Below are 56,079 nucleotides of genomic sequence, written 5' to 3' on the forward strand. Positions count from 1 at the left end.
GCGCGGGGCGGCGCGCCCCGGAGAGCTCAACGACACAACCCGGGTGGAGGTACCTCCGTACGGGAAAACCGGTCGGGGCGACGCGGCCCCGGATCCGGTTCTTGACGCCGGGGGCAGCATGGCCCGGGTCGGCTCTCGACGTCGGCCGGCGCCTCACGGCCCTGGGTCAGCTCTCGACGTCGGCGAGGACTCTCAGGGCCCCCGGTCAGCTCACGACGTCGGCCAGGACTCTCAGGGCCCCCGGTCAGCTCACGACGTCGGCGAGGACCTCGCGGCCCCCGGTCAGCTCACGACGTCGGCCAGGACTCTCAGGGCCCCCGGTCAGTTCTCGACGTCGGCCAGGGCTCTCAGGGCCCCCGGTCAGTTCTCGACGTCGGCGAGGGCGGGCCGCCCCCGCAGCGTCGGCCGGCGGGGGCGGCCGCCCGTCGAGTGCCCTGCCTCGTCGGGCTACGCCGCGCGTACCCGCAGCGCCCTCGCCAGATCGTCCAGTTGGTCGATGAGCTTGCGGCGCAGCGCGGGGCTGGGGTCGGCGTCGCGCAGGCATGCCTCGCCGAGGCGGAGGGTGTCGGCGTCGACGGCGTGGGCGGGGAAGGCGTCGCGGCCGGCGGCCACGGCGATGGCGGGTCCGCGGCGGTCGGCGACGGCGACCGCGTCGGCGTAGTAGCGCCCGACGTACTCGCCCACCAGGCCGGCCTGTTCGGGCTGCCAGAAGCCCCGGGCGGTGGCGGTGAAGAGGTAGTTGGACAGGGTGTCGGAGCCGAACATGGCCTCCCAGGCGCGGGCCTTGGCCTCCGGGTCGGGCAGGGCGGCCCGGCAGCGGGCGGCGCCTTCCTGGCCGGTGGCGCTCGGGTCGCGTGCCAGTTCGGCGGCGATGGCGGCCTCGTCGGTGGCGCCGAGGACGGCGAGCCGGGCGAGGACGCGCCAGCGCAGTTCGGGGTCGAGTTCGGGGCCGCCGGGGACGGTGCCGTCGGCGAGCCAGGCGGCGATGGTGTCGGGGTGGGCGGCCACGGCGATGCGGTGGCGTACGGCGATCAGGCGCAGGCCGGGGTTGTCGCCGTCCTCGGTGCGGCGGATGAGGTCGCGGCACAGGTCGGAGAGGGTTGCGAGGGCCGCGGGCCGCTCCTCGGGGGTGAGGTAGCGGTCGGTGACGCAGGTGGATGCGAAGGCGAGCACGCCCTGGACGATGGCGAGGTCCGTCTCCAGCGGGAGGTGGGCGCGGGCGGTCTCCAGGTAGGCGCCGGGGGCGAGTTCGCCGTCGCGGACGGCGTCACGCAGGGCGTTCCAGACGACCGCGCGGGTGAGCGGTTCGGGCAGGCCGGACAGCTCCTTGCGGACGGTCTCGAAGGATTCGGGGTCGAAGCGGACCTTGGCGTAGCTGAGGTCGCCGTCGTTGAGGAGGAGCAGGGCGGGCCGCTTGCCGATGGGGTGGGCGTCGGTGTGCGGGAGGTCCAGGTGCAGGCGTTCGCGCAGGACGAGCTGGCCGCCGTCGTCGCCGAGGTCCCTGTCGTAGAGGCCGGCGGCGACGCGGTGCGGGCGGCTGCCGGCGCGGTCGACGGTGAGGGCGCAGGTGCCGTGCTCGCCGGGGGCGATGCGCGGGGTGAGGGTGTCGACGCCGGTGGTGCGCAGCCAGGCGTCGGCCCAGGCGTGGACGTCGCGGTCGGTGGCCGCGGCGAGGTTGTCGATGAAGTCGGCGAGGGTGGCGCCCGCGAACTTGTGCCGGGCGAAGTGGATGTTGATGCCGGCGAGGAAGTCCTTCTCGCCGAGCCAGGCGACCAGTTGCCGCAGCGCGCTGGCGCCCTTGGCGTAGGAGATGCCGTCGAAGTTGAGCAGCGCTGAGGCGGTGTCGTCAACGGCCTCGGGGGCGACGGGGTGGGTGGAGGGGCGCTGGTCGGCGTCGTAGCCCCAGGACTTGCGGGTGACGCCGAAGTCGGTCCAGGTGTCGGTGAAGCGGGTGGCCTCGGTGAGGGTCTGGTAGCCCATGTACTCGGCGAAGGACTCGTTCAGCCAGATGTCGTCCCACCACTTGAGGGTGACGAGGTCGCCGAACCACATGTGGGCCATCTCGTGGGCGATGACCATGGCGCGGGTCTGGCGTTCGGTGTCGGTGACGGCGGAGCGGTAGACGAACTCGTCGCGGAAGGTGACCAGGCCCGGGTTCTCCATGGCGCCGGCGTTGAACTCGGGGACGAAGGCCTGGTCGTAGGAGTCGAACGGGTAGGGCTCGTCGAACTTCTCGTGGTAGCGGTCGAAGCAGGCGCGCGTGATGTCGAGGAGTTCGTCGGCGTCGGCGTCGAGGTAGGGGGCGAGGGAGCGGCGGCAGTGCAGGCCGAAGGGCAGGCCGCGGTGCTCGGTGCGCACGGAGTGCCAGGGGCCGGCGGCGACGGCGACGAGGTAGGTGGAGATGAGCGGTGTGGGGGACGCCTTCCATACGCCGTCGGCCTGTTCGGTGATGCCGTTGGTGAGGACGGTCCAGTCGTGCGGGGCCTTCACCGACAGTTCGAAGACGGCCTTCAGGTCGGGCTGGTCGAAGGCGGCGAAGACCCGCTGGACGTCGTCCAGGAAGAGCTGGGTGTAGACGTAGGTCTCGCCGTCGGTGGGGTCGGTGAAGCGGTGCATGCCCTCGCCGGTGCGGGAGTAGCGCATGCGGGCGTCGACGCGCAGTTCGTGTTCGCCGGCGGTGAGGTCCTTCAGCGGGAGCCGGTTGCCGTCGAGGGCCTCCGGGTCCAGGGGATGTCCGTCGAGGGTGACGGAGCGCAGCTCGGCGGGCTTGAGCTCGACGAAGGTGTCCCCGTCCACACGGGCAGCGAACCTGATCAGGGTGCGGGAGTCGAAGGTGTCGTCTCCGCGGGTCAGGTCGAGTTCGATCGTGTAGCGGTGGACGTCGAGGAGCTCTGCTCGGGTCTGCGCTTCGTCGCGCGTCAGTACGGACATGCGAGACATGCTGCCTGATGGCGTCGGCAACGCACAGAGGCGGATCGGTACGTGCCCAATGTCCGGTCTACGTGCGGTCCTTCTCCAGCTCCCCGGCGTGCGCCCCCATGGGCCGCTGTGTCGGTACGCGCGCGTCGGGGTGCGGCCGTCCGGGGCGGGGGTGTGCGGCGGTCTCGGTGTGCTCCCCGGTGAGGGCGCGCAGGCGGCGCACTTCCCGTTCGAGGGCGAGGTGGCGCCGGTGGGCGTCGTAGAGGTAGCGGACCTTGGTGCGCAGGGCCCAGGGGTCCACGGGCTTCAGGACGAGGTCGGCGACGCCGAGTCCGAAGGCTGTGGTGGTCAGCTCGTGGTCGGCGCCGAAGCCGGTGAGCAGGATCACGGGGATGTGCTGGGTCTGCTCCACGCGCCGCATGTAGCGCACGACCTCCAGTCCGCTGACGCCGGGCATGCGCACGTCGAGCAGGAGCAGGCCGACCTGGCCGCGCAGCACCTGTTTGAGTGCCTCGTCGCCGCTGGTGGCCCGGCCGAGCGGGTAGCCCAGCGGGGCCAGGGCGCTCTCCAGCGCGTAGAGCGTGTCCTCGTGGTCGTCGACGATGAGGATCCTGGTATCCGACGGCATGGCCCTACGCCCCTCCCTCGTGGAGGTCCAGAGTAGTCCGGGACGCTGACACGCAGTGCTCGTCACCTGACATGCTGTGCACGGCGCAGCATGCCCCGGGCGGGCCGCCGTGTCACTCCCCCCGGGGGGTGCGCGCGAGGTCAGTTGCCGCTTGTGGTGGAGCCGTTGAGCGCCTCGTCGGCGATGCGCTCGTGGTGGCGGATGACCTCGGCGACGATGAAGTTCAGGAACTTCTCCGCGAAGGCCGGGTCCAGCTTGGCGTTCTCGGCGAGTGCGCGCAGCCGGGCGATCTGGCGGGCCTCGCGGGCCGGGTCGGCGGGCGGCAACTGGTGCTGGGCCTTGAGGTGGCCGACCTGCTGGGTGGCCTTGAAACGCTCGGCGAGCATGTGGACGACGGCCGCGTCGATGTTGTCGATGCTGTCGCGCAGCCGGGCGAGCTCTTCGCGCACGGCGGGGTCGACGTCAAAGGAGCCGGTGTTGCTGGTGGTCATGGGGCGTCAGCCTACGGGGATCACGCCGGGTGGCCGCCGGCCGTCTCATTCTTCGGCGGTGAGAGCCGCTTGTGGAAGTAGATGTCCTCGTGGCCGCCGGGGACGCCCCGGATGCGGGCCCGTTCCGTGAAGCCGAGCCTCGGGTAGAAGGCGGGTGCCTGGAAGCTGTACGTGGAGACGATCATGTCGGTGCAGCCGCGCCGGGCGGCCTCCGCCTCCGCCGCGCGCATCAGCCGGCCGCCCCAGCCGGAGTGCCGCCGGTCCTCGCGCACCCAGAGCATGTCGACCGAGCACAGGGTGCCCCAGGTCCAGGCGGTGAGCCCGCCCACCAGGTCGCCGGCCTCGTCGGTGACGCGGACGGAGAGCGGCTCGGTGACGGCCCCGTCGGCGGCGGCGGTGTTGAAGGCGGTCAGCTCCTCGTCGAGGCGCTTTTCGAGGCCGTCGTCCTGGCCGCCCACCCGGAGCGAAGCGGCGACGGTGTGCTGTTCGCTGGTCACGGCCCGGATTCTGCCCCGGGCGCCGCGCGGTGGCGACCGGTTTTCTGCCGTGCCTGCGCCCGTCCACGGCGGGGCGGGTCCTCGTACAGTGGAGGGTTCAGGGGCGTCTTGGGGGTGAGGCGTGGCGAACGACGGACCCGTCGAGCACGGCTACCCGCATCTGGAGACGGTGCGGGCCGCCATCACGGCGCTGTACAAGCGGCTGTCGTACGACACCGTGCGGACGTTCGCGACCAGCGTGCTCCCGGTCGACGTGGCGTTCTGCGACACCGACGACCTGTACATGGGGGCGCAGCGGGTGGCGCACGGGCTGGTGCGGCACTACCGGCTGCCGGACGCCCGGCTGGTCGTGAGTTTCCGGACGATGCGGCACGCGGCGAGCGTGGAGCTCGCGGCCGGGCCCGAGTACTTCGTGGAGCTGAACGACCGGTTCCGTGACCATCGGCGAGACATCGGGGCGGCCCTCGCGCACGAGGTGATGCACGTGTACCTGCACCGGCTCGATCTGTCCTTCCCGGGGGTGCGGGACAACGAGATCCTCACGGACACGGCGACGACGTATCTGGGTGCGGGGTGGCTGCTGCTGGACGCGTACCGGGAGGACGGGGCGTCCTCGCAGAAGCTGGGGTATCTCACGCCGGAGGAGTTCGGGTACGTGCTGGCCAAGCGGGCGCTGCTGTTCGGGGAGGACCCGTCGGTGTGGTTCACCAGTGCGCAGGCGTACACGGCGTACGTGAAGGGGAGGGAGCTGGCCCGCCGGGACGGGCAGCAGCCACCGCTGACCGCGGCGGGGTGGGCGGGGCGGCGGCGGTACGCCCGGGACCGGCGGCAGGCTCCGGCGGGTCCGCCGCAGCCGGGGGTGCGGTACGCGTTCTCCCCCGACGGGGGCGGGCGGCTGCGGGTGTCGTTCCCCTGCCCCACGTGCCACCAGCGGATCAGGGTGCCGGTGCGGGGGCGGGTCCGGGCGCGGTGCGCGTTGTGCCGGAGCGTGCTGGAGTGCGATACGTGAACGTCTGCGACACGTGAACGTCCGGGGCAACGTCTGCGACGCGTGAACGTCCGGGACACGTGAACGTCCGGGACACGTGAACGTCCGGGACACGTGAACGTCCGGGACACGTGAACGTCCGGGACACGTGAACGTCCGGGACACGTGAGCGTCTGGGGCACGTGAACGTCCGGGCGTGAATGTCCGGGACACAATGAACGTCCGGGACACGTGAACGTCCGGGCGTGAATGTCCGGGACACATGAACGTCCGCGACACGTGAACGTCTAGGTTCCGTACACCGGTCCGGGCTCGGCCGCCTCGGACAGGAGTGTGCGGGCCTGCTCGCCCGCCTCGGCCGGGGTCCACCGGCCGTCCCTGTCCGTGCTCGGGCCCGGACGCCAGCCCTCCATCACCGTGATCCGGCCGCCCTCCGCCTCGAAGACCCGGCCGGTCACCCCCGCGCTCGCCGGGGAGCCCAGCCAGACCACCAGGGGGGAGACGTTCTCCGGGGCCATGGCGTCGAATCCGGAGTCGGGGGCCGCCATGGTGTCGGCGAAGGTGCGTTCCGTCATCCGGGTCCGGGCGGCGGGGGCGATCGCGTTGACCTGGACGCCGTAGCGCCGCAGTTCGGCCGCGGCGACCAGGGTCAGGGCGACGATCGCGGCCTTGGCGGCGCTGTAGTTGCCCTGGCCGACCGAGCCGAGCAGGCCCGCGCCGCTGCTGGTGTTGATGATCCGGGCCTCGGGCCGGCGGCCGGCCTTCGCCTCGGACCGCCAGTGCGCGGCCGCGTGCCGCAGGGGCAGGAAGTGGCCCTTGAGGTGGACGCGTACGACGGCGTCGAAGTCGTCCTCGTCGAGGTTGACCAGCATGCGGTCGCGCAGGAAGCCAGCGTTGTTGACGAGGGTGTCGAGCCGGCCGTATGTCTCCAGGGCGGTGCGGACGAGGGAGGCGGCGCCCTCGGCCGTGGCGATGTCACCGCCGTGCGCCACGGCCTCGCCGCCCGCCGCGCGGATCTCCTCGGCGACCCGGGCGGCGGGGCCGTCGGGTTCGGGCGTGCCGTCGAGGCCCACGCCGAGGTCGTTGACGACGAGCCGGGCCCCCTCGGCCGCGAACGCCAGCGCGTGGGCCCGGCCGAGCCCCCGGCCCGCGCCCGTCACGACCACGACCCGGCCGGCGCAGAGTCCGCTCATGTCGGCTCCCCGCTCATGTCGGCCTTCCCCTCATGCCGTCTCTCCGCCCGTCTCAGCTCTGCGCTTCATGTCAGCTCTCCTTGTCCGCGGCAGCTGTGCGGCCGGCGGTGGCCGCGTCCAGGAACGCCGGACGTTCCCCGCCCCCGTGCACCAGCAGGCTCGCCCCGCTGATGTAGGCGGCGGCGCCGGATGCCAGGAACACCGCGGCGGCACCCACCTCGGACGGCTCGGCGAGACGCCCCAGCGGGACCGTGCGGCCGACGGCCGCGACACCGTCCTGGTCGCCGTAGTGGAGGTGGGCCCGTTCCGTGTGGACCATGCCGACGACGAGGGTGTTGACCCGGACGTCGGGCGCCCATTCCACGGCCATCGACCGGGCGAGGCTCTCCAGGCCCGCCTTGGCGGCTCCGTAGGCGGCGGTGCCGGGCGAGGGGCGGCCGCCGCTGACGCTGCCGATCATGACGATCGAGCCCCGGGCGCTGCGGAGCCGGTCGTAGGCGGCGAGGGAGACGGTCAGCGGCGCGAGCAGGTTGAGTTCCACCACGCGCGCGTGCCGGTCCGCCCCGGCCTCGGTGAGCAGCCGGTGGGGTGCGCCGCCCGCGTTGTTGACGAGGACGTCGACCCGGGGCAGACCCGCGAACAGGCGTCCGGCGGCGTCGGCGTCCCGGACGTCCAGCGGCATGAACTCGGTGCCGGGCAGCGGGACTTCCGGTGGCCGGCGGGCGCAGACCACGACCTCGGCGCCCGCCCGCACGCAGGCCCGCGCGATGCCGGCGCCGACGCCACGGGTCCCGCCCGTGACGACGGCGACCTTCCCGTCCAGCTCCATGCGCTGCTACCTTTCCACCTAACAAACGTTTGGTGGAAAGGTAGCTGATGCGGCCATGGGTGTCTCCACCTCGTGCGAGGAAAAGGGCATAGCCGTCGTCACGGTCGACTTTCCGCCGGTGAACGCCCTGCCGGTGGCGGGCTGGTTCGCCCTGGCCGACGCGGTGCGCGCGGCCGGGCGCGACCCGGAGGTGCGGTGCGTGGTGCTGGCCGCCGAGGGGCGCGGGTTCAACGCGGGTGTGGACCTCAAGGAGTTGCAGGCGGACGACCGGGAGCACAGCGCGCTGCGCGGGGCGAACAGCGGCTGCGCGGAGGCCTTCGCGGCGGTCTACGAGTGCGAGGTGCCGGTCGTGGCGGCGGTGCGGGGCTTCTGCCTGGGCGGCGGTGTCGGCCTGGTGGGCAACGCGGACGCGATCGTCGCGAGCGAGGACGCGGTGTTCGGGCTGCCCGAGCTGGACCGCGGCGCCCTGGGCGCGGCCACCCACCTGGCCCGGCTGGTCCCCCAGCACCTGATGCGGGCGCTCTACTACACGGCCCGTACGGCGAGCGCGGCCGAGCTGCACGCGCACGGGTCGGTGTGGCGGGTGGTGCCGCGCGCCGAACTGCCCGGCGCCGCCCTGGAGCTGGCCCGGGAGATCGCCGCCAAGGACGGCCGGCTGCTCCGCCTGGCCAAGGCGGCGCTCAACGGCATCGACCCCGTGGACGTGCGCCGCAGCTACCGCTTCGAGCAGGGCTTCACCTTCGAGGCGGGCCTCAGCGGGGTGGGCGCACGGGTGCGCGGCGCCTTCGGGGGCTCGGGTACACCCGGTGGGTCCGGCGGCTCAGGCGCACCCCGTGAGTTTGGCAGCTCCGGCCCACCCGGCGGCTCCGGCGACGCCGGGCAGGAGGGAGCGCGATGAGAGACAAGACGATGCCGGCGGACGAGGCCGTGGCCCGGCTGTCCAGCGGCATGACCCTCGGCATCGGCGGCTGGGGCTCGCGCCGCAAGCCGATGGCCCTGGTGAGAGCGCTGCTCAGGTCGGGGATCACCGACCTCACGGTCGTCTCCTACGGCGGCCCGGACGTGGGCATGCTGGCGGCTGCCGGGCGGATCCGGAAGCTGGTCACGGCCTTCGTCACCCTCGACTCGATCCCGCTGGAGCCGCACTACCGGGCCGCCCGCGAGCGGGGCGCCCTCGAGCTGACGGAGATCGACGAGGCGATGTTCCTGTGGGGGCTGCGGGCGGCGGCGAACCGGCTGCCGTTCCTGCCGGTGCGGGCGGGGTTCGGCTCGGACGTGATGCGGGTCAACCCCGGCCTGCGGACGGTCACCTCTCCGTACGAGGACGGGGAGACGTTCGTCGCCGTGCCCGCCCTGCGGATGGACGCGGCCCTGGTGCACGTCAACCGCGCCGACCGCGCCGGCAACGGGCAGTACCTGGGCCCGGACCCGTACTTCGACGACCTGTTCTGCGCGGCGGCCGACACGGCGTACGTGAGCTGCGAGCGGATCGTCGATACGGCCGAGCTGACGAAGCAGGGCCCGCCCCAGACGCTGCTGATCAGGCGGCACACGGTCACCGGCGTCGTGGAGGCGCCGAACGGGGCGCATTTCACGTCCTGCGCGCCCGACTACGGCCGGGACGAGGCTTTCCAGAAGAGGTACGCGACCACGCCCTGGCCCGAGTTCGAGGCCGGGTTCCTCGCCGGGGACGAGCAGACGTACCAGCGGGCCGTGCGGGAGGGGACATGACCGGGCCCACCCGCGCCGAGTACTGCGTGATCGCCTGCGCCGAGGCCTGGCGGGACGACGACGAGGTGCTGGCGAGCCCCATGGGCCTGATCCCGTCGATCGGCGCCCGGCTGGCCCGGCTCACCTTCGCGCCGGAGCTGCTGCTGACCGACGGCGAGGCCCTGCTCGTCCGCCCGGACGGGACACCCGAGGGCTGGCTGCCCTACCGCGAGCATCTGGCCTGGGTCACGGGCGGGCGACGGCACGTGATGATGGGCGCGAGCCAGATCGACCGGTTCGGCAACCAGAACATCTCGTGCATCGGCGACTGGGAGCGGCCGAGGCGGCAGTTGCTCGGGGTGCGCGGCGCCCCGGTCAACACCCTGAACAACCCGACCAGTTACTGGATCCCGAGGCACTCCCGGCGGGTCTTCGTCGACCGGGTCGACATGGTCTGCGGGGTCGGCTACGACCGTGCGGCCGGGGCGCGCTACCACCGCATCCCGCGGGTCGTCTCCGACCTGGGCGTCTTCGACTTCGCCACGCCCGACCGCTCGATGCGGCTGGCCTCGCTGCACCCCGGCGTCACGGTCGAGCAGGTCAGGGAGGCCACGGGCTTCGAGCTGACCGTGCCGGACGCGGTGCCGGCGACCAGGGACCCGACCGACGAGGAGCTCCGGCTGATCCGCGAGGTCGTCGACCCGGCCGGCACCCGGGCCCGGGAGGTCGCCGCGTGAGGGGGACGGCACTGACCCGGCTGACCGGCGTCCGCCATCCGGTCGTGCAGACCGGGATGGGCTGGGTGGCCGGTCCCCGTCTGGTCTCCGCCTCGGCGAACGCGGGCGCTCTCGGCATCCTGGCCTCGGCGACGATGACGCCGGGCCGGCTGCGCGAGGCCGTACGGGAGGTGAAGGCGCGGACCGACGCGCCGTTCGGGGTGAACCTGCGCGCGGACGCCGCCGACGCGGGCGACCGGGTGCGGATCCTGATCGAGGAGGGCGTCCGCGTCGCCTCCTTCGCCCTCGCCCCCTCCCGGGAGCTGATCGCCGAGCTCAAGGAGGCCGGCGTGGTCGTCATGCCGACCGTGGGGGCGCGGCGGCACGCCGAGAAGGTCGAGGCGTGGGGCGCGGACGCGGTGCTCGTGCAGGGCGCGGAGGGCGGCGGGCACACCGGCGAGGTGGCCACGACGGTGCTGCTGCCGCAGGTGGTGGACGCGGTGCGGATTCCCGTCGTCGCGGCGGGTGGCTTCTTCGACGGGCGCGGGCTGGCCGCGGCCCTCGCCTACGGGGCCGCGGGCGTGGCGATGGGCACGCGGTTCCTGCTGACCTCCGACTCGGCCGTGCCGGACCCGGTGAAGGCGCGGTACCTCGCGGCGACCGTGCGGGACGTGACGGTGACCCGGGCGGTGGACGGGCTCCCGCACCGCATGCTGCGGACGGAGCTGGTGGCCGCCCTGGAGGACACCGGCCGGGCCCGGGCACTGGTGCGGGCCGTGCGCGCGGCGGCCGGATTCCGGCGGCTGTCCGGGCTGACCTGGCCGCAGCTGATCCGCGACGGGCTCGCCCTCCGGCACGGCAAGGACCTGTCCTGGAGCCAGGTGCTGCTCGCCGCGAACACGCCGATGCTGCTGAAGTCGGCGATGGTGGACGGCCGTACGGACCTGGGGGTGATGGCGTCCGGGCAGGTCGCCGGGGTGATCGACGACCTGCCGTCGTGCGCGGAGCTGGTGGAGCGGATCATGAAGGAGGCCGACGAGACGCTGGCGCGGCTCACAGCCGTTCGATGACCGTCACATTGGCCTGGCCGCCGCCCTCGCACATGGTCTGCAGGCCGAACCGGCCGCCGGTGCGCTCCAGTTCGTGCAGCAGGGTCGTCATGAGCTTGACGCCGGTCGCGCCGAGGGGATGGCCGAGGGCGATCGCGCCGCCGTTGACGTTGACCCGGTCCGGGTCGGCGCCGGTCTCCTTCAGCCAGGCCAGGACGACCGGCGCGAAGGCCTCGTTGATCTCGACGAGGTCGATGTCGTCGATGGTCAGGCCGGTCTTCTTCAGGGCGTGGGCGGTGGCCGGGATCGGGGCGGTGAGCATCCGGATCGGGTCCTCGCCGCGCACCGAGAGGTGGTGCACACGGGCGCGGGGGGTGAGCCCCTGGTCGCGCACGGCCCGCTCGGAGGCCAGCAGCATCGCCGCCGCCCCGTCGGAGACCTGCGAGGAGCAGGCGGCGGTGACGGTGCCGCCGTCGAGGACCGGCTTGAGCCCGGCCATCTTCTCCAGGGAGGTGTCCCGGCGCGGCCCCTCGTCGGCGGTGACCTCCCCGTACGGCACGGTCTCGCGGCCGAAGCGCCCCTCGTCGATGGCCCGCACCGCCCGCTGATGGGAGCGCAGGGCGAACTCCTCCTGGTCCTGCCGGCTGATCCCCCACTTCGCGGCGATCATCTCGGCGCCCACGAACTGGTTCACGGGCTTGTCCCCGTACCGGGCCCGCCAGCCGGCACTGCCCGCGAAGGGACCCTGCGTCAGCCCGAGCGGTTCGGCGGCCTGCCGGGTGGCGAAGGCGATGGGGATCATCGACATGTTCTGCACGCCGCCCGCGACCACCAGGTCCTGGGTGCCGGACAGCACGGCCTGCGCGGCGAAGTGCACGGCCTGCTGCGAGGAGCCGCACTGCCGGTCGACGGTCACGCCCGGCACCTCCTCGGGCAGCCCGGCCGCCAGCCAGCAGGTCCGGGCGATGTCCCCGGCCTGCGGCCCGACCGCGTCCAGGCAGCCGAGGACGACGTCCTCCACGGCGGCCGGGTCGACGCCCGAGCGGTCCATCAGCTCCGCCAGGACGTGCGCGCCGAGGTCGGCCGGGTGGACCGCGCTCAGCCCTCCTCCGCGCCGCCCGACGGGCGTGCGGACCGCTTCGACGATGTAGGCCTCGGCCATGACGACTCCCTCGCACCTGGGGGTTATTCGCGTACGGCGATCCCGTCCAGCACCATCGACAGGTACTGCCGGGCGATCTCCTCCGGGCTGTGCTGTCCGCCCGGCCGGTACCAGGACGCGGCGACCCAGACCGTGTCGCGCACGAACCGGTAGGTGAGCCGGACGTCGAGGTCGGCCCGGAAGGCCCGCTCGGCGACGCCGCGCTCCAGCGTGGACAGCCAGGCCTTCTCGAACCGGCGCTGCGATGCGGCGAGGAACGCGAAGCGCTCCTGCGCCACGAGCTGTCTGCTCTCCTTCTGGTAGATCGCGACGGCCGCGCGATGCCGGTCGATCTCCCGGAACGACTCGGTGACCAGGGCCTGGAGCGTCTCGCGCGGCCCGAGCCCGGCGCCGAGGACCGTGTCGTAGCCGTCCCACAGCTCGTCGAGGAAGGTGCGCAGGATCTCCTCCAGCATCGATTCCTTGGAGTCGAAGTGGTAGTAGAGGCTGCCGGCGAGCATCCCCGCGTGGTCCGCGATCTTGCGGACGGTGGTGGCGTTGTAGCCCTGTTCGGCGAAGACCTCGGCGGCGGTGTCGAGGAGTTCACGGCGGCGCGCGGGCGCTGCGGCGCTCACCTGGGGCTTCTTCTTGGTCGGCACATCGTCCATTGTCCTAGGCGTGTTGACTGCTGACGGCGACGACCTCGCCCGTCATGTACGAGGAGTAGCCGGACGCCAGGAACACGATGACGTTGGCCACCTCCCAGGGCTCGGCGTACCGCCCGAAGGCCTCGCGCGCGGTCAGCTCCTCCAGCAGTTCCGCCGAGGTCACCTTCACCAGGTGCGGGTGCATGGCGAGGCTCGGCGAGACGGCGTTGACCCGGACGCCGTACGCGGCCGCCTCCAGCGCCGCGCACCGGGTCAGGGCCATCACCCCGGCTTTCGCGGCGGCGTAGTGCGCCTGTCCCGCTTGCGCGCGCCAGCCGACGACGGAGGCGTTGTTGACGATCACGCCTCCCCCCGACTCCCGCATCAGGCGCAGGGCGGCGCGAGTGCACCGGAAGGTGCCGTTCAGCGTCACGTCCAGGACGCGGGACCACTGTTCGTCGGTCATGTCGGCGAGCTCCGCGGTGCCGCCCAGACCGGCGTTGTTGACCACGACGTCGAGGCGCCCGTGCTCCGAGGCGGCCGTCTCGAAGAGGGCGCGCACCTGATCCTCGTCGGTGACGTCGCAGGGCACCGCGGTGACCGACTGCCTGCCGAACTCGCCGGCCAGCCGGGCCTCGTACTCCTTGAGCCGTCGCGCGTGCGCGTCGCTGATCAGCACGCGGGCCCCCTCCTCCAGGAAGCGCCGCGCCGCGGCTCCGCCGATCCCCGCACCGGCCGCCGCGGTGACGACGGCGGTCCGCCCGTTCAGCAGGCCGTGCCCGGGCACGTATGCCGGACTCTCGACGTCTGTCATGGGCTCACGCTAACCTACCAAACACTTGTTAGGGAAGGAGAGGCGGTCATGGACCTGGCGTTCTCCCCGGCGGACGAGGCGTTCCGCGCCGAGGTACGGGAGTGGCTGCACGCGCACGTGCCGCGCGCTCCCCTGCCCTCCCTGGAGACCGAGGAGGGCTTCGCCGCGCACCGCTCCTGGGAGGCGGAGCTCGCCGCGGACCGCTGGTCGGTCGTCAACTGGCCCTCGCGCTACGGCGGGAGGGACGCGGGGCTCCTGCGGTGGCTGCTCTTCGAGGAGGAGTACTGGGCGGCCCACGCGCCGGGCCGCGTCGGCCAGAACGGCATCCAGCTGCTCGCCCCGACCCTCCTCGAGCACGGCACCGAGGAGCAGCGGGCCCGGATCCTGCCCCCGATGGCCTCCGGCGAGGTGATCTGGGCGCAGGCCTGGTCGGAGCCGGAGGCCGGTTCGGACCTGGCGTCCCTGCGGGCGAGGGCCGTGCGCACGGACGGCGGCTGGCTGCTGACCGGCCAGAAGACCTGGTCGTCGCGGGCCGCGTTCGCCGATCGCGCCTTCGGGCTGTTCCGCAGCGACACGGACGCGGCGAAGCCCCACCAGGGTCTGACGTACCTGATGTTCGGTCTGCGTGCCCCGGGTGTCACGGTCCGCCCTGTCGCCCGCCTCGACGGCAAGCCTGCCTTCGCGGAGCTGTTCCTGGACGAGGTCTTCGTGCCCGACGAGGACGTGATCGGCGAGCCGGGCCAGGGCTGGCGGATCGCGATGTCGACGGCGGGCAACGAACGCGGTCTGATGCTCCGCTCCCCCGGCCGTTTCCTCGCCTCGGCCCGCCGGCTGGAGGAGCTGTGGCGGCGGCAGGACCGGCCGGCGTCCGCGCGGGACCGGGTGGCCGACGCCCTGATCGGCGCCCGCGCCTACCAGCTCTTCACCTTTGCGGCCGCCTCCCGCCTCCTGGACGGCGAGAGCGTGGGCCCCGAGTCGAGCCTCAACAAGGTGTTCTGGTCCGAGCTGGACCTCGCGCTGCACGAGACGGCCCTCGACCTGCTCGGCCCGGAGGGCGAGATGGCGGACACCGACTGGGCGGAGCGGTACGTCTTCGCCCTCGCCGGGCCCCTCTACGCGGGCACGAACGAGATCCAGCGCGACATCATCGCCGAACGCCTGCTCGGCCTGCCGAAGGGCCGCCGCTGATGCCGGGAATCTCTGCCGAAGAGCCGCCACCGACGCCCGGAACCCCAACCCAAGAACCGCCACCGACGCCCAGAACCCCAACCCAAGAACCGCCACCGACGCCCAGAACCCCAACCCAAGAACCGCCACCGACGCCCGGACCCCCCACCCAAGAGCCGCCAGACGCCCGGGGCGCCGGTGCCGCGGCAGGCAACACCGAAAGGGCACCTGTGATGCGCTTCCTCCTCGATGCCGAGCAGCGGGCCTTCGCCGCGTCGCTGGACGCCCTGCTGACGGCGGCGGACACCCCGGCGGTGATCCGGGAATGGAGCCGGGGCGACCACGCGAGCGGGCGGGCGCTGTGGTCCCGCGTGGCGGACGCGGGCGTGTTCGCGCTGGCGGTGCCGGAGACGTACGAGGGCCTGGGCCCGCGGCCGGTCGAACTGGCCGCGGCCTTCGTGGAGCTGGGCCGCCACGCGATGCCGGGGCCCCTCGTCGAAACGGTCACAGCGGCGGTGCTCCTCGAGGGGGCGGACCCGGGGACGGCGAAACGGCTGCTGCCGGCGCTGGCGTCCGGGGAGACGATGGCGACGGTGGCCGCCGAGGGGGCGTACGCCCTGGACGGCGACGCGGCCGCCCTCCGGATCTCCTGGGAACCCGGCCGCATCCGCCTCTCCCCCGGCCACGGCCCCGTGCGCCCCTCCCTCGACCCGGCCCGCCGCCTCACCCCGCTCCTCCCCGGCGGTGACCTCCTTGCGGTCCCCGCGGACGAGGCCCTCACCTGGGCCCGCCTCGCCACCGCCGCACAGGCCCTCGGCGTGGGCCTGGCACTGCTCGACAGAACGGTCGGATACGTCAGGCAGCGCACCCAGTTCGGTGTCCCCGTCGGGTCGTTCCAGGCGGTCAAGCACCGGCTGGCCGACGCGAGGATCGCCCTGGAGTTCGCGCGCCCGCTGGTGTTCGGCGCCGCGCTGACCATGGAGCCCCGCGACGCCGCCGCCGCCAAGGCCGCCGCGTGCGAGGCGGCGTACGCCACCGCCCGGACCGCGCTGCACCTGCACGGCGCGATCGGCTACACCGCCGAGTACGGCCTGTCGCTGTGGCTGACCAAGGCCCGGGCCCTGCGCACCGCCTGGGGCGCGCCCGAGGAGTGCCGGGCCCTGGTGCTCAGTGCCGGTGATCGCCGCCGGTGATCTCCCGGTATTCGGCCACCGTCGGCTTCTCGATCCGCGCGTCGGGCCCGTACATGGCGTGCGCGAGGCGGGCGCGCAGCCGCTCGGACCGCTTGACCTTGCGGCGGACACCCCCCGCGTCGACCTCGCGCCCGATGTCGTACGGCGGGTGCTGCTCGTGCTGGGTGAGGGTGTGCAGTTCGGCCTGCGCGAGGGGCTCGTGGACCTCGATGTACTCACCGGTCGGCAGCCGCTTGACGGTGCCGGTCTCCCTGCCGTGCAGCACCTTGGCGCGGTCGCGGCGCTGCAGGCCCATGCAGATCTTCTTCGTGACGATGAAGGCGGCGACCGGCAGCACGAAGACGCCGATCCGCACGAACCAGGTGATCACGTTGATGGACAGATGCAGATGGGTGGCGACGATGTCGTTGCCGCCGCCGATCAGCAGCACCGCGTACAGGGTCAGCCAGGCCACGCCGAGGCCGGTGCGCACGGGCGCGTTGCGCGGCCGGTCCAGGATGTGGTGCTCGCGCTTGTCGCCGGTGATCCACGCCTCGAGGAAGGGGTAGAGGCCGAGGGCGAGCAGGATCAGCGGGAAGAGCGAGAAGGGGATGAACACGCCGAGGACGAGCGTGTGCCCCCAGAAGTTGATCTCCCATCCCGGCATCACCCGGATCAGGCCCTCGGAGAACCCGAGGTACCAGTCGGGCTGGGCGCCGGTGGTGACCAGGTCGGGGCGGTAGGGGCCGAAGGCCCAGACGGGGTTGATCTGGGCGATGGCGCCCATCACCGTCAGGACGCCGAAGACGAGGAAGAAGAAGCCGCCGGCCTTGGCCATGTAGACGGGCAGGAAGGGCATCCCGACGACCGACCGCTCCTTGCGTCCGGGGCCCGGGAACTGGGTGTGCTTGTGGTAGAAGACCAGGATCAGATGGGCGGTGACCAGGCCCAGCATGATCCCGGGCAGCAGCAGGATGTGGACGGGGTACAGCCGCGAGATGATGTCCTCGCCCGGGAACTCCCCGCCGAACAGGAAGAACGACAGGTACGTCCCGACGATCGGGATGGACAGGATCGCGCCCTGCGCGAAGCGGATGCCGGTGCCGGACAGCAGGTCGTCGGGGAGGGAGTAGCCGGTCAGGCCGGTGATGATGCCGAGCATCAGCAGGGTCCAGCCGAAGAGCCAGTTCAGCTCGCGCGGCTTGCGGAAGGCGCCCGTGAAGAACACCCGCATCATGTGCACCAGCATGCCGGTGATGAAGACCAGGGCCGCCCAGTGGTGGATCTGGCGGATCAGCAGCCCGCCGCGCACATCGAAGCTGATGTCCAGCGTGGACTCGAACGCCTTGCTCATGAGCACGCCGTTGAGCTCCGTGTAGGAGCCGTTGTAGACGACCTCCTGCATGCTGGGCTCGAAGAACAGGGTGAGGTAGACGCCGGTGAGGATCAGCACGACGAAGCTGTAGAGGGTGACCTCGCCCAGCATGAAGGACCAGTGGTCCGGGAAGACCTTGCGCATGTTGGCCTTGGCCAGGCCGTAGAGACCTAGCCGCCCGTCGGCCCAGTCGGCGAGCTTCTCGCCCTTGCCGACGGGAGGTCTCCGGTCGGCGTCCGTCCCGTACACCCGTCGTGCGCCGTCGTCGCCCATACGTCGTCGCCTCCCCGTCGGATCCTTCCAGCGTGGCACGGCGTCGCGGCCGTGCAAACGGGGCGTGGGCCAAGGGGCGGGGCGGCTGGGCCAGGGGAGCGAGCCCCGGTCAGCGGCTGCCGGGGTCCCTGACGATGCCCTGGGTCCGCGCGGCCACCAGCCACTTCGGGAACTCGTTCACCAGACGGTCGTACAGCTCGGTGTCCGAGACCTTCCCGGGATCCTCCCCCGCGTGGAAGAACCCCGCGTTGTCGACGACCCGCTTGCCCTGCACGGCCAGCTCGCCGGCGCAGTTCCAGCAGCTCGCTCTCGCCGAGCGCGGACAGGTCGGTGCCGTCCACCACGACACGGCCGTACTCGGGAGCGGGAGCGGGAACGGGAACGGGAGCGGGAACGGGAACGGGAACGGGAACGGGAACGGCTGAGGATGTGCGACGGCGCCCGCCCATTCGTCCGGTCGGGGACAAGGGGCAGGCGCCGTCAGTGTTCCGCACGCCTTTGTGCGGGACGTCCTGTGAGGTGCGGTCGGGCCACGGGTGAGGTGGCCGGACCGCGGTTGAGGTGCGGTCGGACCACGGATGAGGTGGCCGGACCGCGAGTGAGGTGCGGTCAGACCATCAGCGCGCGGTCCGTCGGGCGGATCGGCGCCGGCAGCTCGCTCGCACCCGTCAGCGCACGGTCCACACCGCGCGCCGCCGAGCGGCCCTCGGCGATCGCCCAGACGATGAGCGACTGGCCTCGGCCGGCGTCACCGGCGACGTACACGCCGGGCACGTTGGTCCGGAAGTCGGCGTCGCGGGCGATGTTGCCGCGCTCGTCGAGCTCCAGGCCGAACTGCTCGACCAGGCCGTTCTCCCGGTCGGTGCCGGTGAAGCCCATGGCGAGGGTGACCAGCTGCGCGGGGATCTTGCGCTCGGAGCCCGGCTTCGGGGTCAGCTTGCCGTCGATGAACTCCACCTCGGTGAGGTGCAGCCACTGGACGTTGCCGTCCTCGTCGCCCTCGAAGTGGGTCGTCGAGACGGAGTAGACCCGCTCGCCGCCCTCCTCGTGGGCCGAGGTGACCTTGTACAGCATGGGGAAGGTCGGCCACGGCTGGGAGGCCGGGTTCCGCTCCTCGCCCGGGCGGGGCATGATCTCCAGCTGTGTGACGGAGGCCGCGCCCTGACGGTGGGCGGTGCCCACGCAGTCCGCGCCGGTGTCGCCGCCGCCGATGACCACGACGTGCTTGCCCTCGGCCGAGATCGGGGGCGCCACGAAGTCGCCCTCCTGCACCTTGTTGGCCAGCGGCAGGTACTCCATGGCCTGGTAGATGCCCTTGAGTTCGCGGCCGGGCACCGGCAGGTCACGTGCCATGGTCGCGCCGACGGCCAGGACGACCGCGTCGTAGCGCTTCTTCAGGTCCGTGGCCTTCAGGTCGCGGCCGATCTCGATGCCGGTGCGGAAGCGGGTGCCCTCCGCGCGCATCTGCTCGATGCGGCGGTTGATGTGCCGCTTCTCCATCTTGAACTCGGGGATGCCGTAGCGGAGGAGGCCTCCGATGCGGTCCGCGCGCTCGTAGACGGCGACCGTGTGGCCGGCCCGGGTCAGCTGCTGGGCGGCGGCGAGTCCCGCCGGGCCCGAACCGACGACGGCGACGGTCTTGCCGGACAGACGCTCCGGGATCTGCGGGGCGACGTCCCCGGTCTCCCACGCCTTGTCGATGATCGAGACCTCGACGTTCTTGATGGTGACCGGCGGCTGGTTGATGCCCAGCACACACGCCGCCTCGCAGGGAGCGGGGCACAGACGGCCCGTGAACTCCGGGAAGTTGTTCGTCGCGTGCAGACGCTCCGAGGCGGCCGCCCAGTCCTCGCGGTAGGCGTAGTCGTTCCACTCGGGGATCAGGTTCCCGAGCGGACAGCCGTTGTGGCAGAACGGGATGCCGCAGTCCATGCAGCGGCTGGCCTGCTTGCTGATGATGGGCAGCAGGGAGCCGGGAACGTAGACCTCGTTCCAGTCCTTGACGCGCTCCTCGACGGGGCGGGACTTGGCGAGCTCGCGCCCGTGGTTCAGGAAGCCCTTCGGGTCAGCCATTGATCGCCGCCTCCATCATCTTCTCGTGGGTCTCGGTCTCGGAGAGACCGGCTCGCTCGGCGGCTTCCTTGGCGGCGAGCACTGCCTTGTAGGTGCTGGGGATGATCCTGCTGAACCGCTCGACGGCGGTGTCCCACTCGGCCAGGAGCTTCTCGGCGACGGTCGAGCCCGTCTCCTCCTGGTGGCGGCGGACCACGTCGTGCAGCCACTGCTTGTCGGCGTCGTCCAGCGCCTCGACGGCGTCCAGGTTGCCGACGTTGACGTTGTCGCGGTCCAGGTCGATCACGTACGCGATACCGCCGGACATGCCGGCCGCGAAGTTGCGGCCCGTCTCGCCGAGGACCACCGCGTGGCCGCCGGTCATGTACTCGCAGCCGTGGTCGCCCACGCCCTCGGAGACGACCGTGGCGCCGGAGTTGCGGACGCAGAACCGCTCGCCGACCTTGCCGCGCAGGAACATCTCGCCGCCGGTGGCGCCGTAGCCGATGGTGTTGCCGGCGATGACGCTGTACTCGGCGAGGTGGTCGGCCGCGCGGTCCGGGCGGACCACGATCCGGCCGCCGGACAGGCCCTTGCCGACGTAGTCGTTGGCGTCGCCCTCCAGGCGCAGCGTGACACCGCGCGGCACGAAGGCGCCGAAGGACTGGCCCGCGGAGCCGGTGAAGGTGATGTCGACGGTGTCGTCGGGCAGGCCCGCGCCACCGAACTTCTTCGTCACCTCGTGGCCGAGCATGGTGCCGACCGTGCGGTTGATGTTGCGGATCTGGACCTGGGCGCGCACCGGCTGGGCGTCGGTGGCACCGGCCGCGGAGAGCGCGTCCGAGGCCAGCTTGATCAGCTGGTTGTCGAGCGCCTTCTCCAGACCGTGGTCCTGCGCGATGACCTGGTGGCGCACCGAGCCCTCGGGCAGCTCGGGCACGTGGAACAGCGGCTCCAGGTTGAGGCCCTGTGCCTTCCAGTGGTCGACGGCCCGCGTGACGTCGAGGGTCTCGGCGTGGCCGACGGCCTCCTCGATGGAGCGGAAGCCCAGCTCGGCGAGGATCTCGCGGACCTCTTCGGCGATGAACTGGAAGAAGTTCACGACGTACTCGGCCTTGCCGGAGTAGCGCTCGCGCAGGACCGGGTTCTGCGTGGCGATGCCGACCGGGCAGGTGTCCAGGTGGCAGACGCGCATCATGACGCAGCCGGAGACGACGAGCGGCGCGGTCGCGAAACCGAACTCCTCGGCGCCGAGCAGCGCGGCGATGACCACGTCACGGCCGGTCTTCAGCTGGCCGTCGGCCTGGACCACGATGCGGTCGCGCAGGCCGTTGAGCAGCAGCGTCTGCTGGGTCTCGGCGAGGCCGAGCTCCCAGGGACCGCCGGCGTGCTTCAGCGACGTGAGCGGCGAGGCACCCGTACCACCGTCGTGCCCGGAGATCAGGACGACGTCCGCGTGTGCCTTGGAGACACCCGCGGCGACCGTGCCGACGCCGACCTCGGAGACCAGCTTCACGTGAATCCGCGCTTGCGGGTTCGCGTTCTTCAGGTCGTGGATCAGCTGGGCGAGGTCCTCGATGGAGTAGATGTCGTGGTGCGGCGGCGGGGAGATGAGTCCCACGCCCGGCGTCGAGTGCCGCGTCTTGGCGACCCACGGGTAGACCTTGTGGCCGGGCAGCTGGCCGCCCTCGCCGGGCTTGGCGCCCTGGGCCATCTTGATCTGGATGTCGTCGGAGTTGACCAGGTACTCGGAGGTCACACCGAAGCGGCCGGAGGCGACCTGCTTGATGGACGACCGGCGGGCCGGGTCGTACAGACGCTCCGGGTCCTCGCCGCCCTCACCGGTGTTGGACTTGCCGCCCAGCTGGTTCATGGCGATGGCGAGGGTCTCGTGCGCCTCCTGGGAGATGGAGCCGTACGACATGGCGCCCGTGGAGAAGCGCTTGACGATCTCGGAGACCGGCTCGACCTCGTCGATGGAGATCGGCTGCCGGTCCGACTTGAAGCCGAACAGGCCGCGCAGGGTCATCAGCCGCTCGGACTGCTCGTTCACGCGCTCGGTGTACTTCTTGAAGATGTCGTACTTGCCGGAGCGCGTGGAGTGCTGGAGGCGGAAGACCGTCTCCGGGTCGAACAGGTGCGGCTCGCCCTCGCGGCGCCACTGGTACTCGCCGCCTATGTCGAGCGCGCGGTGCGCCGGGGCGATGCCGGAGGCCGGGTAGGCCTTGGCGTGCCGGGCGGCGACCTCCTTGGCGACGACGTCGATGCCGATGCCGCCGATCTTGGTGGCCGTGCCGTTGAAGTACTTCTCGACGAAGGCCTCGTCGAGACCGACGGCCTCGAAGACCTGGGCACCACGGTAGGAGGCGACAGTCGAGATGCCCATCTTCGACATGACCTTCAGTACGCCCTTGCCGAGGGCGTGGATGAGGTTGCGGATGGCCTTCTCGGGCTCGATGCCGGGCAGGAAGGTGCCGGCGCGGACCAGGTCCTCGACGGACTCCATCGCCAGGTAGGGGTTGACCGCGGCGGCGCCGTAGCCGATGAGCAGGGCGACGTGGTGGACCTCGCGGACGTCGCCGGCCTCGACCAGCAGGCCCACCTGGGTGCGCTGCTTGGTGCGGATGAGGTGGTGGTGGACGGCCGCGGTGAGCAGCAGCGACGGGATCGGCGCGTGCTCGGCGTCCGAGTGGCGGTCCGACAGGACGATCAGGCGGGCGCCGTTCTCGATGGCGGCGTCGGCCTCGGTGCAGATCTCGTCGATGCGCGCGGCCAGCGCGTCACCGCCGCCGTGCACCCGGTACAGGCCGGAGAGCGTCGCGGCCTTGAAGCCGGGCATGTCGCCGTCGGCGTTGATGTGGATGAGCTTGGCCAGCTCGTCGTTGTCGATCACCGGGAAGGGCAGCAGGACGCTGCGGCAGGAGGCCGCGTTCGGGTCGAGCAGGTTGCCCTGGGGGCCCAGCGACGAGCGCAGGGAGGTGACCAGTTCCTCGCGGATGGCGTCCAGCGGCGGGTTGGTGACCTGCGCGAACAGCTGGGTGAAGTAGTCGAAGAGCAGGCGCGGGCGGTCCGACAGCGCGGCGATCGGCGAGTCGGTGCCCATGGAGCCGATCGGCTCGGCACCGGCCTTGGCCATCGGCGCCACGAGGACGCGCAGTTCCTCCTCGGTGTAGCCGAAGGTCTGCTGGCGGCGGGTGACCGAGGCGTGCGTGTGCACGATGTGCTCGCGCTCGGGCAGGTCCTCGAGCTCGATCTCGCCGGCCTCGATCCACTCCGCGTAGGGGTTCTCGGCGGCGAGCTCGGCCTTGATCTCGTCGTCCTCGATGATGCGGTGCTCGACGGTGTCGACGAGGAACATGCGGCCGGGCTGGAGGCGGCCCTTGCGGACGACCTTGGAGGGGTCGATGTCCAGGACGCCGACCTCGGAGCCGAGGACGACGAGGCCGTCGTCGGTGACCCAGTAGCGGCCGGGGCGAAGGCCGTTGCGGTCCAGGACCGCGCCGACCTGTGTGCCGTCGGTGAAGGTGACGCAGGCCGGGCCGTCCCAGGGCTCCATCATCGTGGAGTGGAACTGGTAGAAGGCGCGCCGGGCCGGGTCCATGGAGTCGTGGTTCTCCCACGCCTCCGGGATCATCATCAGCACGGAGTGCGGCAGGGAGCGGCCGCCCAGGTGCAGGAGTTCGAGGACCTCGTCGAAGGAGGCGGAGTCGGAGGCGTCCGGCGTACAGACCGGGAAGATCCGGTCGATGGCCTTGTCGTCGGAGCCGAACAGGTCGGAGACGAGCTGCGACTCGCGGGCCACCATCCAGTTGCGGTTGCCCTTGACGGTGTTGATCTCACCGTTGTGCGCGACGAAGCGGTAGGGGTGGGCCAGCGGCCACGACGGGAACGTGTTCGTCGAGAACCGGGAGTGCACGAGCGCGATCGCGGAGGCGAAGCGGCGGTCGGACAGGTCCGGGAAGAAGGGCTCGAGCTGACCGGTGGTCAGCATGCCCTTGTAGACGATGGTCCGCGCCGACAGCGACGGGAAGTACACGCCGGCCTCGCGCTCGGCGCGCTTGCGCAGCACGAAGGCCTTGCGGTCGAGGGCGATGCCCTCCGAAGCGCCGTCGCCGACGAAGATCTGGCGGAACACCGGCATGGTCGACCGGGCGGTGGCTCCCAGCAGCTGGGGGGCGACCGGCACCTCGCGCCAGCCGAGGACGGTGAGGCCCTCGTCGGCGGCGATCGTCTCGATCTGCGAGACGGCGTCGGCGGTGGAGTCCTCCGGCAGGAAGGCGATGCCGACGGCGTAGGAGCCGGCGTCGGGCAGTTCGAATCCGGCCACGTCACGGAAGAAGGCGTCCGGGACCTGCGACAGGATGCCGGCGCCGTCGCCGGAGTCGGGCTCGGAGCCGGTGGCGCCGCGGTGTTCGAGGTTGCGCAGGACGGTCAGAGCCTGCTCGACCAGAGTGTGGGACGCCTCGCCGGTGAGGGTGGCGACGAAGCCGACGCCGCAGGCGTCGTGCTCGTTGCGGGGGTCGTACATACCCTGCGCAGCAGGGCGAGCATCCATGAAGGACCAGTTCTGGCCATTCGCGGAATGCTGGGACGGCTGGCGCGGCGTACGCATCGGCTCTCCCGTCGTCGTCATCTGGCATATACAAGTGCCGAGGGACGACGTTGGCCCTCGCGTGATCGCAAAATTTCGTGCAGGTTACATGATGGAGCGGTTCTCGGGAACCGGGATAATCCGTTCCAGCATGCGGACACCGCAGGTGTGCGGCGGGGGTACCGCGCCAGCGGTGGAAGCTATGGAGGGGCCGCACGGAACGATCGGGTCAGATCGCTTTCCATCGGCCCGAGGAGCGGGACGGGCGTCTTCGCCCACCCCGCCGGGGGTGCGCGGCGAGCGTCGTTGCCCGCAGCGCTTACGGCTCATGCCCGGTGGTTCCGCATTCGAAACCAGTGAGTAACGGCCACCTATGCAGTCCCTTGCATAGGTCCGGGTCGCGCTATCCTACGGCCGTTCCGAACAAGGTGCCCAGGGCGTACGTCACACCGGCCGCCGCGCCTCCCAGGAACAGCTGCCGAAGCCCGCTGTACCACCAGGTGCGTGCCGTCACCTTGGCCACCACGGCGCCGCACAGGAAGAGCCCCAGCAGCGCCGGCATCACCGCGGGCCACATGCTGCTCGCACCCAGCAGATAGGGCAGGACGGGTATCAGCGCGCCCAGCGCGAAGGAGCCGAAACTCGACACCGCGGCCACGGTCGGCGAGGGCAGATCGCCGGGGTCGATGCCCAGTTCCTCCCGGGCGTGGATCTCCAGCGCCTGCTCGGGGTCCTTCGACAGCTGCCGCGCGACCTCGCGGGCCAGCCCCGCCTCGACGCCCCTCGACTCGTAGAGCGCGGCGAGCTCGGCCTCCTCGTCCTCGGGGTGCTTGCGCAGCTGGCGCCGCTCCACGTCCAGTTCGGCCTCGACGAGCTCACGCTGCGAGGCGACGGAGGTGTATTCGCCGGCGGCCATGGAGAAGGCGCCGGCGGCCAGACCCGCCAGGCCGCTGAGGACCACGGTGTGCTGGCTGACCGATCCGCCCGCGACGCCGGTCATCAGGGCGAGGTTGGAGACGAGGCCGTCCATCGCACCGAACACCGCGGGGCGCAGCCAGCCGCCGTTCACGTCCCGGTGCGTGTGGTTGTCCCGGTGCGCCTCGTGCAGCGTCGCCTCGGTCTCGATGATGGCCATGGAAGGAACCCCACTCCCCGTCTTTTGGACACGTTCCAGACTTTTACAGCAACAAAACTACCCGTCGAATTCCGAGCTCGCCAGCAAGGAAAGGCTGCGCTAACCTGCGGTTTTACCGTTTCGCGCTCACTTGATCATCAGCACGCCCAGATGTCGACCGGGTGATGCTGGGACTCGTGAGGCTCGGCGGGGTCACCGGAGTGGGACACATGCCCTATGGCATCGATCGCCTGCATCCCCTCCGTCCCGGCGCCCGGGGACGCCACCGGTCTTTGCGCACGCGCGCGCGGCGCACTGCTGGGCCTGGCCGTCGGTGACGCCCTCGGGGCCCCGGCCGAGAACATGAAGCCCTCCGAGATCCGCGCCCGGTGGGGCCGCATCACCGGCTACGTCACTGATAACCCGTCCGGCACGGACGACACCGAGTACGCGATCTTCTCCGGCCTCCTGCTGGCCCGGCACGGCGCCGCGCTCACCCCGGCCCATGTGGAGGCGGCCTGGCACGAGTGGATCGCCGACCGCGACGAGGGCCCCTTCCGGGGCGCCGGTTTCAGCGAACGCGGCACGCTGGAGAACCTCCGCCGGGGGCTGGCCGCCCCGATCTCCGCGCAGCACCGGCACGCCTGGAGCGACGGCCTGGCCATGCGCGCGGCGCCCTTCGGGGTGTTCGCGGCGGGCCGCCCGGCGGAGGCGGCCCGGCTGGTCGCGATCGACGGTTCGGTGAGCCACGACGGCGAGGGCATCTACGGCGGCCAGGCGGTGGCGGCGGGCGTCGCGGCGGCGATGGCCGGCGCGCCGCCGACCGCGGTCGTGGCCGCTGCCCTCGCAGTCGTCCCCGACGACTCCTGGACGGCCCGCAGCCTGCGCCGCGCGGTGGCCGTCGCCCACCGCGGCGAACGCGCGGTCCGCTCCGCGGTCGTCATCGGCGGCTACCCCTGGACCGACCTGGCCCCCGAGGCCGTCGCCCTCGCCTTCGGCGCGTACGCGGCGGCCGACGGCGACTTCGAGCAGTCCGTCCTGACCGCGGTCAACATGGGCCGCGACGCGGACACCACGGCGGCGGTGGCAGGGGCCCTGGCGGGCGCGACCCGGGGCGTGTCGGCGATCCCGCAGTCCTGGACGACCCCCATCGGCCCGGTCCTCGGCAGATGCCTCCCGGCGATGGCGGGCTACCACGTCCTGGACGTGGCGGACCTGCTGACACCGGCAAAGGACGAGGACCGGCCGGCCGCGGGCGCCGAAGCCCCGGGCCCGACGGACTTCGCCCTGGTCGCCGGCGACGGATCGGAGACCCCCGCATGACAGCAGTCGAACCGGCACCGGCAGCCGATGCCCCAGCCTCGCAGGCACCACCCGCACCCGCCGACGGTGAACGCGCCCCACGGGAGACCGGGGCCCCTCGGGTGACAGTCACGGGCGGTGCGCGGGCGGGAGGCAAAAGGGCCGAAGGCGAAGCCGAGGCCCCGGGACGGGCCGCAGGACTCCTGCTCGGTCTGGCCGCCGGCGACGCCGCCGGCTGGCCCGCCGCCCGCCACAGAGCCGCCCGCATGCCCGACTGGACCCGCCGCCTCACCCGCGAACTGGACACCTTCGCCGAACACAACGCCACGACCACCCTTCCCGTCCCCATCGCCCTGAACCAGCCCCCCGAACCCCTCCGCCTCGGCCCCTCCGACGACGCCGAGTGGGCGGCCTTCGCGGCAGAAGCCCTCCTGCGCGCGGGCGTCGACACCGTCCGAGACGACCTCAGCCGCGAACGCCGCACCCGAGCCGCCATCGACCTCACCTGGAACGCCCTCGCCGCCGAGGTCGCCGCCGCGGCGAACCGCGCCCCCGAGATCGAGTCCGCCGTACTCCCCCTGCGCGCCCGCATCTCCGTCCGCGCCGGCCTCGGCAACCTCGCCACCGGCCTGCGCCCGCCCGCCACCGGCCACGATAACCCGCACTACTTCGACGACGCCGCCTGCGTACGCGCCTGCGTCCTGGCCGTGGCCCATCCCGGCGACCCCCGCAGTGCCGCCGACCTCGCCGAGTTCGACGCCCGCTACACCCAGGACGGCGACGGCGTCCACGGCGCCCGCGCGATGGCGGCGGCCCTCGCGCTCGCCCTGGCCGGCGCGGACGTCGACGCCTGCGTCACCGCGGCCCTCAGCGAGCTCCCCGAGGAGACGGAGATCGGCCGCAACGCCCGGCAGGCCCTGACGCTCGCCGCCGCCACGGACAGCGCCTTCGCCCTGGTCCCTCCCCTGGAGCACCAGATCGTCGACCACGTCTACAGCTACGGCATCGCCGCCGCCGAGACGGTCCCGGTCGCCCTCGCCCTGGCCACCGCCGCCCGCGGCCGCGTCGCGCAGGCCGTCCCGGCCGCGGCCTGCCTGTCCCGCGTCGCGGACTCCGCCCCTGCCCTGACGGGCGCCCTCACCGGCGCCCTCGGCGGCGGCGCCTCGATCCCCGCCACCTGGCGGGAGACCTGCCGCACCCTCTCCGGCTGCGTCCTCCCCCGCCTCACCGGCACCGACCTCGTGGAACTCGCCGAACTCCTGGAAGCGGTGCAACCGGCCCGCCCGGGTGGATGATGCGGCCATGCAGCCCAAAACCCACCAAAACGCCCCGCTGGACGAGCGAATCACCGGAGCCCTGGTCGGCGCAGCCCTCGGCGACGCGCTCGGCGGCCCCGTCGAGGGCTACTCGCCCGAGCAGATCCTCGAACGCCACGGCGGCCGCGTGCACGGCGTCGTCGGCCCCTGGCACGGCGACGACTGGCGCACCGCCCGCCCCCTCGCCCCGTACCACAAGGGCGACGGCCACGTCACCGACGACACCCTGATGACCCACGCCCTGATCCGCGTCTACGCCCGGGTCCGCGACCACCTCGATGCCTACGCCATCGCCGACCACCTGGTCCCGGACCTGATGACGCAGCCGCGCTGGATCCCGGAGCTGGAGAGCGAGGCCCTCCCCCTCCAGCGGATCTTCCTGGCGGAGAAGTGGCTGGTGACGAGGATCCACTACGGCCACGCCGACCCGCGCGAGGCCGGCACCGGCAACATCGTCAACTGCGGCGCGGCGATGTACATGGCGCCGGTCGGCCTGGTCAACGCGGCCGATCCGCGGGCGGCGTACGCCGAGGCCCTCGACATCGCCGGCGCGCACCAGTCGTCGTACGGCCGTGAGGCGGCCGGTGTCCTGGCCGCGGCGGTGGCGGCGGCCTGCTCCCCGGGCGCGACCCCGGACTCGGTCGTCTCGGCGTGTCTCGCCCTCGCGAAGGACGGCACCCGGGCCGCGATCGAGCGGGTCTGCGAGGAGGCGGCCCGCCACACGGACTTCGAGTCGGCGCTGCGCCCGCTGCGCGAGGCGGTGACCCCCTACGACACGGTCGGCCCCGACTACCGGGCCCCTTCGCTCGGCGCCCGCCGCCCGTCCCGCCTGCACGCGATCGAGGAACTCCCCGTCGCGCTGGGCATGCTGCTCGTGGCGCGGGGCGACTACCGCCACGCGGTCCTCGGCGCGGTGAACTACGGCCGCGACTGCGACTCCATCGCCACGATGGCCGGAGCCGTGGCCGGGGCCCTGGGCTCACCGGTCCCGGAGGACTGGGCCAAGACGGTCGCGGAGGCCAGCCGCCTGGACCTCTGGGAACCGGCGGCCACCCTCACCGCCGTGACCCGCGAGATCTTCGGCCGGGACGTGGCCCGCCGCCGCACCCACGAGCAGGCCTTCGCGTCCCTCGGAGGCCCGGCATGCTCCGACTGACCTGGGTCCAGCCGGAGGACCTGCTCGGCCACGAGCTCCGCCAGGCGGCCCAGGACGGCCGCGAGCCGAAGGCGGTCGCGGCCCGCTGGCGGGCGGCGGGCGGCCCCGAGGCCCCGGCCACCGCGGGCGCCTCCCCCACCCCGGCGTCCCGCTACCTCCGTCAGCTGGCGGAAGACCTCCTGGACGAACTGGCCGATCTGCCGAGCGCGTCGGCGGACGACGAACCCACGGACCTGGCCAGGATCCGGTCCGCCTGCCCCGACTGGCCGGAGCCGGTGGGCACCCCGGCCACCACCCCGCACGCCCTGGAAGCCGCCTGGCTCGGCCGCGCCACCGGCTGCCTCCTCGGCAAACCGGTCGAGAAGCTCCCCCTCGACGCCATCCGCCGACTCGCCCGGGCCACCGGCAACTGGCCCCTCACCACCTACTTCACCGCCCGGGGCGTCCCGGAGGAACTCCTCGCACGGCATCCCTGGAACCGCCGCTCGGCGCCCACCTCCCTCGCCGAGAACATCGACGGCATGCCAGAGGACGACGACCTCAACTACCCCCTGATCAACCTCGTCCTCCTGCAGCGCCACGGCAGGACGTTCACCACCACGGACGTGGCCCGCACCTGGCTCGACGAACTCCCCGCCGGCCGCACGTTCACCGCCGAACGCGTCGCCTACCGCAACCTCCTCTCCGGCCTGGAGCCCCCGCGCACCGCCCGCCACCGCAACCCGTTCCGCGAATGGATCGGCGCCCTGATCCGCGCGGACGTCCACGGCTGGACCAACCCCGGCCACCCGGCCGCGGCAGCCGAACAGGCCCACCGGGACGCGACCCTCACGCACACCGCCAACGGCGTCTACGCGGCGATGTTCACGGCGGCCACCATCGCCACGGCGGCGACCGGCGACCACGACGTCCACACCTGCCTGCGCACCGGCCTCGCCGTCGTCCCACCGCGCTCCCGCCTGGCCCGAGCCGTCCGGCAGGCCGTGCGACTCGCGCACGAGCACGCGGACTTCGAGTCGGTCGTCGACGCACTCCACGCCACCCACGCCGACACCCACCACTGGGTGCACGCCGTCCCCAACACCGCCCTGATCGCCGCCGCCCTCACCCACGCGCACGGCGACTTCGCCGGCTCCATCTGCCGTGCCGTCAGCGGCGGCTGGGACACCGACTCCAACGGCGCGACGGCCGGATCCGTCGCCGGACTGCTGGCCGGGCACCCCGCGGCGCTCCCCGACAGGTGGACGGCGCCCCTGAAGAACCGGCTGGCCACCTCCATCGGCGACTTCGACGGCATCGGCTTCGACACCCTCGCCCACCTCACGCACCGGGAGACCCGCCGCCCATGACCGCGTCCACGACCGCGCCCCTCACCGGCCTGCGCGTCCTCGACCTCGCCACCCTCTTCGCCGGCCCGATGGCCGCCACCCTGCTCGGTGACTTCGGCGCCGAGGTCGTCAAGATCGAGCACCCGGGCAAGCCGGACCCCTCCCGCGGCCACGGACCGTCGAAGGACGGCGTGGGCCTGTGGTGGAAGATGCTCGGCCGCAACAAGCGGACCATGACCCTGGACCTGTCGAAGCCCGGCGGCCGCGCCACCCTCCTGCGCCTGGCCGCGGTCACCGACGTGATCATCGAGAACTTCCGCCCCGGCACCCTGGAGAAATGGGACCTGGGCTGGCCGGAGCTGTCGGCCGTCAACCCCCGCCTGGTCCTGGCCCGTGTCACCGGCTTCGGCCAGTTCGGCCCCTACGCGCACCGCCCCGGCTTCGGCACCCTCGCCGAGGCGATGAGCGGCTTCGCCGCGATGACCGGCGAACCGGACTCACCCCCGACCCTCCCGCCGTTCGGCCTGGCCGACTCCATCGCGGGCCTGACGACGGCGTACGCGGTGATGACGGCGCTCGCCGCCCGCGAGCACACCGGTGAGGGCCAGGTCGTCGACATGGCCCTCATCGAGCCGATCCTGGCCGCACTCGGCCCCCAGCCCCTCTGGTACGACCAGCTCGGCCATGTGCAGCCCCGCACCGGCAACCGCTCCCCCAACAACGCCCCGCGCGGTGTCTACCGCACCGCGGACGGCAGCTGGGTCGCCGTCTCCACCTCGGCGCAGTCGGTCGCGGAACGCGTGATGCACCTGGTCGGCCGCCCGGAACTGATCGACGAGCCCTGGTTCGCCTCGGGAGCCGAGCGCGCCCGGCACGCGGACGTCCTGGACGAGGCGGTCGGCGGCTGGATCGCCGCGCGCACCCGCACCGACGTCATGGCCGCCTTCGAGAAGGCCGAGGCGGCGGTGGCCCCAATCCAGGACGTCCGGGACGTGATGGCGGACCCGCAGTACCAGGCCCTGGGCACCATCACCACCGTCGACGACCCCGAACTCGGCCCGCTGCGCATGCAGAACGTCCTCTTCCGGCTCTCCGCCACACCCGGCGCGATCCGCTGGGCCGGCCGCCCGCACGGCGCCGACACCGAGGAGATCCTGACCGAGCTGGGCCTGACCCCGGACGACGTCACAGCCCTGCGCGCGGAGGGCGCCCTGTGACGGCGTACCCGCTCACCTGGCTCTATGCCCCGGGTGACCGCCCTCAGGTGGTCGCGAAGGCCCTGACCTCCGGCGCCGACGTCGTCGTCGTCGACCTGGAGGACGCGGTCGCCTCCGACCGCAAGGACTACGCCCGCGCCGCCACCGCCGACCTGCTCGAACACCCGCCGGCCGTCCCGGTCCACGTCCGCGTCAACGCCCTGGACAGCCCCTGGGGCGAGCGCGACATCGCGGCCCTGGCCGCGGCTCCCGGCCTCTCCGGGCTCCGCCTCGCCAAGATCACTTCACCCGCCGAGGTCGCCCACGTGGCACGCCGGGCCGCTCGGGCCGACCTGTACGCCCTGCTGGAGACGGCCCTCGCCGTGGAGCAGGCGTACGCCATCGCCGGCGCCCATCCGCAGCTGCGCGGCATCGCACTCGGCGAGGCCGATCTGCGGGCCGATCTCGGTGTGCGCGACGACAGTGGCCTCGACTGGCCCCGCTCCCGGGTGGTCGTGGCGGCCCGGGCCGCCGGTCTGCCCCCTCCGCCCCAGTCCGTCCATCCGGACACCCGCGACCTGGACGGGCTGGCGGCCTCCTGCGCCCACGGCCGCGCCCTGGGGTTCCTCGGCCGGGCCGCGATCCACCCCCGTCAGCTCCCGGTCATCGAACGGGCCTATCTGCCCACCGAGGCGGAGATCGAGCGGGCGGAGACGGTGCTCAAGGCCGCCGCCACTGCCCGGGGCGCCCAGGCCCTGCCCGACGGCCGCTTCGTCGACGCGGCGGTGGTGACGGCGGCCCAGCGCACCCTGTCCCTGGCACGCCGGCGCTGACATGCCGAGAGCGCCCGGGGAGATCTCCCCGGGCGCTCTCGGCTCGTCACGTGTGCGGGTCGTCAGGTCTTCTTGCCCGACCCGGCCTCGTCCTTGGCGTCCGCCTCGGCTTCGGCCTCGTTCCCGTCGTCCTCGCCGGCGTCCGCGGACGTACCGGTGTCCTCGGAATTCTCGCCGCCGTCGGCGTCGTCACCGGAGGTCACGGCACCCGGCTCCACGACGTCCTCCCGCCCGGGCCGCTTCTTGGACGACACGACCAGGTAGGTCACCGCGAGCAGGAACACCACGATCGCGGTCCAGACGTTCAGCCGGAGCCCCAGGATGTGGTGGGCGTCGTCGACGCGCATGTACTCGATCCACGCGCGGCCCGTGCAGTACGCGGCGACGTACAGGGCGAACGCCCGGCCGTGTCCGAGGCGGAAGCGGCGGTCCGCCCAGATGACGAGGAACGCCACACCGATGCACCACAGCGACTCGTAGAGAAACGTCGGGTGGTACGTGCCCGGCACCCGCCCGTCCGACGAGGAGGTGATCTCCAGGGCCCACGGCAGATCGGTGGGCCTGCCGTACAGCTCCTGGTTGAACCAGTTGCCCCAGCGGCCGATCGCCTGCGCGAAGGCGATGCCCGGCGCGATGGCGTCGGCGTAAGCGGGCAGCGGGATGCCACGGCGGCGGCAGCCGATCCACGCGCCCACCGCGCCGAGTGCGATCGCGCCCCAGATGCCGAGGCCGCCCTCCCAGATCTTGAAGGCGTCCACCCAGTCACGGCCCTCGCTGAAGTACAGCTCGTAGTCCGTGATCACGTGGTAGAGCCGGCCGCCGACGAGACCGAAGGGCACGGCCCAGACAGCGATGTCGGCCACCGTGCCGGCCCGCCCGCCCCGGGCGATCCAGCGCTTGTTGCCGAGCCAGACCGCGACGAAGACGCCGATGATGATGCAGAACGCGTAGCCGCGCAGCGGAATGGGGCCGAGGTACAGCACCCCGCGTGACGGGCTGGGAATGAAGGCAAGTTCCATGGCAAGGTCGACGCTACCGTGCCGCACCGGGCCCGCGGCAGTCAGCCCGGCTACGGGTCCATAACGGGGGCGTGAGAAGACCCTTACTCCTTGTTCGCCTCCTGCACCATCTGCTTCAGCTTGGCCGGGGTCATCGTCCGGTCCTGGTAGATGTTCTCGCCGTCGAACAGCACGGTCGGCGTGCCCGAGAAGCCGCCCTTGTCGAAGGCCTGGTGGGACTTGGCGACCCAGCCGTTGTGCGTGCCCTTCTCGACGCAGGTGCGGAAGGCGGGGGTGTCCAGACCGTCGACCTTGCCGGCCAGCTCGATCAGTCTGGCGTTGTCCGCGAAGGCGTCGTCGACCTCCGTGGGCTGGTTGTCGAAGAGCACGTCGTGGTACGCGGGGAACTTCCCGGCGTCCTGGGCGCAGGCCGCGGCGTTGGCCGCGGTGCGGGAGCCCGTGCCGCGCATGTTGCCGTCGATGAGGGTGACCAGGTGGTACTCCACCTTCAGCTCGCCGGCGTTCGTCAGTTCGTGGATCACCGGCCGGTACGCCGTCTCGAAGGACTTGCACGCGGGGCAGCGGAAGTCCTCCCACACCGTGAGCGTGGGCTTGGCGCTGTCCTTGCCGACCGGGATGGCCAGGCCGTCCTTGCCCTGGGCCCCCGAGGGCGCCACGACCGGGCCCGAGGCCTCGCTGTCGTCGTCCTTGCCGGCGTTGGCCGCGACGACGCCGATCACGGCCGCGAGTCCCAGGACGGCGACGACGGCCCCGCCCACGATCAGCGCGCGCCGGCGCTTGTCCGCGGACTTCTGCTTCTCGCGCTCGACCGCCAGCTTCTCCCGGGCGGTGCGCTTTCCCTCACGGTTCTTCTCGCTCACACCCCGGAAACGAACCGGGGAGGCGCAGCGCGCCTCCCCGGCCTCAGGTCCACCCGTACGAGGGACCGGTCTGACTTCCGGCGTTCTTACGCCTGTCCGCGCACGCCCTTGGCGAGGTCACCGGCGAGCGCGCGCACGGCCTCGACACCGGCCGCGTCGTCCGGGGCGTCCAGCATGGCCTTGACGAAGGCCGAGCCGACGATCACACCGTCGGCGAAGTGCGCGACCTCGGCGGCCTGGGCGGGGTTGGAGACGCCGAGCCCGACGCAGACCGGCAGGTCCGTCCCCGTGGCCCGGGTGCGTTCCACCAGGTCCTGGGCCTGATTGCTGACGCTGGCGCGGGTGCCGGTGACGCCCATGAGGGAGGCGGCGTAGACGAAGCCGCTGCCCGCCGCGGTGATCTGCGCGAGCCGCTCGTCCTTGCTGCTGGGGGCGACGACGAAGACGGTGGCGAGACCGTGCTTCTCCGCGTGCTCCCTCCACAGCGCCGACTCCTGCACGGGCAGGTCGGGCAGGATGCACCCGGCGCCGCCCGCCTCGGCGAGCTCGGCGGTGAACCGCTCGACGCCGTAGCGGTCGATGGGGTTCCAGTACGTCATGACGAGGATCGGCTTGCCGGTGGCGGCGTGTGCCTCGCGGACCGTGCGCATCACGTCGGCGATCCGCACGCCGCCGCGCAGGGCGATGTCGTCGGCCGTCTGGATGACGGGGCCGTCGAGGACGGGGTCGCTGTGCGGCAGGCCCACCTCGACGACGTCGGCGCCGCCGTCGATGACGGCCTTGATCGCCTCGATGCCGCCGTCCACGGTCGGGAACCCGGCCGGGAGGTAGGCGATGAGGGCGGAGCGCCCTTCGGACTTGGCCGCGGCGAGGGTGTCGCTCAACAGCCTGATGTTGCCGCTCACTTGGCGTCCCCCTCGATCTCGGCGGTGCCGGAGGCGTCCTCGGCGACCTCGGCGTCGGTGTCGTACAGGCCGAAGTAGCGCGCGGCGGTGTCCATGTCCTTGTCGCCGCGGCCGGACAGGTTGACCACGATCAGCCCGTCCTTGCCGAGCTCCTTGCCGACCTCCAGGGCGCCGGCCAGCGCGTGGGCGCTCTCGATGGCCGGGATGATGCCCTCGGTGCGCGACAGCAGGCGCAGGGCCTGCATGGCCGCGTCGTCGGTGACCGCGCGGTACTCGCCGCGGCCGGAGTCCTTCAGATACGAGTGCTCCGGGCCGATGCCCGGGTAGTCCAGACCGGCCGAGATGGAGTACGGCTCGGTGATCTGGCCCTCGTCGTCCTGGAGGACGTAGGAGCGGGAGCCGTGCAGGATGCCGGGTTCGCCCGCGGTCAGGGTGGCCGCGTGTTCGCCGGTCTCGACGCCGTGCCCGGCCGGTTCGCAGCCGATGAGGCGGACGTCGGTGTCGGGGATGAAGGCGTGGAAGAGGCCGATGGCGTTGGAGCCGCCGCCGACGCAGGCGACGGCCGCGTCGGGCAGGCGTCCGGCGCGCTCCAGGAGCTGGCGGCGGGCCTCGACGCCGATGACCCGGTGGAAGTCGCGGACCATCGCCGGGAAGGGGTGGGGTCCGGCGACGGTGCCGAAGAGGTAGTGGGTGTGGTCGACGTTGGCGACCCAGTCGCGGAAGGCCTCGTTGATGGCGTCCTTCAGCGTGCGGCTGCCGGACTTCACGGCGATGACCTCGGCGCCGAGCATGCGCATGCGGGCCACGTTGAGGGCCTGGCGCTGCGTGTCGATCTCGCCCATGTAGATGGTGCAGTCGAGGCCGAACAGCGCACAGGCGGTGGCGGTGGCCACGCCGTGCTGGCCGGCGCCCGTCTCGGCGATGACCCGGGTCTTGCCCATGCGCTTGGTGAGCAGGGCCTGGCCGAGGACGTTGTTGATCTTGTGGGAGCCGGTGTGGTTGAGGTCTTCCCGCTTCAGGAAGATTCGTGCGCCACCGGCGTGTTCGGCGAACCTCGGCACCTCGGTGAGGGAGCTGGGGCGGCCGGTGTAGTTGACCAGGAGGTCGTCGAGTTCCTCGGCGAACTCGGGGTCGTGCTTGGCCTTGTCGTACTCGACGGCGACCTCGTCGACCGCGGCGACGAGGGCCTCCGGGATGAACTTGCCGCCGAAGGCCCCGAAGTAGCCTTCGGGGTTGGGTGATTGACCCTCGGGGTCGGGGATGAAGAACTGGCTGGGCATGCGAATACCTCACGGTGAGTGTGTGTGGAATGCACTGATCGCCGTGGGAGCGAGGACTACCTGTCGGCTGCGGGCCCGTTGGGGCTGGTCGCGCAGTTCCCCGCGCCCCTAGAGGGCGCGCTGCCATCGCATGCCGTTGACCTGCCCGGGTTCGTCGCCGATGACGTACCGGACGCGGCGGCCGTGGATCCGGCGGGCCGGCGCACGGCAGCCGCGGGGGCGGCAGCCGCGCGCGAGGCGGGCGTACCGGTCCACGGTCGTCATGGTGGGAGTCATCGGGGCGAGCCTAGCGGGTGATCAGCTCCGGCCGTGCCGGAGCGCGGGGTGCTCGCCTGCCGCCACCAGGTCCGAGACCGCCGTCCTCGGGTCCTTGCCCGTGACGAGGGACTCGCCCACCAGGACCGCGTCGGCGCCGGCGTTGGCGTACGCGATGAGGTCGTGCGGGCCGCGGACGCCGGACTCGGCGATCTTGATGATGTGGTCGGGGATCTCCGGCGCCACCCGCTCGAAGGTGCCCCGGTCGACCTCGAGGGTCTTGAGGTTGCGCGCGTTGACGCCGATCACGCGGGCGCCGGCGTCGACCGCGCGCTCGACCTCGTCCTCGTCGTGCACCTCGACCAGCGGTGTGAGCCCGATGGACTCGGCGCGCTCGATGAGGGACTCCAGGGCGGGCTGGTCGAGGGCGGCGACGATCAGCAGCACGACGTCGGCGCCGTAGGCGCGGGCCTCCCACAGCTGGTACGACGTGACGATGAAGTCCTTGCGCAGCACGGGGATGTCCACCCGGGCGCGGACCGCCTCTAGGTCGGCGAGCGAGCCGCCGAAGCGGCGCTCCTCGGTGAGGACGGAGATGACGGCCGCGCCGCCCGCCTCGTAGTCCGCGGCGAGTCCGGCCGGGTCGGCGATCGCGGCCAGCGCGCCCTTGGAGGGGCTGGAGCGCTTGACCTCGCAGATGACCTTGACGCCGTCGCCGCGCAGTGCGGCCGCGCCGTCCTTGGCCGCGGGAGCCTTCGCCGCGCGCTCCTTGAGCTCGTCGAGGCTGACGCGCGCCTGCCGCTCCGCAAGGTCGGCACGGACTCCGTCGATGATCTCGTCGAGCACACTCACGCGAGCGGCCCCCTTCCAGACTCTTGACAGTTCCAGCGACCGATCGAAAACCGATGGTCACTGCGATGGTATCCGCAGCGGGGCGTAGGCCTCACATCCGGTTGACGCCGGTCCCTCCCCCACCCTCGAACCAGCTTCGCATGCTCGGGCGGAAGGTGCCCTCATACTGGACATCCGCCTGTTGATCAAGGATGGAGCCCGCCACCGAAGGGCAGGTTCCGGACAACGGTGAAGACCAGCAGCAACACTCCGAGGCTCCACACCGGCCCCGGGCGCGGGTCGATCCGCAGGGGGCGCCCGCGGACCGCGTGGACCACCCATACGGTCCACAGCACCGCGAAGCCCAGATAGCCGAGGGTCGCGAGCGCGTTGGCGTGCAGCGCCGCGAGGAGATCCCCGTGGACGAAGGCGTGCGCGCTGCGCAGTCCGCCGCAGCCGGGGCAGTAGAGGCCGGTGTAGCGCAGCAGCGGGCAGACGGGGTAGTGGCCGGGCTCGTTGGGGTCCACGGTGCCCACGTAGGCGAACGCGGCGGCGACGGCCGCGAGCACCCCGGCGGGGACGGCCAGGCGGCTCGGGACGCTCTGCGTCACCCTTCGGCTGTCGGCGTTCACGGTATGCATTGTGCCCCGCACGCGCGTGAGGGGCGGTTCCGGCACTCGTGTGCCGGGCCGCCCCTCACGTGAGGACGTGCTCCGCGGATCGTGCCGCGCAGGTCAGCTCCCGGCGCCGGCCGGCTCGCGGTCGCCCGTGGTCCGGTGCGGCTGGTGCGCCTCCTTGGGCTGGCCCAGGCCCATCATCCGCATGATGCCGCCGACGACACCGCCGAGCAGTACGACCACCATGCCCGCCCAGAAGCCCACCGGCTGGTCCAGCACCATGAACGCGCCCGAGACGCAGAAACCGATGAAGGCGATCGTGACACCGGTCCAGGCGGCCGGGGTGTGACCGTGGCTGCTGCCCGCCATTGCTTGCTCCTCGTTGCTGTGTGCGTGTCTGAGCAGGACGCTCGGGGCCATTGTCCCGCACGCGCGCCCGCGGGGTGAGCGGGGGTGCTCCACCGCTCCCCCGGGTGGGCTCAGGCCCCGGTCGGGTCCTCGCCGCGGTCGAGTGCCTTCCACAGGTCCTCGGGCCGGTCGGGGTCGACGGCGGGGGCCTCGCGGCGCGGCTGGGGCGTCGCGCCGCGCTCGTAGCGGCCGGACATGGCGGGCCACAGCCGGCCGTAGCGCAGGGCGAGCAGTCCGGCCACGAGGATCAGGACACCGCCGACGACCGCGACGTACGGCCAGGCGGTGTGGCTGAGGGCGTCGACGGAGGCCGAGGCGTCGCCGGAGGCCTGAGCGGCCTGCTCGTCGAGCGCGGAGCTGTCGGAGGCGCCGAGCAGGGCCGCGGCGACGATGCCGACGCCGGAGAGCGCGAGCAGCCCGGCGACGACGAAGCGGCCGGCGCGGCGGACGGCGAACACGGCGACGAGCGCGGCGAGGCCCACTATGGCGAGCGCCGCGGGAACACCCGTGACGTCGCTGCCCTTGGCGGTCAGGGGGAAGGCGCCACCGGCCACCGTCGCGGTGCCCTGCGACCATTGCTGCCGGGTGGCGAGCAGCGCCACGGCGGCGCCGAGCGCGCCGCTCAGCAGCGCGACGGCGAGGCTCAGGCGGCCGGCCCGGGCGGATCCGGGGGCTTCGGAACGGGGGTGCGGTACAGCAGTCACGTGTCCCACTATCGCCTGAACCCCGGGCGAACCGTCACCCGGGGTTCATCTCAGGCCTTTCCCAGCCGGTTCGCCGTGTGCACGGCCCGCAGTACCGCGGCCGCCTTGTTGCGGCATTCGGTGTCCTCGGCGACCGGGTCGGAGTCGGCGACGATGCCCGCCCCGGCCTGGACGTAGGCGGTGCCGTCCCGCAGGAGGGCGGTGCGGATGGCGATGGCCGTGTCGGAGTCGCCGGCGAAGTCGAGGTAGCCGACGCAGCCGCCGTAGAGGCCGCGCCGGGAGGGTTCGAGTTCGTCGATGATCTGCATGGCGCGGGGCTTGGGGGCGCCGGAGAGGGTGCCGGCCGGGAAGCAGGCGGTGAGGACGTCGAAGGCGGTGCGGCCCGGGGCGACGCGGCCCGTCACCGTCGAGACGATGTGCATGACGTGCGAGTACCGCTCGACGGACATGAAGTCCACCACCTCGACCGAGCCCGGCTCGCAGACCCGCCCCAGGTCGTTGCGGCCCAGGTCGACGAGCATGAGGTGCTCGGCGCGCTCCTTGGGGTCGGCGAGCAGCTCCTCGGCCAGCGCCTGGTCCTCCTGCGGGGTGGCGCCGCGCCAGCGGGTGCCGGCGATGGGGTGGACCATGGCGCGGCCGTCCTCGACCTTGACCAGGGCCTCGGGGGACGAGCCGACGACGTCGAACCCGTCGAAGCGGAACAGGTACATGTACGGGGACGGGTTGGTGGCCCGCAGGACCCGGTAGACGTCCAGCGCGCTCGCCGTGCAGGGTGTCTGAAAGCGCTGGGAGGGGACCACCTGGAAGGCCTCACCGGCGCGGATGCGCTCCTTGATGTCCTCGACGGCCGCCTGGAAGTCGGGGCCGCCCCACAGCGCGGTGTACTCGGGGAGCTCGGAGGGCGGGAGGACGGCCGGGGGCTGGGCGACCGGGCGGGAGAGGTCGGCCTCCATGGCGTCGAGGCGGGCGACGGCGTCGGCGTGGGCCTCGTCGACGCCGGTCTCCAGGTCGTTGTGGTTGATCGCGTTGGCGATCAGCAGGACCGAGCCCTCCCAGTGGTCCATGACGGCCAGGTCGCTGGTGAGGAGCATGGTCAGCTCGGGCAGCTTCAGGTCGTCACGCTCGCCGGGGCCGATCTTCTCCAGGCGGCGGACGATGTCGTAGCCGAGGTAGCCGACCATGCCGCCGGTGAAGGGCGGCATGCCCTCCTGGTGGGGCGTGTGCAGGGCCTCGATGGTGGCGCGCAGGGCGGCGAGCGGGTCGCCGTCCGTGGGGACGCCGACGGGCGGGGCGCCGAGCCAGTGCGCCTGCCCGTCGCGTGCGGTCAGCGTCGCGGCGGACCGCACGCCCACGAAGGAGTACCGGGACCAGGAGCGGCCGTTCTCCGCGGATTCCAGCAGGAACGTGCCGGGGCGCTCGGCGGCGAGCTTGCGGTAGAGCGCGACCGGGGTGTCGCCGTCGGCGAGGAGCTTGCGGGTGACGGGGATGACCCGCCGGTCGGTGGCGAGCTTGCGGAAGGTCTCGAGGTCCATGGCCGCTGACCTTACTGATCCGTGGCGGAGCCGGCGGGACCGCCGTCCTTGAGGAGCACGTCCTCGTCGAAACAGGTGCGCGCGCCGGTGTGGCAGGCGGCGCCGACCTGGTCGACCTTGACCAGCACGGTGTCGGCGTCGCAGTCCAGCGCGACGGACTTCACCCACTGGAAGTGGCCGGAGGTGTCGCCCTTGACCCAGTACTCGCCGCGGCTGCGCGACCAGTACGTGCACCGGCCGGTGGTCAGGGTGCGGTGCAGCGCCTCGTCGTCCATCCAGCCGAGCATCAGCACCTCTCCGGTGTCGTACTGCTGGGCGATGGCGGGCAGGAGACCGTCGGGGCTGCGCTTGAGGCGCGCGGCGATCCCCGGGTCGAGGTGACTGGGCGTGCTGGTCATGCCGTCCATTGTGCCGCGCGCCGGCGACAGGTCAGGTCGAGTGTCCACTGGACGGACCGTCCCTGGACCGTCGACGGCACGTCCGCTGGGCTGACCGGCGGGCCGGTCGTAGGCTGGCCGCATGTCGACCCATGCCAAGCGTGAACGACTTCTCCTCGCCGACCTGTTGGAGACCGCGGGCCCGGACGCGCCCACCCTGTGCGAGGGCTGGGCCACCCGGGACCTCGCCGCGCACGTGGTGGTGCGCGAGCGCCGTCCGGACGCCGCCGGCGGGATGCTGATCAAGCAGCTCGCGTCTCGCCTGGACAAGGTGATGGCGGAGTACACCGACAAGCCGTACGAGGAGCTGATCCAGCTGATCCGTACGGGCCCGCCGCGTTTCTCGCCCTTCTCCCTCAAGCCGGTCGACGAGGCGTCGAACATCATCGAGTTCTACGTCCACACCGAGGACGTCCGCCGCGCCCAGCCCGACTGGTCCCCGCGCGACCTCGACCCGGTCTTCCAGGACGCCCTGTGGTCCCGCCTGGAGCGCACCGCCCGGCTGATGGGCCGCGGCGTCCCGACGGGCCTGGTCCTGCGCCGGCCCGACGGCCAGACGGCGGTGGCCCACCGCGGCACCCCGGTGGTCACCGTGACCGGCGAGCCGTCGGAGCTGGTCCTGTTCTCCTACGGCCGTCAGAGCGCGGCCAAGGTCGAGCTGGACGGTGACGAGAACGCGATCGCGAAGCTGCAGGAGACAAAGCAGCTCGGGATCTGAGGTTCCGAGGGACAGACGAGAGCCCCGGCCGCACCACGCGGCCGGGGCTCTCGGCAGACGGGGGCGTCACCGCACCGGGTGCCCCGCCTCCCGCAGCGTCTCCTTGACCTGGCCGATGCGCAGGTCGCCGAAGTGGAACACCGAGGCCGCCAGGACCGCGTCCGCGCCCGCCTCGACGGCCGGGGGGAAGTCGGTCAGCCTGCCGGCGCCGCCCGAGGCGATGACCGGGACGGTGACGTGCTCGCGTACGGCCCGGATCATCTCCAGGTCGTAGCCGTCCTTGGTGCCGTCGGCGTCCATCGAGTTGAGCAAAATCTCACCGGCGCCCAGTTCGGCGGCGCGGTGGGCCCACTCGACGGCGTCGATGCCGGTGCCCTTGCGGCCGCCGTGGGTGGTGACCTCGAAGGAGCCCGACTCGGTGCGGCGGGCGTCGACCGACAGGACCAGGACCTGGCGGCCGAAACGCTCGGCGATCTCGCGGATCAGGTCGGGGCGGGCGATCGCGGCCGTGTTGACGCCGACCTTGTCCGCACCGGCGCGCAGCAGCTTGTCCACGTCCTCGGCGGTGCGGACGCCGCCGCCGACCGTGAGCGGGATGAACACCTGCTCGGCCGTGCGGCGCACCACGTCGTAGGTGGTCTCGCGGTTGCCCGACGAGGCGGTGATGTCCAGGAACGTCAGCTCGTCCGCGCCCTCGGCGTCGTACACCTTGGCCATCTCGACGGGGTCGCCCGCGTCGCGCAGGTTCTGGAAGTTGACGCCCTTGACGACCCGGCCGTCGTCCACGTCCAGGCAGGGGATGACTCGGACCGCCAGGGTCATGAATCGTGCTCCTCTAGTGTTCCTCGGAAGGTGTCCCTCTGAATGCTTCCACTTCCACCGACACCAGGACCCGGGAGTCGATGAAGCCCTGCACGACCAGCAGGGTCGTGACCGGGCGCACGGCGTCGAACATCTCCTTGTGGGCCCGGCCCACCGCGTCGACGTCCCGGGCATGTGCCAGGCACACACGGGTGCGGATCACGGACTCGGGCGGGAGCCCGAACTCGGCGATCGCCTCCAGGGCGGTGGTGAAGGCCACCTTGGCCTGCTCGTACGGGTCGCCCTCGCCGTAGAGCACATCGCCCTTGAACGCGGTCGTGCCCGCGACCAGCACACGGTCGCCCGCCGCGACGGCACGTGCAAAACCGAAGGACTCTTCCCAGGGACTTCCGCTCTGCACACGCCGCACGGTCATGACGACACAGCCTCCAAGGCCTCTTCCAGGGTGAACGCCTTCGCGTACAGCGCCTTCCCGACGATGGCCCCCTCGACACCGAGCGGGACGAGGTCGGCGATGGCGCGCAGGTCGTCGAGCGAGGAGACCCCGCCGGAGGCCACGACCGGGCGGTCGGTGGCGGCGCACACGTTGCGCAGCAGTTCCAGGTTCGGGCCCTGGAGCGTGCCGTCCTTGGCGATGTCGGTGACGACGTACCGCGCGCAGCCCTCCCTGTCGAGGCGCTCCAGCGTTTCGTAGAGGTCGCCGCCGTCGCGGGTCCAGCCGCGCCCGCGCAGGGTCGTGCCGCGGACGTCGAGACCGACGGCGATCTGGTCGCCGTGCTCGGCGATGACCTTGGCGACCCACTCCGGCGTCTCCAGGGCCGCCGTGCCCAGATTGACGCGCTTGCAGCCGGTGGCGAGGGCGGCGGCGAGGGTCTCGTCGTCGCGGATGCCGCCGGACAGCTCCACCTTGATGTCCATGGCGCCGGCGACCTCGGCGATCAGCTCGCGGTTGTTCCCGGTGCCGAAGGCGGCGTCGAGGTCGACCAGGTGCAGCCATTCGGCGCCGGAGCGCTGCCAGGCGAGGGCGGCCTCCAGCGGGGAGCCGTAGGAGGTCTCCGAGCCGGACTCGCCGTGCACCAGGCGGACGGCCTGCCCGTCCCGGACGTCGACGGCGGGGAGGAGTTCGAGCTTGCTCACAGTGTTCCGATCCAGTTGGTGAGGAGCTGGGCTCCGGCGTCGCCGGACTTCTCGGGGTGGAACTGCGTGGCCCACAGGGCGCCGTTCTCGACGGCGGCGACGAACGGCTTGCCGTGGGTGGACCAGGTGACCTTGGGGGCCGTCATCGCCGGGTTGTGCGTCTGAAGCGACCAGTCGTGGACGGCGTAGGAGTGCACGAAGTAGAAGCGGGCGTCCGGGTCGAGGCCGGCGAACAGCTGCGAGCCGGGCGCCGCTTCGACGGTGTTCCAGCCCATGTGGGGCACGATCTCGGCCTGGAGCGGCTCGACCGAGCCGGGCCACTCGTCGAGGCCCTCGCTCTCCACGCCGTGCTCGATGCCGCGCGCGAAGAGGATCTGCATGCCGACGCAGATGCCCATGACCGGGCGGCCGCCGGACAGCCGCCGGTCGACGATCCAGTCGCCGCGGGCCTCGCGCAGGCCCGTCATGCAGGAGGCGAAGGCCCCGACGCCGGGCACCAGCAGGCCGTCGGCGTTCAGGGCCTCGTCGTAGTCGCGCGTGATCTCGACGTCGGCACCCGCGCGGGCGAGGGCGCGCTCGGCGGAACGGACGTTGCCGAAGCCGTAGTCGAAGACGACGACCTTCTTCCGCGTCTTCACCGGGCTGCTCAATTCCACACCTCCAGCCTCACCACACCGGCCGCCAGGCACATCGCGGCGCCGATCGACAGCAGCACGATGAGGCCCTTGGGCATCTTCTGCTTGACGAAGGAGTAGATCCCGCCGACGAGGAAGAGACCGACGACGATCAGCAGGGTCGAGGTGCCGTTCACAGGGCGCCCTTCGTGGACGGGAGGATGCCGGCCGCGCGCGGGTCACGCTCGGAGGCGTAGCGCAGTGCGCGGGCGAGCGCCTTGAACTGGCACTCCACGATGTGGTGCGCGTTGCGCCCGTAGGGCACGTGCACGTGCAGCGCGATCTGCGCCTGGGCCACGAAGGACTCCAGGATGTGCCGGGTCATGGTGGTGTCGTACTCGCCGATCATCGGCGCCATCTTCTCGGGCTCGGTGTGCACGAGGTAGGGGCGGCCGGACAGGTCGACGGTGACCTGGGCGAGGGACTCGTCCAGCGGGACCGTGCAGTTGCCGAAGCGGTAGATGCCCACCTTGTCGCCGAGGGCCTGCTTGAAGGCGGCGCCGAGGGCGAGGGCGGTGTCCTCGATGGTGTGGTGCGAGTCGATGTGCAGATCGCCCTCGGTCTTCACGGTGAGGTCGAACAGACCGTGCCGGCCGAGCTGGTCGAGCATGTGGTCGTAGAAGCCGACGCCGGTCTTGATGTCGGTCTTCCCGGTGCCGTCGAGGTCGATCTCGACGAGGACCGAGGTCTCCTTGGTCACCCGCTCTGTGCGGCCTACGCGGCTCATGTGCTCTGCTCCTTCTTCAACTCACGTACCGCGTCGAGGAACGCGTCGTTCTCTTCGGGGGTTCCGGCGGTGACCCGGAGCCAGCCGGGCACGCCGTTGTCCCGGACCAGGACGCCCCGGTCGAGGATCTTCCGCCAGGTCTCGTGGGAGTCCTCGAACCGGCCGAACTGCACGAAGTTCGCGTCCGACGCGGTCACCTCGTAGCCGATGGCGAGCAGTTCGGTGACCAGGCGGTCCCGTTCGGTCTTGAGCTGCTCGACGTAGCCCAGCAGCGTGCCGGTGTGCTCCAGGGCGGCCAGGGCGGTCGCCTGGGTCACGGCCGACAGGTGGTAGGGCAGCCGGACCAGCTGGACGGCGTCGACGACGGCCGGGTGCGCCGCGAGGTAGCCCAGGCGCAGGCCCGCCGCGCCGAACGCCTTCGACATGGTGCGGGAGACGACGAGGTTCGGGCGGCCCTCAAGGAGCGGCAGCAGCGAGTCGCCGTGGCTGAACTCGATGTACGCCTCGTCGACGACGACCATCGACGGCTTCGCCGCCTGCGCGGCCTCGTACAGCGCGAGGACCGTCTCGGGCGGGACGGCCGTGCCGGTGGGGTTGTTGGGGGTGGTGATGAAGACGACGTCCGGCTGGTTCTCGGCGATGGCCTTCTCGGCGGCGGCGACGTCGATGGTGAAGTCCTCGGCCCGCGGACCGGAGATCCAGCCCGTGCCGGTGCCGCGCGAGATGAGGCCGTGCATCGAGTACGACGGCTCGAAGCCGATGGCGGTGCGGCCCGGTCCGCCGAAGGTCTGCAGCAGCTGCTGGATGACCTCGTTGGAGCCGTTGGCCGCCCAGACGTTGGCCGGGCCGACCTCGTGGCCGGAGGTGTCGGTGAGGTACTCCGCCAGCCGCGTGCGCAGCTCCACCGCGTCCCGGTCCGGGTAGCGGTTGAGGTTCCGGGCGGCTTCCCGGACCCGCTCGGCGATGCGTTCGACCAGCGGCTCGGGCAGCGGGTAGGGGTTCTCGTTGGTGTTCAGCCGTACGGGGACGTCCAGCTGGGGCGCGCCGTAGGGGGACTTGCCGCGCAGCTCGTCCCGTACGGGGAGATCGTCGATGCGTACGTCGTTCACTTGCCCTGGGGAACCTTCCAGTCGAACCTCGCCTTGATCGCCGCGCCGTGGGCCGGCAGATCCTCCGCCTCGGCCAGCGTGACCACGTGGTGCGCGACGTCGGCCAGCGCCTGGCGCGTGTAGTCGACGATGTGGATGCCGCGCAGGAAGGACTGGACGGACAGGCCCGAGGAGTGGCAGGCGCAGCCGCCGGTGGGCAGGACGTGGTTGGACCCGGCCGCGTAGTCGCCCAGCGACACGGGCGCCCAGGGGCCGATGAAGATCGCGCCGGCGTTGCGGACCCGGTCGGCCACGGCGGCGGCGTCGGCCGTCTGGATCTCCAGGTGCTCGGCGCCGTACGCGTCGACCACCTTGAGGCCCTCGTCGATGCCGTCGACCAGCACGATCGCGGACTGCCGGCCGGACAGGGCCGGGACGATCCGGTCCTCGACGTGCCGGGTGGCCGCGACCTGCGGCTCCAGTTCCTTCTCGACCGCGTCGGCGAGCTCGACGGAGTCGGTGACCAGGACAGCGGCGGCCAGCGGGTCGTGCTCGGCCTGGCTGATCAGATCCGAGGCGACGTGCACCGGGTCGGCCGTGTCGTCGGCGAGGACCGCGATCTCGGTCGGGCCGGCCTCGGCGTCGATGCCGATCCGGCCGGTGAAGTAGCGCTTGGCGGCGGCGACCCAGATGTTGCCGGGGCCGGTGACCATGTTCGCGGGCGCGCAGGACTCGGTGCCGTAGGCGAACATCGCGACGGCCGTGGCCCCGCCGGCCGCGTAGACCTCGTCGACGCCGAGCAGCGCGCAGGCGGCGAGGATGGTCGGGTGGGGCAGGCCGCCGAACTCGGCCTGGGCGGGAGAGGCGAGCGCGACGGACTCGACGCCGGCCTCCTGGGCGGGCACCACGTTCATGATCACGGAGGACGGGTAGACGGACCGGCCGCCGGGCGCGTACAGCCCGACGCGGTCGACCGGCACCCACTTCTCGGTCACGGAGCCGCCGGGCACGACCGGGGTGGTGTGCGTGTCGCGGCGCTGCGCGCGGTGGACGGTGCGGGCGCGGCGGATGGACTCCTCCAGGGCCGCGCGTACGGCCGGGTCGAGCTCCTCCAGCGCGCGGGTGAGCGCGGCGGCCGGTACCCGTACCTGGTCCAGCCTGACCCCGTCGAACCGCTCGGCGAAGTCGATCAGCGCCGCGTCACCCCGATGATGCACGTCCTCGCAGATCGGACGCACCTTCTCGAGGGCGGCCGCTACGTCGAAGTCGGCTCGGGGCAGCAGGTCACGCAGGGCGGGGCCCTCGACGAGGGCGTCGCCGCGCAGATCGATTCGGGAGATCACGTGCTCAATTCTCTCAGACCCGGGTGAGACGTCGTCCGCGCGTATCAATGGCTGATACAGAACGCCGCGGGAGCCCGGAAGATCGCCTTCACGTCGTGTGTTCGGGTCGTCACACAGCGGGCATGAACTGGTGTACGAGGCAAGTGACCCGTGAGTACCTGGGGAGGGAGAAAAAGCTGTGACCGAGGGGGCCGGCATCCGTGCCGGGGATCTGCCCGACGACCTGACCGCCGCCGAGGCCGGTATGTGGCAGGCCTTCCGCAACGGCACCGTGTACGACCTGAGCTGCGGCGACGCCGTGGCCGACGATCCGCACGGCGGCCACCCGTGGGGCGGGGAGCGGACCGTCCGGGCCCGGATGGTGTGCTGGCTGCTCCTCGACGGGCCGCCCGCCCTGGCCGGCCGCGTGTCGTCGCTGAAGCTGATCGGAGTGCAGGTCAGCGGCTCCCTGGACCTCGCGGGCGGCACCGTGGTGCCGTACGTCGAGATGCGCCGGTGCCGGTTCGAGCAGGACGTGCTACTGCCGGAGGCCCGCTTCACGACCCTGCGCATGGTGGACTGCTCGGTGCCCCGGCTGGAGGCGGCCCGGGTGCACACGGAGGGCGATCTGCATCTGCCGCGCTGCCGCTTCCACCACGGCATCCGGCTCACGGACGCGCAGATCGGCACGGACCTGATGCTCAACCAGGCGATCGTGCACCGGGATCACAGCGGCCGGTCGATCGCCGCGGACGGCATGACCGTCGGCCAGGACTTGCAGGCGGAGCTGCTGGAGTCGCACGGCGAGCTGAGTCTGCGCGCCGCGACCATCGGCGTGTCGCTGAGCCTGCGCGGCGCCCGGCTGAGCAACCCGTTCGAGCGGCTCGCGCTGAACGCCCCGCAGCTGACCGTCGAGCGCAGCCTGTATCTGACGCCGGCGGGGGTCGGCGCCCAGGCGATGAGCGGGATGACCCCGGCGCAGGGGACGCGCATCCAGCGCTTCGCGTGCGAGGGCGGGATCCGGCTGGACGACGGCCGGTTCGGTGACGCCGTCGACTTCGAGGGGGCCCGGTTCACCCTCACGGACGACCAGGAGCTGTCGCTGCGCCGGGTGCAGACGCCGGAGCTGCGGTTCCTCGGACAGCAGCCGGTGCGCGGGCGGGTGGTGCTGTCCGGGGCGAAGGTCATCAACCTGATGGACCGGGCGGACGCCTGGCCCGGCCCGGGGCGGCTGCACATGGGCGGCTTCGCCTACGAGAACCTCGTGCCGCGCGGACCGTTCCCGCCGGCCGAGCGGCTGCGGTGGGTGGCGGCGGCGACCGCCGAGTACAACCCGGAGCCGTACGAGCGGCTCGCGGCCGTGCTGCGGGCCGGCGGGGAGGACGAGGACGCCCGTGAGGTGCTGCTGGCCAAGCAGCGCCGGCACCGCGAGAGCCTGCCGATGGCGGCCAAGCTGTGGGGCTACGCGCAGGACTGGACGGTCGCCTACGGGTACCGGCCGGGCCGGGCCGCGGTGTGGATGGCGGTGCTGTGGGCGGCGGGCTCCCTCGCCTTCGCGCAGGCCGGGCATCCGCCGATGAAGCGGGGCGAGGACCCGGAGTGGAACCCGACGCTGTTCACCCTCGATCTGCTGCTGCCCGTCATCGACCTGGGCCAGGTGGGGTTCTGGCAGCTGCGGGGGCCCTGGCAATGGCTGGCGGCGGCGATGATTCTGCTGGGCTGGGTCCTGGCCACGACGGTGGCGGCGGGGGCGACCCGGCTGCTGCGGCGCAACTGATGGTGCTGATGTGACCACAGTTGTCGAACTGTCACGATTTTACGTTCTCTTGAACATCGGATGTACAACTTTCCGCAGGTTCCATGAACAGTCTGGCGCCGCCATGACCAGCCGACTTTCAATGGTCGGCACCATGGCAATGCAGCTCCCGTTCATCCGCGCGAGCCGGATGGCAAGGACCTCCCCCCACCTCGCCGGCGAGCCGTGCGCCGACGACGAGGTGCTGCTCGACGCGCCCGACGCCCGGCTGAGCCCGGCGCTGGTCGCCGCCGCCCGGGGCGACCACGTCCCGGCCGCCTCGCTGCTCCTGGCCACCCGCGTGGCCTCGGAGTGGGAGCGGCGCGACCGGTACGTGACCCGGCTGGCCGCATTCGCCCGCTCCCGGCCCGAGTGGCTGGACGCCTGGCTCGCCACCGCCCCGCAGGACCCCGACGCGCTGCTGGTCGGGGCCCAGCTGGCGGTGGACCGCGCCTGGCAGTCACCGGCCCGGGCCGAGCTGCTGCGGGAGGTGAGCCCGCTGATCACGGCGGCGGCCCGGGGCGACCAGCGCGACCCGGTGCCGTGGCGGCTCGCGCTCGACCACGCCCGGGGCGCACAGGCCGGGCACACGTACTTCGAGGAGCTGTGGGCGGCTGCCGTCCGCCGTGCCCCGCACCACTACGGCTGTCATGTGGCGGCCCTGCGCTACCTGGCCTCCTCCTGGCACGGCTCGCACCGCGAGTGCTTCGACTTCGCCGACCGGGCCGCCCAGGACGCTCCCCCCGGCGCGCTCGTCCAGGCCCTGCCGCTGCGGGCCGCCTTCGGCTACCTCACCGACGACTGCGGGCCCGAGGTGCCGCGCGAGCGGCTGGACGCGGCCGCCGACCGGGCGATCGCGCTGTCCCCGCGACTGCCGGCCCACGACCCCTGGCCGGCCCGGATGCGGAACCTGCTGATCTTCGTCCTGGTGCGCCTGGAGCGCTGGCCGGACGCCGTCGAGCAGCTGCGCCTGAACGGCCCGTACGCCACGTCCTTCCCCTGGGACCAGGTGTCGGACGACCCGCTCGGGCACTTCCTGCGGGTGTGCGAGGACGTGCGGTCCGCGGTCGCCGGGGACCCGTCCTGGCATCCACGGAGTGAACGGGGCGGTCGAGTCCGTCCCGGCGACCATTAGGCTTTTGCGTCGTGACCACCGTCCGGCTCCCCCTCTTCCCCCTGAACACGGTGCTGTTCCCGGGGCTCGTGCTTCCGCTCAACGTCTTCGAGGAGCGGTATCGCGCCATGATGCGCGAGCTGCTGAAGACGCCCGAGGACGAGCCGCGCCGGTTCGCCGTCGTGGCGATCCGCGACGGCCACGAGGTGGCCTCGACCGCGCCCGGCATGCCCGATCCGACCGCCCTGCCCGAGCGGGGACCCTCGGCCGGTTTCGGCGCGGACCCGGTCAATGCGTTCCACAAGGTGGGCTGCATCGCCGACGCGGCGACGATCCGGGAGCGCACCGACGGCTCCTTCGAGGTCCTGGCGACCGGCACGACCCGGGTGAAGCTGCTGTCGGTCGAGGCGTCCGGGCCCTTCCTGACGGCCGAGCTGGAGCCGCTGGACGAGGAACCGGGCGACGAGGCCGCGCCGCTGGCCGAAGGCGTGCTGCGGTCCTTCCGCCAGTATCAGAAGCGGCTGGCCGGGGCGCGGGAGCGGTCTCTTGCGACGGAGGCCGACCTGCCGGACGAGCCGGGCGTGGTGTCGTACCTCGTGGCGGCGGCGATGATGCTGGACACCCCGACCAAGCAACGGCTGCTCCAGGCTCCCGACACGGCGTCCCGCCTGCGCGACGAGCTGAAACTCCTTCGCTCCGAGACGGCGATCATCCGTAGTCTGCCGTCGTTGCCCGCGTCGGAGCTGACGCGCGGCCCGATGAGCCTCAACTGAGCGGATCCGCATGGCGAAGAAGTCGAAGAAGCAGCACCAGCCGGGCGGCACCCCCGCGACGGTGGCCCTCACGGAGGCGGGCGTGACGTACACGGTCCACTCCTACGACCACGACCCCGCGCACCCCTCCTACGGCGAGGAGGCGGCCGAGGCCATGGGCGTCTCCCCCGACCGCGTCTTCAAAACCCTGGTCGCGGACGTCGACGGCGCCCTGACGGTCGCGGTGGTCCCGGTGGCGGGCCAACTGGACCTGAAGGCGCTGGCCGCGGCCGTGGGCGGCAAACGCGCGGCGATGGCCGACCCGGCGCTCGCGGAACGCACGACGGGCTATGTCCGGGGCGGCATCTCCCCGTTGGGCCAGCGCAAGAAGCTCCCGACGGTCCTCGACGAGTCGGCCTCGTCCCACCCGACGATCTGCGTCTCGGCGGGCCGGAGGGGCCTGGAGGTGGAGCTCGCCCCGGAGGACCTGGCCAAGCTGACGGAGGCGGTCCTGGCCCCCGTCGCACGCGCCTAGCCTGCAGGCGCCAAGCCACCCCAGCCCCCGCCACCCGCCGCACGCGCCTAGCCTGCAGGCGCCAAGCCACCCCAGCCGCAGGCGCCCCCGCCACCCGCCGCACGCGCCTAGCCTGCGGGCGCCCAGCCACCCCAGCCGCGGGCACCCCCGCCACGCCGGGCTGCGGACCCACCCGCCCCCGGCCGCCACGCCGTGCGCTTACGCGGCGGGCGGTGCCTGATGCGGCCCGTGGGGAAACTCCGGTTCCGGGTCGCGGGGCCCGAACAGCGCCATGAGCCCGAGGTGGAGCACCAGCGCGGCGAGCGGCCACGCCAGCAACGCGCCCTTAGCGCCCAGCTTCAGCGGCGCGGTGAAGGTCACGCCCCGCCCGACTTCGCGCGCGTGTGCGATCACGTCCTCGGCGGGCCCGAGCCACACCCCGACCCGCCAGGCGAGCAGCGACCCGAGCAGGCCTCCGAGGGCCAGCCCCACCACCAGCGGCACGCCCCCGCGCCGCCGCAGCAGGAAGACGACCAGCGCGCTGACGGCGCCGAAGCACAGGCCCAGCAGCGTGAACGTGCCGTCGACGCCGATGGCCTGCTCCCCCTCGGTGTCCTTGAGGTAGACGACCCAGTTCTTCTCGACCACGTCGCCGACCAGCGGCACGTGCGGCGCGAGCCACCACCACAGCACTCCGAGCAGCACCCCGCCGAGCGCCACGGCCACCGCGATCACGGCGGCCTCCCGCAGTTCCGTCCTCATTCCGGGGCCGTCCTGTCCGTACCAGCCGTGCCCGGCGTACTCGGCGTGCTGGGAACCGGGAGCCCGAGGCCCGTCGGCCGGCGGCTGCCACGCACCCTGTGCGGAGTGTTCATGCGGGGGCGGTGGCGGAGTCAGTGGTGCGGTCACCCTGCCATCGTGCCAGCCCCGCTCGTGCGCCGCGTCACCGGAGGACCGCTCCGCGCTCAACGGACGGCCGCCCGGCGGTACGCCCAGGTCGCCACGGCCAGCGAGACGACGCCCACGACCCCGCACACCGCGAGGTCACCGAGCACGAAGGCCCAGTCGGGGTGCGGCCCGAACGTCCGCGCGAAGGCCTCCACGCCGTACGTCGACGGCAGCAGGTCCCGCGTGAAACGCACGGCCTCCGGCATCCGGTCCGCCGGCAGCACGCCCAGCAGCAGCGCCGCCGACATGCCCAGCTGCCCGAGCAGCGTGGCCAGTTCCGGCCGGGGCGCGAGCAGCCCCAGCGCCGCCCCGAGCCCGGCGAGTGCGGCGCCCGCGAGCGGGATCACGGCCATGAGGACCCACAGATGGGCCATCGGCAGCCCGAACAGCACACAGCCGAACAGCGCGGTCACGACGGTCCCGGGCACGGTGAACGAGGCGTACGCGCCCGCCGCGCCCAGCACCACGGCCGCCGGCGGCACCGGCAGCGTGGCGTAGTGGTCGAGTCCGCCGCTGGCCCGCAGCTGCCCGAAGTACTGCGCGAGCAGATTCAGCGCGACGAAGGCGACCACCAGGACCGACGACCCGGCGACGACGGCCTGCGCCTCCGCCCCGTCGTCCACGACCCCGCGCATCAGGATCATGATCCCGACCGACTGGAAGGTCGCCACGAACAGCAGCGGGATCCGCGCCACCCGCGCCCGGGACAGCTGGGCCCGGTACACGGCCGCCAGCGACGGCCACAGCCGCGCCCGAGGCCCGAGCTCGACCGCACACGCGGCGGGCTCCTCCACGGCCAGGGCACTGCCCGGCAGGACATCGGCGGGTACGACACTCACGTCGCGCTGCTCCCCTTCGCTCGGGTCCACTGCGGCAGTCGTCTGTTCGGTACGTATGCGGCGGCAGGTCTGCTCACGGGCCGCGCGCCGGGTGTCCTCACGCTCATGCCTTCACCAGCCCCTGCTGCACGGCCCCGCCGAGGGCGAGGTACACGTCCTCCAGGCTGGGGGTGGTCAGGGTGAAGTCGTCCAGGGCGGCGAAGGCGGCCCCGCCGGTGACGGTCGCGACGACCGTCCGGGCCTCCTCGGGCCCGAGCCGCAGCGTCCAGCGGCGGCCCGACTCCACGACGCGGTCCTTCAGCGCGGCCACCTCGGGCACGTGCAGCGGAGCCGCGTCCCGCCACACCAGGTCGACACGCACCTCACCGGCGACCTGCTCCTTGAGCCCGGCGGGGGTGTCGCAGGCGATCACCCGCCCCCGGTCGAGGACGGCCACCCGGTCGAGCACCGTCTCGGCCTCGATGACGTTGTGGGTCACGAGCAGCACGGTCGTCCCGTGTTCGGCCCGGCGCCGGTCGACGGCGGACCACACGGCCCGCCGCGCCACCGGGTCCATGCCGGTGGTCGGCTCGTCGAGCACGAGCAGCGGCCGTTCCCCCACCAGGGCCGCCGCGAAGCACGCCAGGCGCCGCTGGCCCCCGGAGAGCTTCTTCAGCGGCCGCCCGGCGAGCGGCGCGAGGCCCAGCTCGTCGAGGACGGCGTCCCGCTCGGCCCGCGCGTGCCGTACGTCCAGGCCGCGCAGCCGCCCGGTGGTCTCGGCGGCGAGCGACACGGTCAGCTCGTCGAGGGCGGTCGACTCCTGCCCGAGGTAGGCGAGGATCCGCGCGGCCCGCTCGGGGTGGCGGACGATGTCGTGCCCGAGGATCTCCACGCTGCCGCGGTCGGGCCGCATCAGCCCGGTCATCTGGCGCACGAGGGTGGACTTGCCGGCCCCGTTGGGACCGAGCAGGCCGAAGATCTCGCCGCGGCGGATGTCCAGCGTCACGTCGTCCGTGGCCCGGACCTCGGGTGTTCCCGGGGTGCCGCGCCGGCCCCGGACCGCCGGATAGGTCTTGGTCAGCCCGCGCACCGCGCACACGACGTCACCATCGTGCCGAAATGCCTGTGCCGCGCGCTTACTCACAAGGGACGAGACTACGGGGTCGGCGACCCCGGTCCGCTCTCGGGTCGGTCCATACCGGGAAATCCGTCGGCAAAGAACTCAGGCGTCGAGGGGTGGGTGCTCCACGCCCGTGCGCACGCTGATCTCCCGCCAGAAGCCGGCCCGGATGGCGTAACGGTCCCGCTCGTCGATCTGGTCGTCCTTGTGGGCGAGCAGGCCGAATCGGGCGGCGTAGCGCAGCAGCTCCCCGTCGACGCGGTGCGGGACGCGGGGGTACATCCCGGACAGTTTCTGCAGGTGGCTCTGGTCGCCCAGGCGCTCGACCCAGCGCCGGGCGAAGACCTGCCCCACCTCGTACGGGTCACCGCCGACGGTGGTGATGTCCTCCTCGCGGTCGGCCCACCGCTGCTCGGCCGTGGTCAGCTGGGCGAGCGTCGGCATCGAGGCGGCCTCGGGAGGTTCGGCCGTGGGCCGGTCGACCCAGCCTTTGTCGGAGGACCACCGGAGGGTGGCGGAGGCGGGGGGCTGGGCGGGCTGGGTGCCGGGGGCGCGCAGGGCGGCCAGGTCTTTGGGCGTGGGGACGCCTTTGGCGGCGACCCGCTCCTCCGTGCCGTTCTGCCCGGGGCCGCCCCCCGGGTGGCGGGGCTGCGGGGCGGGTCGTTCGGCCGGGGCGCCGAGCGCGGACTCGGGCAGCGGCGCGGAGAGGATCGCGGCGATCTCGGGCCGGGGCGCGGGCTGCGGGGCGCACACCCCGGTGTAGTCCTTGGCGCGGACGGCCTTGGTGATCCACGTGCGGTCCAGGACGCGCCGCTCGTCGGCCTCGGCGACCAGGTCCTCGGACTGGTTGTAGTCACCGTCGGCGGCCTGGACGGCCCACAGGTGGACGGCGACGCCGTGCTCCTTGGCAGCCATCATGCCGGGCAGCAGATCGCCGTCGCCGGTGACGAGGACGACGTCGGAGCAGGCGCGGTTGCGGGCCAGTTCGGTGAGCTCGGCGTGCATCGCGGCGTCCACGCCCTTCTGCGCCCAGCGGCCGTCACTGCGGGTCAGGGCGCCGAGCCGGACGGTGACCCGGGGCATCACGCGCAGTCTGCGGTGCTCGGGCTGCGGGACGCGGTCGGGGGCGCCGTCGAACCAGTAGATGCGCAGCAGCGGCTGCTCGGTGTCGGACTCGGCGCGTTC

Annotated in this window: 54 protein-coding genes and 1 pseudogene (1 of these 55 only partly in view); 18 read left to right on the forward strand and 37 right to left on the reverse strand. The window is 72.6% G+C overall.

Annotation, left to right across the window (positions count from 1 at the left end; all coding sequences use genetic code 11):
- Positions 1–447: 447 nt before the first annotated feature.
- From pepN to HDC93_RS12440, 4 genes are all read right to left on the reverse strand, one after another.
- On the reverse strand, positions 448–2,931 hold the full coding sequence (gene pepN / locus HDC93_RS12425; protein ID WP_185010067.1) for an aminopeptidase N: 2,484 nt from the start codon (positions 2,929–2,931) through the stop codon (positions 448–450).
- Between the two features lie 67 nt (positions 2,932–2,998).
- Positions 2,999–3,547, reverse strand: coding sequence for a two-component system response regulator (locus HDC93_RS12430; RefSeq protein ID WP_185010069.1), 549 nt, complete (start codon positions 3,545–3,547; stop codon positions 2,999–3,001).
- Between the two features lie 140 nt (positions 3,548–3,687).
- Positions 3,688–4,038 (reverse strand): chorismate mutase, encoded by a 351-nt coding sequence (locus tag HDC93_RS12435; RefSeq protein ID WP_185010072.1) that lies wholly within the window; start codon positions 4,036–4,038, stop codon positions 3,688–3,690.
- A 20-nt stretch (positions 4,039–4,058) separates the two neighbouring features.
- Positions 4,059–4,535 (reverse strand): GNAT family N-acetyltransferase, encoded by a 477-nt coding sequence (locus HDC93_RS12440; RefSeq protein WP_311774538.1) that lies wholly within the window; start codon positions 4,533–4,535, stop codon positions 4,059–4,061.
- Positions 4,536–4,656: 121 nt separating this feature from the next.
- Here HDC93_RS12440 and HDC93_RS12445 point away from each other — a divergent pair, with 121 nt between their 5' ends.
- Positions 4,657–5,544 (forward strand): hypothetical protein, encoded by an 888-nt coding sequence (locus HDC93_RS12445; RefSeq protein WP_185010074.1) that lies wholly within the window; start codon positions 4,657–4,659, stop codon positions 5,542–5,544.
- A 266-nt stretch (positions 5,545–5,810) separates the two neighbouring features.
- Here the strand turns inward: HDC93_RS12445 and HDC93_RS12450 are convergent, their stop codons facing one another.
- Positions 5,811–6,716 (reverse strand): SDR family oxidoreductase, encoded by a 906-nt coding sequence (locus HDC93_RS12450; RefSeq protein WP_185010076.1) that lies wholly within the window; start codon positions 6,714–6,716, stop codon positions 5,811–5,813.
- 70 nt (positions 6,717–6,786) lie between these two features.
- On the reverse strand, positions 6,787–7,545 hold the full coding sequence (locus tag HDC93_RS12455) for an SDR family oxidoreductase (RefSeq protein WP_185010078.1): 759 nt from the start codon (positions 7,543–7,545) through the stop codon (positions 6,787–6,789).
- 55 nt (positions 7,546–7,600) lie between these two features.
- On the opposite strand from HDC93_RS12455, the gene HDC93_RS12460 reads away from it, so the two are divergent.
- From HDC93_RS12460 to HDC93_RS12475, 4 genes are read left to right on the forward strand one after another with little or no spacing between them, the layout of a single operon-like run.
- Entirely contained in the window at positions 7,601–8,443 is an 843-nt protein-coding gene (locus HDC93_RS12460; protein WP_185010081.1) for an enoyl-CoA hydratase family protein, read from the forward strand.
- Positions 8,440–9,276 (forward strand): CoA transferase subunit A, encoded by an 837-nt coding sequence (locus tag HDC93_RS12465; protein WP_185010083.1) that lies wholly within the window; start codon positions 8,440–8,442, stop codon positions 9,274–9,276. Before HDC93_RS12460 ends, HDC93_RS12465 begins: the two co-directional genes overlap by 4 nt.
- A complete protein-coding gene (locus tag HDC93_RS12470; protein ID WP_185010085.1) occupies positions 9,273–9,992 on the forward strand; it encodes a CoA-transferase subunit beta in 720 nt (239 codons plus the stop codon). The genes HDC93_RS12465 and HDC93_RS12470 overlap by 4 nt, the downstream gene beginning before the upstream one ends.
- Positions 9,989–11,041 (forward strand): nitronate monooxygenase, encoded by a 1,053-nt coding sequence (locus tag HDC93_RS12475; RefSeq protein WP_185010087.1) that lies wholly within the window; start codon positions 9,989–9,991, stop codon positions 11,039–11,041. Before HDC93_RS12470 ends, HDC93_RS12475 begins: the two co-directional genes overlap by 4 nt.
- Here the strand turns inward: HDC93_RS12475 and HDC93_RS12480 are convergent.
- The 3 genes from HDC93_RS12480 to HDC93_RS12490 are packed head-to-tail and all read right to left on the reverse strand — an operon-like array spanning position 11,025 to position 13,622.
- Positions 11,025–12,182 (reverse strand): acetyl-CoA C-acetyltransferase, encoded by a 1,158-nt coding sequence (locus tag HDC93_RS12480; RefSeq protein WP_185010089.1) that lies wholly within the window; start codon positions 12,180–12,182, stop codon positions 11,025–11,027. The genes HDC93_RS12475 and HDC93_RS12480 overlap by 17 nt on opposite strands.
- 23 nt (positions 12,183–12,205) lie before the next feature.
- A complete protein-coding gene (locus tag HDC93_RS12485) occupies positions 12,206–12,820 on the reverse strand; it encodes a TetR family transcriptional regulator (protein ID WP_185010406.1) in 615 nt (204 codons plus the stop codon).
- 13 nt (positions 12,821–12,833) lie between these two features.
- A complete protein-coding gene (locus HDC93_RS12490; protein ID WP_185010091.1) occupies positions 12,834–13,622 on the reverse strand; it encodes an SDR family oxidoreductase in 789 nt (262 codons plus the stop codon).
- A gap of 48 nt (positions 13,623–13,670) precedes the next feature.
- Between HDC93_RS12490 and HDC93_RS12495 the strand changes: the two genes are divergently transcribed.
- Together HDC93_RS12495 and HDC93_RS12500 are read left to right on the forward strand one after the other, a co-directional pair.
- Complete coding sequence (locus tag HDC93_RS12495; protein WP_185010093.1) at positions 13,671–14,810, forward strand: acyl-CoA dehydrogenase family protein; 1,140 nt, start codon at positions 13,671–13,673, stop codon at positions 14,808–14,810.
- Positions 14,811–15,022: 212 nt separating this feature from the next.
- On the forward strand, positions 15,023–15,982 hold the full coding sequence (locus HDC93_RS12500; protein WP_185010095.1) for an acyl-CoA dehydrogenase family protein: 960 nt from the start codon (positions 15,023–15,025) through the stop codon (positions 15,980–15,982).
- On the opposite strand, the gene HDC93_RS12505 is transcribed toward HDC93_RS12500, so the two are convergent.
- From HDC93_RS12505 to HDC93_RS12525, 5 genes and pseudogenes are all read right to left on the reverse strand, one after another.
- Entirely contained in the window at positions 15,957–17,609 is a 1,653-nt protein-coding gene (locus tag HDC93_RS12505) for a cytochrome bc complex cytochrome b subunit (RefSeq protein ID WP_221516563.1), read from the reverse strand. The two genes, HDC93_RS12500 and HDC93_RS12505, sit on opposite strands and share 26 nt — an antisense overlap.
- Before the next feature lie 109 nt (positions 17,610–17,718).
- Positions 17,719–17,892 (reverse strand): annotated as a pseudogene (locus HDC93_RS12510) (VWA domain-containing protein); the annotation flags it as partial.
- Between the two features lie 326 nt (positions 17,893–18,218).
- Complete coding sequence (locus HDC93_RS12515; protein WP_185010097.1) at positions 18,219–19,682, reverse strand: glutamate synthase subunit beta; 1,464 nt, start codon at positions 19,680–19,682, stop codon at positions 18,219–18,221.
- Positions 19,675–24,273 carry a glutamate synthase large subunit gene (gltB, locus tag HDC93_RS12520; RefSeq protein WP_185010410.1) on the reverse strand — a complete coding sequence of 1,533 codons (4,599 nt, stop codon included), beginning with the start codon at positions 24,271–24,273 and terminating at the stop codon, positions 19,675–19,677. The genes HDC93_RS12515 and gltB overlap by 8 nt, the downstream gene beginning before the upstream one ends.
- A 382-nt stretch (positions 24,274–24,655) precedes the next feature.
- Complete coding sequence (locus HDC93_RS12525; protein ID WP_185010099.1) at positions 24,656–25,387, reverse strand: VIT1/CCC1 transporter family protein; 732 nt, start codon at positions 25,385–25,387, stop codon at positions 24,656–24,658.
- 216 nt (positions 25,388–25,603) lie between these two features.
- Here HDC93_RS12525 and HDC93_RS12530 point away from each other — a divergent pair, with 216 nt between their 5' ends.
- From HDC93_RS12530 to HDC93_RS12555, 6 genes are read left to right on the forward strand one after another with little or no spacing between them, the layout of a single operon-like run.
- A complete protein-coding gene (locus HDC93_RS12530; protein WP_185010101.1) occupies positions 25,604–26,689 on the forward strand; it encodes an ADP-ribosylglycohydrolase family protein in 1,086 nt (361 codons plus the stop codon).
- Positions 26,686–27,963, forward strand: a complete 1,278-nt coding sequence (locus HDC93_RS12535) for an ADP-ribosylglycohydrolase family protein (protein WP_260419534.1) — start codon at positions 26,686–26,688, stop codon at positions 27,961–27,963. The genes HDC93_RS12530 and HDC93_RS12535 overlap by 4 nt, the downstream gene beginning before the upstream one ends.
- 7 nt (positions 27,964–27,970) lie before the next feature.
- A complete protein-coding gene (locus tag HDC93_RS12540) occupies positions 27,971–29,140 on the forward strand; it encodes an ADP-ribosylglycohydrolase family protein (RefSeq protein WP_185010103.1) in 1,170 nt (389 codons plus the stop codon).
- Positions 29,128–30,489: an ADP-ribosylglycohydrolase family protein gene (locus tag HDC93_RS12545; RefSeq protein WP_185010105.1), complete on the forward strand. Its 1,362-nt coding sequence runs from the start codon at positions 29,128–29,130 to the stop codon at positions 30,487–30,489. The genes HDC93_RS12540 and HDC93_RS12545 overlap by 13 nt, the downstream gene beginning before the upstream one ends.
- Positions 30,486–31,685, forward strand: a complete 1,200-nt coding sequence (locus HDC93_RS12550) for a CaiB/BaiF CoA-transferase family protein (protein ID WP_185010107.1) — start codon at positions 30,486–30,488, stop codon at positions 31,683–31,685. Before HDC93_RS12545 ends, HDC93_RS12550 begins: the two co-directional genes overlap by 4 nt.
- Entirely contained in the window at positions 31,682–32,497 is an 816-nt protein-coding gene (locus tag HDC93_RS12555; RefSeq protein ID WP_185010109.1) for a CoA ester lyase, read from the forward strand. The genes HDC93_RS12550 and HDC93_RS12555 overlap by 4 nt, the downstream gene beginning before the upstream one ends.
- A gap of 62 nt (positions 32,498–32,559) precedes the next feature.
- On the opposite strand, the gene lgt is transcribed toward HDC93_RS12555, so the two are convergent.
- The 11 genes from lgt to hisI all read right to left on the reverse strand — a co-directional run bounded on the left by lgt (position 32,560) and on the right by hisI (position 41,306).
- The gene (gene lgt, locus HDC93_RS12560) at positions 32,560–33,516 is read right to left on the reverse strand and encodes a prolipoprotein diacylglyceryl transferase (protein WP_185010111.1); all 957 of its coding nucleotides are present in this window, start codon (positions 33,514–33,516) and stop codon (positions 32,560–32,562) included.
- An 83-nt stretch (positions 33,517–33,599) separates the two neighbouring features.
- The gene (locus HDC93_RS12565; protein WP_185010114.1) at positions 33,600–34,376 is read right to left on the reverse strand and encodes a thioredoxin domain-containing protein; all 777 of its coding nucleotides are present in this window, start codon (positions 34,374–34,376) and stop codon (positions 33,600–33,602) included.
- Positions 34,377–34,462: 86 nt separating this feature from the next.
- Positions 34,463–35,281, reverse strand: a complete 819-nt coding sequence (trpA, locus tag HDC93_RS12570) for a tryptophan synthase subunit alpha (RefSeq protein ID WP_185010116.1) — start codon at positions 35,279–35,281, stop codon at positions 34,463–34,465.
- Positions 35,278–36,561, reverse strand: coding sequence for a tryptophan synthase subunit beta (gene trpB / locus HDC93_RS12575; RefSeq protein WP_185010118.1), 1,284 nt, complete (start codon positions 36,559–36,561; stop codon positions 35,278–35,280). Before trpB ends, trpA begins: the two co-directional genes overlap by 4 nt.
- A gap of 108 nt (positions 36,562–36,669) precedes the next feature.
- Positions 36,670–36,837 (reverse strand): tryptophan biosynthesis modulator TrpM, encoded by a 168-nt coding sequence (trpM, locus tag HDC93_RS12580; protein ID WP_184912475.1) that lies wholly within the window; start codon positions 36,835–36,837, stop codon positions 36,670–36,672.
- A gap of 21 nt (positions 36,838–36,858) precedes the next feature.
- Positions 36,859–37,668: an indole-3-glycerol phosphate synthase TrpC gene (trpC, locus tag HDC93_RS12585; protein ID WP_030848367.1), complete on the reverse strand. Its 810-nt coding sequence runs from the start codon at positions 37,666–37,668 to the stop codon at positions 36,859–36,861.
- 185 nt (positions 37,669–37,853) lie between these two features.
- A complete protein-coding gene (locus HDC93_RS12590) occupies positions 37,854–38,288 on the reverse strand; it encodes a DUF2752 domain-containing protein (RefSeq protein ID WP_185010120.1) in 435 nt (144 codons plus the stop codon).
- Positions 38,289–38,381: 93 nt separating this feature from the next.
- On the reverse strand, positions 38,382–38,633 hold the full coding sequence (locus HDC93_RS12595; protein ID WP_030848361.1) for an HGxxPAAW family protein: 252 nt from the start codon (positions 38,631–38,633) through the stop codon (positions 38,382–38,384).
- A 110-nt stretch (positions 38,634–38,743) separates the two neighbouring features.
- Positions 38,744–39,385 (reverse strand): TIGR02234 family membrane protein, encoded by a 642-nt coding sequence (locus HDC93_RS12600; protein WP_185010122.1) that lies wholly within the window; start codon positions 39,383–39,385, stop codon positions 38,744–38,746.
- Between the two features lie 41 nt (positions 39,386–39,426).
- Positions 39,427–40,908, reverse strand: a complete 1,482-nt coding sequence (locus tag HDC93_RS12605) for an anthranilate synthase component I (RefSeq protein WP_185010124.1) — start codon at positions 40,906–40,908, stop codon at positions 39,427–39,429.
- A gap of 11 nt (positions 40,909–40,919) precedes the next feature.
- Complete coding sequence (gene hisI, locus HDC93_RS12610) at positions 40,920–41,306, reverse strand: phosphoribosyl-AMP cyclohydrolase (RefSeq protein WP_185010126.1); 387 nt, start codon at positions 41,304–41,306, stop codon at positions 40,920–40,922.
- Positions 41,307–41,427: 121 nt separating this feature from the next.
- Between hisI and HDC93_RS12615 the strand changes: the two genes are divergently transcribed.
- Positions 41,428–42,063 (forward strand): TIGR03085 family metal-binding protein, encoded by a 636-nt coding sequence (locus HDC93_RS12615; RefSeq protein WP_185010128.1) that lies wholly within the window; start codon positions 41,428–41,430, stop codon positions 42,061–42,063.
- Between the two features lie 66 nt (positions 42,064–42,129).
- Here the strand turns inward: HDC93_RS12615 and hisF are convergent, their stop codons facing one another.
- The 8 genes from hisF to hisD are packed head-to-tail and all read right to left on the reverse strand — an operon-like array spanning position 42,130 to position 47,854.
- The gene (gene hisF, locus HDC93_RS12620) at positions 42,130–42,885 is read right to left on the reverse strand and encodes an imidazole glycerol phosphate synthase subunit HisF (RefSeq protein ID WP_185010130.1); all 756 of its coding nucleotides are present in this window, start codon (positions 42,883–42,885) and stop codon (positions 42,130–42,132) included.
- 13 nt (positions 42,886–42,898) lie between these two features.
- Entirely contained in the window at positions 42,899–43,300 is a 402-nt protein-coding gene (locus tag HDC93_RS12625) for a RidA family protein (protein WP_185010132.1), read from the reverse strand.
- On the reverse strand, positions 43,297–44,022 hold the full coding sequence (gene priA / locus HDC93_RS12630; RefSeq protein ID WP_185010134.1) for a bifunctional 1-(5-phosphoribosyl)-5-((5-phosphoribosylamino)methylideneamino)imidazole-4-carboxamide isomerase/phosphoribosylanthranilate isomerase PriA: 726 nt from the start codon (positions 44,020–44,022) through the stop codon (positions 43,297–43,299). The genes HDC93_RS12625 and priA overlap by 4 nt, the downstream gene beginning before the upstream one ends.
- Positions 44,019–44,660, reverse strand: coding sequence for an imidazole glycerol phosphate synthase subunit HisH (hisH, locus tag HDC93_RS12635; RefSeq protein ID WP_398984902.1), 642 nt, complete (start codon positions 44,658–44,660; stop codon positions 44,019–44,021). Before hisH ends, priA begins: the two co-directional genes overlap by 4 nt.
- A gap of 8 nt (positions 44,661–44,668) precedes the next feature.
- The gene (locus HDC93_RS12640) at positions 44,669–44,833 is read right to left on the reverse strand and encodes a hypothetical protein (RefSeq protein WP_003989585.1); all 165 of its coding nucleotides are present in this window, start codon (positions 44,831–44,833) and stop codon (positions 44,669–44,671) included.
- On the reverse strand, positions 44,830–45,423 hold the full coding sequence (gene hisB / locus HDC93_RS12645) for an imidazoleglycerol-phosphate dehydratase HisB (protein ID WP_031107372.1): 594 nt from the start codon (positions 45,421–45,423) through the stop codon (positions 44,830–44,832). Before hisB ends, HDC93_RS12640 begins: the two co-directional genes overlap by 4 nt.
- Positions 45,420–46,532: a histidinol-phosphate transaminase gene (locus tag HDC93_RS12650; RefSeq protein WP_185010139.1), complete on the reverse strand. Its 1,113-nt coding sequence runs from the start codon at positions 46,530–46,532 to the stop codon at positions 45,420–45,422. The genes hisB and HDC93_RS12650 overlap by 4 nt, the downstream gene beginning before the upstream one ends.
- The gene (gene hisD / locus HDC93_RS12655; protein ID WP_185010141.1) at positions 46,529–47,854 is read right to left on the reverse strand and encodes a histidinol dehydrogenase; all 1,326 of its coding nucleotides are present in this window, start codon (positions 47,852–47,854) and stop codon (positions 46,529–46,531) included. The genes HDC93_RS12650 and hisD overlap by 4 nt, the downstream gene beginning before the upstream one ends.
- Before the next feature lie 178 nt (positions 47,855–48,032).
- On the opposite strand from hisD, the gene HDC93_RS12660 reads away from it, so the two are divergent.
- From HDC93_RS12660 to ybaK, 4 genes are all read left to right on the forward strand, one after another.
- Positions 48,033–49,610 carry an oxidoreductase gene (locus HDC93_RS12660; RefSeq protein ID WP_185010143.1) on the forward strand — a complete coding sequence of 526 codons (1,578 nt, stop codon included), beginning with the start codon at positions 48,033–48,035 and terminating at the stop codon, positions 49,608–49,610.
- Between the two features lie 121 nt (positions 49,611–49,731).
- Positions 49,732–50,763, forward strand: a complete 1,032-nt coding sequence (locus tag HDC93_RS12665) for a hypothetical protein (protein ID WP_185010414.1) — start codon at positions 49,732–49,734, stop codon at positions 50,761–50,763.
- A gap of 11 nt (positions 50,764–50,774) precedes the next feature.
- Positions 50,775–51,515 carry an LON peptidase substrate-binding domain-containing protein gene (locus HDC93_RS12670; RefSeq protein ID WP_185010144.1) on the forward strand — a complete coding sequence of 247 codons (741 nt, stop codon included), beginning with the start codon at positions 50,775–50,777 and terminating at the stop codon, positions 51,513–51,515.
- Between the two features lie 10 nt (positions 51,516–51,525).
- On the forward strand, positions 51,526–52,029 hold the full coding sequence (gene ybaK, locus HDC93_RS12675; RefSeq protein ID WP_185010147.1) for a Cys-tRNA(Pro) deacylase: 504 nt from the start codon (positions 51,526–51,528) through the stop codon (positions 52,027–52,029).
- A 198-nt stretch (positions 52,030–52,227) separates the two neighbouring features.
- On the opposite strand, the gene HDC93_RS12680 is transcribed toward ybaK, so the two are convergent.
- The 4 genes from HDC93_RS12680 to HDC93_RS12695 form a co-directional block, all read right to left on the reverse strand.
- Positions 52,228–52,917, reverse strand: a complete 690-nt coding sequence (locus HDC93_RS12680) for an AAA family ATPase (protein ID WP_185010149.1) — start codon at positions 52,915–52,917, stop codon at positions 52,228–52,230.
- A 56-nt stretch (positions 52,918–52,973) separates the two neighbouring features.
- A complete protein-coding gene (locus HDC93_RS12685; protein ID WP_185010150.1) occupies positions 52,974–53,795 on the reverse strand; it encodes an ABC transporter permease in 822 nt (273 codons plus the stop codon).
- Positions 53,796–53,898: 103 nt separating this feature from the next.
- On the reverse strand, positions 53,899–54,873 hold the full coding sequence (locus HDC93_RS12690) for an ABC transporter ATP-binding protein (RefSeq protein WP_185010152.1): 975 nt from the start codon (positions 54,871–54,873) through the stop codon (positions 53,899–53,901).
- Positions 54,874–54,996: 123 nt separating this feature from the next.
- Positions 54,997–56,079: the 3' portion of an NYN domain-containing protein gene (locus tag HDC93_RS12695; RefSeq protein WP_185010153.1), read on the reverse strand. 126 nt of this gene lie beyond the right edge of the window; 1,083 of the gene's 1,209 nt are visible here — the last part of the coding sequence; the start codon falls outside the window, past its right edge; it ends in the stop codon at positions 54,997–54,999.

Origin of the sequence: Streptomyces sp. AK010, assembly GCF_014207295.1 — a bacterium.
Classification (GTDB): Bacteria; Actinomycetota; Actinomycetes; order Streptomycetales; family Streptomycetaceae; genus Streptomyces; species Streptomyces massasporeus.

Bases quoted from the DNA above. Each gene is read 5' to 3' on its own strand.
- pepN (WP_185010067.1), bottom strand. From the start codon at position 2,931: ATGTCCGTACTGACGCGCGACGAAGCGCAGACCCGAGCAGAGCTCCTC.
- HDC93_RS12430 (WP_185010069.1), bottom strand. From the start codon at position 3,547: ATGCCGTCGGATACCAGGATCCTCATCGTCGACGACCACGAGGACACG.
- HDC93_RS12435 (WP_185010072.1), bottom strand. From the start codon at position 4,038: ATGACCACCAGCAACACCGGCTCCTTTGACGTCGACCCCGCCGTGCGC.
- HDC93_RS12450 (WP_185010076.1), bottom strand. From the start codon at position 6,716: ATGAGCGGACTCTGCGCCGGCCGGGTCGTGGTCGTGACGGGCGCGGGC.
- HDC93_RS12455 (WP_185010078.1), bottom strand. From the start codon at position 7,545: ATGGAGCTGGACGGGAAGGTCGCCGTCGTCACGGGCGGGACCCGTGGC.
- HDC93_RS12460 (WP_185010081.1), top strand. From the start codon at position 7,601: ATGGGTGTCTCCACCTCGTGCGAGGAAAAGGGCATAGCCGTCGTCACG.
- HDC93_RS12465 (WP_185010083.1), top strand. From the start codon at position 8,440: ATGAGAGACAAGACGATGCCGGCGGACGAGGCCGTGGCCCGGCTGTCC.
- HDC93_RS12470 (WP_185010085.1), top strand. From the start codon at position 9,273: ATGACCGGGCCCACCCGCGCCGAGTACTGCGTGATCGCCTGCGCCGAG.
- HDC93_RS12480 (WP_185010089.1), bottom strand. From the start codon at position 12,182: ATGGCCGAGGCCTACATCGTCGAAGCGGTCCGCACGCCCGTCGGGCGG.
- HDC93_RS12490 (WP_185010091.1), bottom strand. From the start codon at position 13,622: ATGACAGACGTCGAGAGTCCGGCATACGTGCCCGGGCACGGCCTGCTG.
- HDC93_RS12495 (WP_185010093.1), top strand. From the start codon at position 13,671: ATGGACCTGGCGTTCTCCCCGGCGGACGAGGCGTTCCGCGCCGAGGTA.
- HDC93_RS12500 (WP_185010095.1), top strand. From the start codon at position 15,023: ATGCGCTTCCTCCTCGATGCCGAGCAGCGGGCCTTCGCCGCGTCGCTG.
- HDC93_RS12505 (WP_221516563.1), bottom strand. From the start codon at position 17,609: ATGGGCGACGACGGCGCACGACGGGTGTACGGGACGGACGCCGACCGG.
- HDC93_RS12515 (WP_185010097.1), bottom strand. From the start codon at position 19,682: ATGGCTGACCCGAAGGGCTTCCTGAACCACGGGCGCGAGCTCGCCAAG.
- gltB (WP_185010410.1), bottom strand. From the start codon at position 24,273: ATGCGTACGCCGCGCCAGCCGTCCCAGCATTCCGCGAATGGCCAGAAC.
- HDC93_RS12525 (WP_185010099.1), bottom strand. From the start codon at position 25,387: ATGGCCATCATCGAGACCGAGGCGACGCTGCACGAGGCGCACCGGGAC.
- HDC93_RS12530 (WP_185010101.1), top strand. From the start codon at position 25,604: ATGGCATCGATCGCCTGCATCCCCTCCGTCCCGGCGCCCGGGGACGCC.
- HDC93_RS12535 (WP_260419534.1), top strand. From the start codon at position 26,686: ATGACAGCAGTCGAACCGGCACCGGCAGCCGATGCCCCAGCCTCGCAG.
- HDC93_RS12540 (WP_185010103.1), top strand. From the start codon at position 27,971: ATGCAGCCCAAAACCCACCAAAACGCCCCGCTGGACGAGCGAATCACC.
- HDC93_RS12545 (WP_185010105.1), top strand. From the start codon at position 29,128: ATGCTCCGACTGACCTGGGTCCAGCCGGAGGACCTGCTCGGCCACGAG.
- HDC93_RS12550 (WP_185010107.1), top strand. From the start codon at position 30,486: ATGACCGCGTCCACGACCGCGCCCCTCACCGGCCTGCGCGTCCTCGAC.
- lgt (WP_185010111.1), bottom strand. From the start codon at position 33,516: ATGGAACTTGCCTTCATTCCCAGCCCGTCACGCGGGGTGCTGTACCTC.
- trpB (WP_185010118.1), bottom strand. From the start codon at position 36,561: ATGCCCAGCCAGTTCTTCATCCCCGACCCCGAGGGTCAATCACCCAAC.
- trpM (WP_184912475.1), bottom strand. From the start codon at position 36,837: ATGACTCCCACCATGACGACCGTGGACCGGTACGCCCGCCTCGCGCGC.
- HDC93_RS12590 (WP_185010120.1), bottom strand. From the start codon at position 38,288: ATGCATACCGTGAACGCCGACAGCCGAAGGGTGACGCAGAGCGTCCCG.
- HDC93_RS12595 (WP_030848361.1), bottom strand. From the start codon at position 38,633: ATGGCGGGCAGCAGCCACGGTCACACCCCGGCCGCCTGGACCGGTGTC.
- HDC93_RS12605 (WP_185010124.1), bottom strand. From the start codon at position 40,908: ATGGACCTCGAGACCTTCCGCAAGCTCGCCACCGACCGGCGGGTCATC.
- hisI (WP_185010126.1), bottom strand. From the start codon at position 41,306: ATGACCAGCACGCCCAGTCACCTCGACCCGGGGATCGCCGCGCGCCTC.
- HDC93_RS12615 (WP_185010128.1), top strand. From the start codon at position 41,428: ATGTCGACCCATGCCAAGCGTGAACGACTTCTCCTCGCCGACCTGTTG.
- hisF (WP_185010130.1), bottom strand. From the start codon at position 42,885: ATGACCCTGGCGGTCCGAGTCATCCCCTGCCTGGACGTGGACGACGGC.
- HDC93_RS12625 (WP_185010132.1), bottom strand. From the start codon at position 43,300: ATGACCGTGCGGCGTGTGCAGAGCGGAAGTCCCTGGGAAGAGTCCTTC.
- hisB (WP_031107372.1), bottom strand. From the start codon at position 45,423: ATGAGCCGCGTAGGCCGCACAGAGCGGGTGACCAAGGAGACCTCGGTC.
- HDC93_RS12665 (WP_185010414.1), top strand. From the start codon at position 49,732: ATGGTCGGCACCATGGCAATGCAGCTCCCGTTCATCCGCGCGAGCCGG.
- ybaK (WP_185010147.1), top strand. From the start codon at position 51,526: ATGGCGAAGAAGTCGAAGAAGCAGCACCAGCCGGGCGGCACCCCCGCG.